59 protein-coding genes, 1 tRNA gene, 2 other RNA genes and 1 pseudogene (1 of these 63 running past the window's edge) are annotated in these 54,750 nt (G+C 63.8%); 10 read left to right on the top strand and 53 right to left on the bottom strand.

All coding sequences use genetic code 11. The features are described 5' to 3' along the window. The 3 genes in view from THIVI_RS17235 to THIVI_RS17225 are tightly spaced (at most 23 nt apart) and all read left to right on the top strand, a layout consistent with a single transcriptional unit that may run on beyond the window. A protein-coding gene (locus tag THIVI_RS17235) for a cytochrome b (protein WP_014779817.1) crosses the window boundary here: on the top strand, window positions 1-223 show its end. It extends 335 nt beyond the left edge of the window; only the last 223 of its 558 coding nucleotides appear in the window; its start codon lies off the left edge, out of view; it ends in the stop codon at window positions 221-223. Between the two features lie 23 nt (window positions 224-246). Then, entirely contained in the window at window positions 247-780 is a 534-nt protein-coding gene (locus THIVI_RS17230; RefSeq protein WP_014779816.1) for a TRAP transporter small permease subunit, read from the top strand. Window position 781: 1 nt separating this feature from the next. Then, a complete protein-coding gene (locus THIVI_RS17225; protein WP_014779815.1) occupies window positions 782-2,233 on the top strand; it encodes a TRAP transporter large permease in 1,452 nt (483 codons plus the stop codon). 31 nt (window positions 2,234-2,264) lie between these two features. Here the strand turns inward: THIVI_RS17225 and THIVI_RS17220 are convergent, their stop codons facing one another. The 6 genes and pseudogenes from THIVI_RS17220 to THIVI_RS17200 form a co-directional block, all read right to left on the bottom strand. After that, window positions 2,265-3,356, bottom strand: coding sequence for a TRAP transporter substrate-binding protein (locus tag THIVI_RS17220; protein WP_014779814.1), 1,092 nt, complete (start codon window positions 3,354-3,356; stop codon window positions 2,265-2,267). A 349-nt stretch (window positions 3,357-3,705) separates the two neighbouring features. After that, on the bottom strand, window positions 3,706-4,056 hold the full coding sequence (locus THIVI_RS25880) for a hypothetical protein (RefSeq protein ID WP_052315060.1): 351 nt from the start codon (window positions 4,054-4,056) through the stop codon (window positions 3,706-3,708). A gap of 299 nt (window positions 4,057-4,355) precedes the next feature. Beyond that, window positions 4,356-5,027, bottom strand: a complete 672-nt coding sequence (locus tag THIVI_RS25875) for a hypothetical protein (RefSeq protein ID WP_245537299.1) — start codon at window positions 5,025-5,027, stop codon at window positions 4,356-4,358. Next, a complete protein-coding gene (locus THIVI_RS17210; protein ID WP_014776993.1) occupies window positions 5,011-6,195 on the bottom strand; it encodes an ISAs1 family transposase in 1,185 nt (394 codons plus the stop codon). Before THIVI_RS17210 ends, THIVI_RS25875 begins: the two co-directional genes overlap by 17 nt. A 95-nt stretch (window positions 6,196-6,290) precedes the next feature. After that, a pseudogene (locus THIVI_RS24840) lies at window positions 6,291-6,428 on the bottom strand (glycine/betaine ABC transporter ATP-binding protein); the annotation flags it as partial. A gap of 208 nt (window positions 6,429-6,636) precedes the next feature. Beyond that, complete coding sequence (locus THIVI_RS17200) at window positions 6,637-7,119, bottom strand: Crp/Fnr family transcriptional regulator (protein ID WP_014779813.1); 483 nt, start codon at window positions 7,117-7,119, stop codon at window positions 6,637-6,639. Window positions 7,120-7,534: 415 nt separating this feature from the next. On the opposite strand from THIVI_RS17200, the gene THIVI_RS17195 reads away from it, so the two are divergent. Next, a tRNA-Asn gene (locus tag THIVI_RS17195) sits at window positions 7,535-7,610 on the top strand. Between the two features lie 255 nt (window positions 7,611-7,865). Here THIVI_RS17195 and THIVI_RS17190 read toward each other — a convergent pair. The 40 genes from THIVI_RS17190 to THIVI_RS23935 form a co-directional block, all read right to left on the bottom strand. Further along, window positions 7,866-10,508, bottom strand: a complete 2,643-nt coding sequence (locus THIVI_RS17190) for a hypothetical protein (RefSeq protein ID WP_014779812.1) — start codon at window positions 10,506-10,508, stop codon at window positions 7,866-7,868. Then, window positions 10,508-11,692 carry an ISAs1 family transposase gene (locus THIVI_RS17185; protein ID WP_014776993.1) on the bottom strand — a complete coding sequence of 395 codons (1,185 nt, stop codon included), beginning with the start codon at window positions 11,690-11,692 and terminating at the stop codon, window positions 10,508-10,510. The genes THIVI_RS17190 and THIVI_RS17185 overlap by 1 nt, the downstream gene beginning before the upstream one ends. A gap of 34 nt (window positions 11,693-11,726) precedes the next feature. Beyond that, window positions 11,727-13,100, bottom strand: a complete 1,374-nt coding sequence (locus THIVI_RS25870) for a hypothetical protein (protein WP_014779811.1) — start codon at window positions 13,098-13,100, stop codon at window positions 11,727-11,729. Continuing rightward, window positions 13,097-14,077, bottom strand: a complete 981-nt coding sequence (locus THIVI_RS22995) for an RCC1 domain-containing protein (RefSeq protein ID WP_014779810.1) — start codon at window positions 14,075-14,077, stop codon at window positions 13,097-13,099. The genes THIVI_RS25870 and THIVI_RS22995 overlap by 4 nt, the downstream gene beginning before the upstream one ends. Before the next feature lie 35 nt (window positions 14,078-14,112). Beyond that, window positions 14,113-16,119 (bottom strand): hypothetical protein, encoded by a 2,007-nt coding sequence (locus tag THIVI_RS17170; protein WP_014779809.1) that lies wholly within the window; start codon window positions 16,117-16,119, stop codon window positions 14,113-14,115. Further along, window positions 16,116-16,460, bottom strand: a complete 345-nt coding sequence (locus tag THIVI_RS17165; protein ID WP_041447068.1) for a hypothetical protein — start codon at window positions 16,458-16,460, stop codon at window positions 16,116-16,118. Before THIVI_RS17165 ends, THIVI_RS17170 begins: the two co-directional genes overlap by 4 nt. Then, complete coding sequence (locus THIVI_RS17160; RefSeq protein ID WP_014779808.1) at window positions 16,457-22,279, bottom strand: transglycosylase SLT domain-containing protein; 5,823 nt, start codon at window positions 22,277-22,279, stop codon at window positions 16,457-16,459. Before THIVI_RS17160 ends, THIVI_RS17165 begins: the two co-directional genes overlap by 4 nt. 9 nt (window positions 22,280-22,288) lie before the next feature. Continuing rightward, window positions 22,289-22,585, bottom strand: a complete 297-nt coding sequence (locus THIVI_RS17155) for a hypothetical protein (RefSeq protein ID WP_014779807.1) — start codon at window positions 22,583-22,585, stop codon at window positions 22,289-22,291. A 59-nt stretch (window positions 22,586-22,644) separates the two neighbouring features. After that, complete coding sequence (locus THIVI_RS17150; protein WP_014779806.1) at window positions 22,645-23,067, bottom strand: hypothetical protein; 423 nt, start codon at window positions 23,065-23,067, stop codon at window positions 22,645-22,647. A gap of 141 nt (window positions 23,068-23,208) precedes the next feature. Then, complete coding sequence (locus THIVI_RS17145) at window positions 23,209-24,144, bottom strand: phage tail tube protein (protein WP_014779805.1); 936 nt, start codon at window positions 24,142-24,144, stop codon at window positions 23,209-23,211. A gap of 12 nt (window positions 24,145-24,156) precedes the next feature. Then, window positions 24,157-24,624 carry a hypothetical protein gene (locus THIVI_RS17140; protein ID WP_014779804.1) on the bottom strand — a complete coding sequence of 156 codons (468 nt, stop codon included), beginning with the start codon at window positions 24,622-24,624 and terminating at the stop codon, window positions 24,157-24,159. A gap of 158 nt (window positions 24,625-24,782) precedes the next feature. Next, window positions 24,783-25,346, bottom strand: a complete 564-nt coding sequence (locus THIVI_RS17135; protein ID WP_014779803.1) for a DUF4376 domain-containing protein — start codon at window positions 25,344-25,346, stop codon at window positions 24,783-24,785. After that, the gene (locus THIVI_RS17130; protein WP_157174495.1) at window positions 25,347-25,919 is read right to left on the bottom strand and encodes a LamG-like jellyroll fold domain-containing protein; all 573 of its coding nucleotides are present in this window, start codon (window positions 25,917-25,919) and stop codon (window positions 25,347-25,349) included. A gap of 47 nt (window positions 25,920-25,966) precedes the next feature. Next, window positions 25,967-26,527, bottom strand: a complete 561-nt coding sequence (locus THIVI_RS17125; RefSeq protein WP_014779801.1) for a hypothetical protein — start codon at window positions 26,525-26,527, stop codon at window positions 25,967-25,969. Between the two features lie 2 nt (window positions 26,528-26,529). Continuing rightward, window positions 26,530-26,985, bottom strand: coding sequence for a hypothetical protein (locus tag THIVI_RS17120; RefSeq protein ID WP_014779800.1), 456 nt, complete (start codon window positions 26,983-26,985; stop codon window positions 26,530-26,532). Between the two features lie 11 nt (window positions 26,986-26,996). Then, entirely contained in the window at window positions 26,997-27,605 is a 609-nt protein-coding gene (locus THIVI_RS17115; RefSeq protein WP_014779799.1) for a hypothetical protein, read from the bottom strand. A 59-nt stretch (window positions 27,606-27,664) separates the two neighbouring features. Continuing rightward, window positions 27,665-28,105, bottom strand: coding sequence for a phage protein Gp36 family protein (locus THIVI_RS22990; RefSeq protein WP_014779798.1), 441 nt, complete (start codon window positions 28,103-28,105; stop codon window positions 27,665-27,667). A gap of 38 nt (window positions 28,106-28,143) precedes the next feature. Continuing rightward, complete coding sequence (locus THIVI_RS17105) at window positions 28,144-29,193, bottom strand: major capsid protein (protein WP_014779797.1); 1,050 nt, start codon at window positions 29,191-29,193, stop codon at window positions 28,144-28,146. Window positions 29,194-29,205: 12 nt separating this feature from the next. Further along, a complete protein-coding gene (locus THIVI_RS22985; RefSeq protein ID WP_014779796.1) occupies window positions 29,206-29,826 on the bottom strand; it encodes a head decoration protein in 621 nt (206 codons plus the stop codon). Between the two features lie 29 nt (window positions 29,827-29,855). Next, window positions 29,856-30,818 (bottom strand): hypothetical protein, encoded by a 963-nt coding sequence (locus THIVI_RS22980; protein WP_014779795.1) that lies wholly within the window; start codon window positions 30,816-30,818, stop codon window positions 29,856-29,858. Window positions 30,819-31,269: 451 nt separating this feature from the next. Continuing rightward, the gene (locus THIVI_RS22975) at window positions 31,270-31,812 is read right to left on the bottom strand and encodes a phage virion morphogenesis protein (RefSeq protein WP_014779794.1); all 543 of its coding nucleotides are present in this window, start codon (window positions 31,810-31,812) and stop codon (window positions 31,270-31,272) included. A gap of 88 nt (window positions 31,813-31,900) precedes the next feature. Then, window positions 31,901-32,683, bottom strand: a complete 783-nt coding sequence (locus THIVI_RS17085) for a DNA methyltransferase (protein WP_014779792.1) — start codon at window positions 32,681-32,683, stop codon at window positions 31,901-31,903. Between the two features lie 54 nt (window positions 32,684-32,737). After that, the gene (locus tag THIVI_RS22970) at window positions 32,738-33,991 is read right to left on the bottom strand and encodes a phage head morphogenesis protein (RefSeq protein ID WP_014779791.1); all 1,254 of its coding nucleotides are present in this window, start codon (window positions 33,989-33,991) and stop codon (window positions 32,738-32,740) included. Further along, window positions 33,984-34,247, bottom strand: coding sequence for a hypothetical protein (locus THIVI_RS17075; protein WP_014779790.1), 264 nt, complete (start codon window positions 34,245-34,247; stop codon window positions 33,984-33,986). Before THIVI_RS17075 ends, THIVI_RS22970 begins: the two co-directional genes overlap by 8 nt. Continuing rightward, window positions 34,247-34,381, bottom strand: a complete 135-nt coding sequence (gene nrdD / locus THIVI_RS25250) for an anaerobic ribonucleoside-triphosphate reductase (RefSeq protein WP_014779789.1) — start codon at window positions 34,379-34,381, stop codon at window positions 34,247-34,249. Before nrdD ends, THIVI_RS17075 begins: the two co-directional genes overlap by 1 nt. Further along, complete coding sequence (locus tag THIVI_RS23940) at window positions 34,374-34,787, bottom strand: HNH endonuclease signature motif containing protein (RefSeq protein WP_014779788.1); 414 nt, start codon at window positions 34,785-34,787, stop codon at window positions 34,374-34,376. Before THIVI_RS23940 ends, nrdD begins: the two co-directional genes overlap by 8 nt. Further along, window positions 34,771-34,962, bottom strand: coding sequence for a hypothetical protein (locus tag THIVI_RS17065; RefSeq protein ID WP_014779787.1), 192 nt, complete (start codon window positions 34,960-34,962; stop codon window positions 34,771-34,773). Before THIVI_RS17065 ends, THIVI_RS23940 begins: the two co-directional genes overlap by 17 nt. Next, window positions 34,959-36,671 carry a DUF935 domain-containing protein gene (locus tag THIVI_RS17060; protein ID WP_014779786.1) on the bottom strand — a complete coding sequence of 571 codons (1,713 nt, stop codon included), beginning with the start codon at window positions 36,669-36,671 and terminating at the stop codon, window positions 34,959-34,961. Before THIVI_RS17060 ends, THIVI_RS17065 begins: the two co-directional genes overlap by 4 nt. A gap of 1 nt (window position 36,672) precedes the next feature. Beyond that, window positions 36,673-38,214, bottom strand: coding sequence for a hypothetical protein (locus tag THIVI_RS17055; protein ID WP_014779785.1), 1,542 nt, complete (start codon window positions 38,212-38,214; stop codon window positions 36,673-36,675). Then, complete coding sequence (locus THIVI_RS24830; RefSeq protein ID WP_157174493.1) at window positions 38,207-38,392, bottom strand: hypothetical protein; 186 nt, start codon at window positions 38,390-38,392, stop codon at window positions 38,207-38,209. Before THIVI_RS24830 ends, THIVI_RS17055 begins: the two co-directional genes overlap by 8 nt. Continuing rightward, a complete protein-coding gene (locus tag THIVI_RS17050) occupies window positions 38,389-38,970 on the bottom strand; it encodes a phage protein Gp27 family protein (protein WP_014779784.1) in 582 nt (193 codons plus the stop codon). The genes THIVI_RS24830 and THIVI_RS17050 overlap by 4 nt, the downstream gene beginning before the upstream one ends. Before the next feature lies 1 nt (window position 38,971). After that, window positions 38,972-39,280, bottom strand: coding sequence for a VpaChn25_0724 family phage protein (locus THIVI_RS17045; protein ID WP_014779783.1), 309 nt, complete (start codon window positions 39,278-39,280; stop codon window positions 38,972-38,974). Beyond that, window positions 39,277-39,720 carry a hypothetical protein gene (locus tag THIVI_RS17040; RefSeq protein WP_014779782.1) on the bottom strand — a complete coding sequence of 148 codons (444 nt, stop codon included), beginning with the start codon at window positions 39,718-39,720 and terminating at the stop codon, window positions 39,277-39,279. The genes THIVI_RS17045 and THIVI_RS17040 overlap by 4 nt, the downstream gene beginning before the upstream one ends. 7 nt (window positions 39,721-39,727) lie before the next feature. Beyond that, entirely contained in the window at window positions 39,728-40,210 is a 483-nt protein-coding gene (locus THIVI_RS17035; protein WP_014779781.1) for a lysozyme, read from the bottom strand. Continuing rightward, a complete protein-coding gene (locus THIVI_RS17030; RefSeq protein ID WP_014779780.1) occupies window positions 40,203-40,415 on the bottom strand; it encodes a hypothetical protein in 213 nt (70 codons plus the stop codon). The genes THIVI_RS17035 and THIVI_RS17030 overlap by 8 nt, the downstream gene beginning before the upstream one ends. 239 nt (window positions 40,416-40,654) lie before the next feature. Next, window positions 40,655-40,819 carry a hypothetical protein gene (locus THIVI_RS24825; RefSeq protein WP_014779779.1) on the bottom strand — a complete coding sequence of 55 codons (165 nt, stop codon included), beginning with the start codon at window positions 40,817-40,819 and terminating at the stop codon, window positions 40,655-40,657. Then, window positions 40,816-41,463, bottom strand: a complete 648-nt coding sequence (locus THIVI_RS22965) for a helix-turn-helix domain-containing protein (RefSeq protein ID WP_014779778.1) — start codon at window positions 41,461-41,463, stop codon at window positions 40,816-40,818. Before THIVI_RS22965 ends, THIVI_RS24825 begins: the two co-directional genes overlap by 4 nt. A gap of 539 nt (window positions 41,464-42,002) precedes the next feature. Then, complete coding sequence (locus THIVI_RS17015; protein WP_052315056.1) at window positions 42,003-42,437, bottom strand: Mor transcription activator family protein; 435 nt, start codon at window positions 42,435-42,437, stop codon at window positions 42,003-42,005. Between the two features lie 32 nt (window positions 42,438-42,469). Next, complete coding sequence (locus THIVI_RS17010; RefSeq protein ID WP_014779776.1) at window positions 42,470-42,904, bottom strand: gp16 family protein; 435 nt, start codon at window positions 42,902-42,904, stop codon at window positions 42,470-42,472. A gap of 37 nt (window positions 42,905-42,941) precedes the next feature. Beyond that, an RNA gene (locus THIVI_RS23935) (hammerhead ribozyme type II) lies at window positions 42,942-43,007 on the bottom strand. Window positions 43,008-43,134: 127 nt separating this feature from the next. On the opposite strand from THIVI_RS23935, the gene THIVI_RS23930 reads away from it, so the two are divergent. Continuing rightward, entirely contained in the window at window positions 43,135-43,857 is a 723-nt protein-coding gene (locus tag THIVI_RS23930; protein WP_014776653.1) for an IS1 family transposase, read from the top strand. A gap of 334 nt (window positions 43,858-44,191) precedes the next feature. Here the strand turns inward: THIVI_RS23930 and THIVI_RS17000 are convergent, their stop codons facing one another. Beyond that, window positions 44,192-44,440, bottom strand: coding sequence for a hypothetical protein (locus THIVI_RS17000; RefSeq protein ID WP_014779775.1), 249 nt, complete (start codon window positions 44,438-44,440; stop codon window positions 44,192-44,194). A gap of 15 nt (window positions 44,441-44,455) precedes the next feature. On the opposite strand from THIVI_RS17000, the gene THIVI_RS16995 reads away from it, so the two are divergent. Further along, on the top strand, window positions 44,456-44,713 hold the full coding sequence (locus THIVI_RS16995; RefSeq protein ID WP_014779774.1) for a hypothetical protein: 258 nt from the start codon (window positions 44,456-44,458) through the stop codon (window positions 44,711-44,713). On the opposite strand, the gene THIVI_RS23925 is transcribed toward THIVI_RS16995, so the two are convergent. The 4 genes from THIVI_RS23925 to THIVI_RS23915 all read right to left on the bottom strand — a co-directional run bounded on the left by THIVI_RS23925 (window position 44,711) and on the right by THIVI_RS23915 (window position 46,986). Then, window positions 44,711-44,777: hammerhead ribozyme type II (locus THIVI_RS23925), an RNA gene on the bottom strand. The two genes, THIVI_RS16995 and THIVI_RS23925, sit on opposite strands and share 3 nt — an antisense overlap. Before the next feature lie 3 nt (window positions 44,778-44,780). Beyond that, on the bottom strand, window positions 44,781-46,322 hold the full coding sequence (locus THIVI_RS16990; RefSeq protein ID WP_014779773.1) for a DNA-binding protein: 1,542 nt from the start codon (window positions 46,320-46,322) through the stop codon (window positions 44,781-44,783). Beyond that, window positions 46,319-46,645 carry a DNA-binding protein gene (locus THIVI_RS23920; protein ID WP_014779772.1) on the bottom strand — a complete coding sequence of 109 codons (327 nt, stop codon included), beginning with the start codon at window positions 46,643-46,645 and terminating at the stop codon, window positions 46,319-46,321. The genes THIVI_RS16990 and THIVI_RS23920 overlap by 4 nt, the downstream gene beginning before the upstream one ends. Beyond that, window positions 46,642-46,986 carry a helix-turn-helix domain-containing protein gene (locus THIVI_RS23915; RefSeq protein ID WP_014779771.1) on the bottom strand — a complete coding sequence of 115 codons (345 nt, stop codon included), beginning with the start codon at window positions 46,984-46,986 and terminating at the stop codon, window positions 46,642-46,644. Before THIVI_RS23915 ends, THIVI_RS23920 begins: the two co-directional genes overlap by 4 nt. 167 nt (window positions 46,987-47,153) lie before the next feature. On the opposite strand from THIVI_RS23915, the gene THIVI_RS16985 reads away from it, so the two are divergent. Next, a complete protein-coding gene (locus THIVI_RS16985) occupies window positions 47,154-47,885 on the top strand; it encodes a LexA family transcriptional regulator (protein WP_014779770.1) in 732 nt (243 codons plus the stop codon). 1,007 nt (window positions 47,886-48,892) lie between these two features. Here the strand turns inward: THIVI_RS16985 and THIVI_RS16980 are convergent. After that, window positions 48,893-49,426, bottom strand: a complete 534-nt coding sequence (locus THIVI_RS16980) for a very short patch repair endonuclease (protein ID WP_014779768.1) — start codon at window positions 49,424-49,426, stop codon at window positions 48,893-48,895. Beyond that, a complete protein-coding gene (locus THIVI_RS16975) occupies window positions 49,423-50,460 on the bottom strand; it encodes an ATP-binding protein (protein WP_052315054.1) in 1,038 nt (345 codons plus the stop codon). Before THIVI_RS16975 ends, THIVI_RS16980 begins: the two co-directional genes overlap by 4 nt. Window positions 50,461-50,880: 420 nt before the next feature. On the opposite strand from THIVI_RS16975, the gene THIVI_RS16970 reads away from it, so the two are divergent. Genes THIVI_RS16970 through THIVI_RS16960 form a run of 3 tightly spaced genes read left to right on the top strand, consistent with a single transcriptional unit; the run spans window position 50,881 to window position 54,604 of the window. After that, on the top strand, window positions 50,881-52,122 hold the full coding sequence (locus tag THIVI_RS16970) for a DUF4297 domain-containing protein (RefSeq protein ID WP_014779766.1): 1,242 nt from the start codon (window positions 50,881-50,883) through the stop codon (window positions 52,120-52,122). Continuing rightward, window positions 52,122-52,670, top strand: a complete 549-nt coding sequence (locus tag THIVI_RS16965; protein ID WP_014779765.1) for an ABC-three component system middle component 4 — start codon at window positions 52,122-52,124, stop codon at window positions 52,668-52,670. Before THIVI_RS16970 ends, THIVI_RS16965 begins: the two co-directional genes overlap by 1 nt. Continuing rightward, complete coding sequence (locus tag THIVI_RS16960) at window positions 52,667-54,604, top strand: AAA family ATPase (protein ID WP_014779764.1); 1,938 nt, start codon at window positions 52,667-52,669, stop codon at window positions 54,602-54,604. The genes THIVI_RS16965 and THIVI_RS16960 overlap by 4 nt, the downstream gene beginning before the upstream one ends. Window positions 54,605-54,750: the final 146 nt, after the last annotated feature.

Raw genomic sequence — 54,750 nt, 5'->3', positions numbered from 1 at the left:
TTCCAAGGGCCGCGTGGCGGAGTTCTTCGGTACCCCGATCCCATCGATCATCGGTGAATCGCCCTGGCTCAACGACATGATGCACATTCTTCACGGCGAGCCCATGGAGATCTTCCTCTACGTGTTGGTCGGTCTGCATGTCGCCGCCGCGCTTTGGCATCAATACGTCCGCCGCGACGGGTCGCTGGAGCGGATGCTGCCTTGGGGTGGACGGTCGGCCTAACGACACCTTTGCGAGGCTTCCGAATGGAAACGCTGCTGCGCCTCTCGGCCATTATCGACACCTTCAATCGCCGACTTGGGCGTGCCACCGTCTGGCTGATTCTCGCCACCGTGCTGTTGAGCGCACTGACCGCGACCCTGCGTTATCTGCTGGACTGGGGCTCGAACGCCATGATCGAGGCGCAGTGGTTTCTGTTCGGGCTGGTGTTCCTGCTGTGCGCCCCCTGGACGCTCCAGGAACAGGGACATGTGCGGGTGGATATTCTCTATGGCCGCCTGCCGCCGCGCTGGCGGGTGGGGATCGACATCCTTGGCGGGCTGCTGTTTCTGCTGCCGGTCTGTCTGCTGATCGTGGTCGATGCCTGGGGTTATTTTCTGATTTCCTTCCATCAGAACGAATTATCCATGAACCCCGGCGGACTGCTCTGGTGGCCGATGAAGCTGGCGATCCCGGTCGGTTTCGCCCTGCTCGGCGCGCAGGGACTGTCCGAGGTTATCAAGGGCATCGCCGCCCTGACCGGACACCGGCCGCTGCCGGACCACAAGGGAGGTCACTGACATGGAAGCCTGGCTTGCCGCCAATCTGGCGCCCATCATGTTCGCGGCGCTGGTGCTCTTTCTGCTGATCGGCTATCCGGTCGCCTTCTCGCTCGCGGCGGTGGGCATGCTGTTCGGCCTGATCGGGATCGAACTCGGCATGCTCACCCCGGCACTCTTGCAGGCGCTGCCGGATCGCGTCTTCGGCATCATGCGCAACGAGATTCTGCTCGCCATCCCCTTCTTCACCTTCATGGGGCTGGTACTGGAACGTAGCGGCATGGCCGAGGATCTGCTGGAGACGGTCGGGCAGATCTTCGGCGGTATCCGCGGCGGACTTGCCTACGCGGTCATCGTCGTCGGGGCGCTGCTGGCCGCGACCACCGGCGTGGTGGCCGCCTCGGTGATCGCCATGGGGCTGATCTCGCTGCCCATCATGCTGCGCTACGGCTACCACAAACCGCTGGCGACCGGGGTCATCGCCGCCAGCGGCACCCTGGCGCAAATCATCCCGCCATCGCTGGTGCTGATCGTCATGGCCGACGTGCTCGGGCGCTCCGTGGGCGATATGTACAAGGGCGCGCTGCTGCCGGGACTACTGCTTACTGGGTTTTATCTGCTCTATGTCTTCGGCATCACACTGTGGCGGCCTCAGTATGCCCCGGCCCTGCCGGTCGAGGCCCGCACCCTGCGTGGCCGCGCGCTGGCCTGGCGGGTGGCGATCGCACTGATTCCGCCGCTGGCGCTCATCTTTCTGGTGCTGGGAACCATCTTCATCGGCTGGGCCACGCCCACCGAGGGCGGCGCCATGGGCGCGGTGGGCGCGCTGCTGCTGGCCGCCGCGAAAGGCCGGCTCACGCTCGACATGCTGCGCCAGTCGATGACGACCGCGGCCAAAATCACCAGTTTCGTCGTCTTCATCCTCATCGGCTCCAGCGTTTTCAGTCTCACCTTCCGGGGCGTGGACGGGGATCTCTGGGTGGAACATCTGCTGACCGGACTCCCCGGCGGGGCGCTGGGGTTTCTGGTCTTCGTCAACCTGCTGGTCTTTCTGCTGGCCTTCTTTCTCGATTTTTTCGAGATCGCCTTCATCGTCCTGCCGCTACTGGCGCCGGTGGCGGCGGCCTTCGGGATCGATCTGGTGTGGTTCGGGGTGCTGCTCGCGGTCAACATGCAGACCAGCTTCATGCACCCGCCCTTCGGTTTCGCGCTCTTCTATCTGCGCTCGGTCGCCCCGCCCCAGATCCGTACCGCCGACATCTACTGGGGGGCGGTTCCTTTTCTCGGACTTCAGGTGCTGATGGTCATCCTCATCATCGCCTTCCCCCAACTGGTGAGTTGGGGGCTGGATAGCCCCACGTCCAAACTCACCCCGGCGGAGGTCACGCTGCCGGATCAGGGAGGCTCCAGCCTGCTGGACAACGACGATTTCGGTGGGCTGTTCGAAACGCCGCCGGGCGATGGCGCGCCCTGATGCTAGCGTCCGTCGGCGAGCCCGCGTCCGACTATTTCCGCCGCTGCACCGCTCGCATGAAGTTTGCCATGGAGGATTCGGCGACGTTCCACCAGGCATCGGAACTCTGCTGAAAGGCGAGCATGGATTCGTAGAGCGTCTTGAAGGTGGGATTTCGGGCGGATTCTTCCGCGTAGATCTCCTGGGCGATCTCGTAGGACTTGAGCAGCACATCGTCCGGGAAGCGTCGCAACTCGGCGCCGTCGCGCATCAGACGTTGCAGTGCGGGGGGATTCTTGGCGTCATAGGCGGCGAGCATCGTCAGATGCGCCTCGCGGGAGGCGACCTCGAAGGCGGCGCGATAGCTTGTCGGCAGCGACTCCCATTGCGCCTTGTTGACATAAAAGACGAGATGGGTGCCCGGCTCCCACCAGCCAGGGTAATAGTAATACTTGGCGACTTTGTGGAAACCGAGCTTTTCGTCGTCGTAAGGCACGGTCCACTCGGCGGCATCGATGGCCCCGCGCTCCAGGGCCGGATAGATCTCGCCGCCGGGCAGTGACTGCGGCACCGCGCCCATCCGCGAAAAGATCTCGGCGCCGAATCCAGGGATGCGGATCTTCAGCCCCTGAAGATCCGCGAGCGTGTTGATCTCCTTGCGAAACCAGCCGCCCATCTGAGCGCCGGTGCTGCCGCCGGGGAATTGGACGATGCCGTATTCCGCGAACATGGCGCGCAGCAGTTCCATCCCGCCGCCTTCATGGACCCAGGCGGTCATCTGGCGGGTGTTCAGCCCGAACGGCCAGGTGGTTTCAAGCGCCAGCGCTTTGTTCTTGCCGTAGTAATAATAGGAGGCGGTGTGACCGCACTCGATGGTGTTCTGCTGTACCGCATCCAGGACGCCGAAGGCCGGCACCAGTTCGCCGCCCGCGAAGACCCGAATCTCGAAGCGTCCGTCCGTCAGTTCGGCCACCCGCTTGGCCAGCGTCTCGGCACCGCCGTAGATGGTGTCCAGGCTTTTCGGGAAGCTCGACGCCATGCGCCATTTGATCGCCGGGGATTCGGTCGCGGCGCGGGCCGGCATCGCCAGACCCGCCGCCACGGCGCCGACACTCGCGGATTTCAGGAAATCACGTCTTTGCATGTTGTCCTCCGGAAGAGAATGGAGTTGGTTGAGTTTGAGGACTGACGCGCATCCCGTTGTGAGCGATCGACCCTTTATCGACAGCGGCGGCGAAGCGTTTTTCTGGGATCGCCGAGTTGCACTCGGCGCCGCGTCCGACCGAAGGATAGTGTAATCGGATCGCGAGGAGTGGAGGCGCTTCGTCGTGTCAGCATCGTTCTTGATGCCTCGGTTGCCGACCTTGTCCGTGCAGTAGGAGCCCGCTTGCGGGCGACGTTGGCAGGCACGCGGCAACGGTGATCGTTTGCGAGTCGCCCTTGACCCAGGCCCTGCCTGCGCCCCCTCCGGGAAGAGGAGGCGCAACCAACGATCAGAAGTAATAACCGAGATTCAGGTTAAACCGGTAGTTCCACTCATCGTTGCCATTGACGCCAAAGTTGTCGACCCCGCCATGCACTGCCTCGTTGCCGACGAAGTCGTTGCCGTTGGAATAGGCCAGATCGCTATAGATGTTCCAGCCTCCACGCGCCCAGGCCGCGCCGACGACGAACATATCGCTGTTGTTGAATGCGTCCTCGTCCTTGACGATGCTGCTGTACTCCACATAGGGCAGCACGGAGTCGAACCAGGGAATGTGCGGCGTCTCGACCTTGTCGCTCAGCGACACGGTCGGGATGCAGGCCTTGGCGGCGACCGGCCAGGCGAAATCGAAAGCGCCCATGGGAATCATGGGTATCGATGCCCCAGGGGTTGTCGCTGTCGATATCGTACTCGTAGCTGGTCAACTGGGTCGCCAGGGTCCAGTTGTCGAGACGATTGACCATGTGCGCGGAGGTGGCCCAGTGGCTGCCGTCATCGACGCGTTACCCCTTAGAGTTGGCCGTATTGCAGCGAGGCCCCGATCTCCGTGGGAACGCGCGGGCGTTGAACTGGTTGCGTTCGTCATAGCCATTGTTGGCGCCACCGAAGCTGACGTTGCCATGCTCGTCCACCGACTCGGTCCAGCGCACGGCATCGTAGCTATAGCGGGCACTGGCGAGTGCTGCGCCCGAAATAACTGCCCTCGCTGGCCGCGTAATAGGCAACATCCAGTGTCCAGTTATCGATGCTGGTGCTGTATTTGATGCCGAGATCCATGTCGTCGGCCAGACCGACATCGTAGTGCTGGTCGAAGAACCCGCTCTGCGAGATGCCATAGGCGTCGGGACCGAAGGGCGCCCGGTTGACGCCCACCTGAATTTCGCTGTCGTCGGCGAAGCGGTAGCCGAGCCAGCCGGTATGCAGGAAGTTGTACTTCTCGCTGCCGCCGGCGGGATACCAGCTTGCCGATGACGTTGTTGTAATCCAGCGCCAGATTGATGCGGAAGGTTTCGAGTTCGACGTTGCCGCCGCGATTCGGCCATTGTCGAGCCCCTGGTAGCTACCGAGCACATAGTTGGCGCGCAGGGCGCCGCCGATGCTGACCTCGTCCTCCATCTTGCGCAGAACGGTCTGCGGTCCGTCGCTGACGAAGGCGACGATGCGTGTCTTGCGCATCGCCGCACTGGCGGTTAGGAGCTTGGTCTTGTCGACCTCGGCGACGAAGCGCTCGACATAGGCAGTGGCGGGATTCGAGAGAATCTCCTCGGCGGTGCCGACCTGCTCGATCCGGGCGTCCTTCATCAGGGCAATCGCATCAAGCGCTGCTAACATTAGCGGGTACCGATGTATCAGCGTCGCCCTTCCTCTGAGGCGACTCGAAGAGCAATTTCGACAGGTAGGACTCGTCCCAACCGGCTTTCAAGCGTTTGTTCTGGATGCCGAGCTTGGTGCCGTCATTCTTGAGGCGCGAGAGGGCGAGGTGACGCAGGACGGCAAGATTCTCGCGCGCCACCGGATCGCGGACACGGCACTCATCCTCACGAAAGGCGATATCGAGATTCCAATGCAACCCGTTTTCGATGCCCCAGTGACCGCGTACTGCGTGGGCAAAGCGCGCGGCGCTGGTGCCGATGCTGCCAATGAAATAGCGGGTCTCGACCGAGACCTTGCCGGCGACCTCACGGCGCGATTCAACCATGCCGATCATGTTCATTGCCTCCCACGAGGCGCTGTGCGGCACGCCGGAAAGATCGCCCAAGGTTTGGTAGCGACGGGTTTCGAGACGACCATGCCCTCGCTCGACGGTTTCGAGGAATGCCGAATCGACACCGGCGTAGCCTCTGGCGTCGGCGTCGATGAACGCCTCCTCGACCTCGGCGGCCAGCGTTTCCTGGTTGCCTTTGAGCGCGAGCACATAGTCCCCTCCCTGGTGGATGATCTGCGCGGCAATCTTGGTCTGGCAGCCCATGGCGTCGATGGTGACGATGCAGCCCTCCAGCTTCAGCCACTCCAGCAGACGTGGAATGGCCGTGATCTCATTGGATTTGGCGTCGGTGGCGACCTGTCCGAGCACCACCCGATTGGCCGTCGCCCAGGCACTGACCAGGTGCAACGCCGCCAAGCCCTTGCCGCGGCTGTGGGAGCGGCGCAGGGTCTTGCCATCGACGGCAATGATCTCTTCGGGGATCAGTTCGGCCACCGACGCGCTCCATTGGCGAAAGCAGGCGGCAAACTGTGCGGGATCGATGAGCGCAAACACCCGCCCGAAGGTGTCGTGCGACGGAATGCCCGCGGGCAGTTTCAGAAACGTGCGCAGCCACGCCTCCTTGGCCTGTCCGAACGTCTCGACACCCACCCAACCGTCGGCGCCACTGAAGGACGCCGCGATGGTGATCACGATCATCTCACTTAAGAGGTGCCGTCGTTGGATCGCGCTGCGCGGCTCGTCCAGCGGGGCAAAATGGTGCGCAATCGATCGCTCCACACTCAAGTCGCACATCGGCGAGATCTCCCCAAGATTCTAAAGACTCAAATCATTGGGGCCGCAGTACGGATTGTCTAACAGTATGCGCTAATGCGTTGATGCGATTGCCCTGCGTCCTTCATCAGGACGATGCGGTTGCCGAGAAAGAGCGCCTCGTCGAGATCGTGGGTGATGAAGAGGATGGTCTTTTGCAGCCGGCTTTGCAGCGCCACCAGTTCCTGCTGCATATCGCGGCGGATCAGCAAGTCATGTCGCCCGCAAGCGGGCTCCTACGATGGCGGATAACGCCAGTATGAGAACGACTGACGCGTCGCGCTACGGCTGCCTGGAGACGTCTGGGATCGCCGAGTTGCACTCGGCTTTGCGCCTGATCGGTCGGAGCGGGAAAGCCGAGCGCCACTCGGCCATCCCGGAGTACGGGGGTGCCCGGGGATGCGCTTTTACCCGCTTACCCGCTCAATAGCGCCCGCCCGTCCTGAGCATGTAATTGCGCATCTCCGCGCTCTCCAGATTCATCCGCATCAGGTTGCCGTGGGTGATCCGGAAGATGGCGCGCATCACCTTGTAGACGAGCCTCGGATGGGTCTCGACCAGGGCGTCGAAGTCCTCTGGCTCCAGGGTCAGGACGCGGCTCTCGCCCTCGGCGCGCAGGGCCGCCTTGCGGGTAGAGCCGTCGATGAAGGCGCGCGTGCCCGAGCATTCGCCGGGGCGCATCTGATAGACGGTTTCCTCTTCGCCGCCGACCGATTTGCAGACGCACAGGCGGCCCGCCGCCAGCACGAAAAGCGTGCGACGATCCTCGCCCTCGCGCACCAGCGTCTCGCCGGGCGACAGCGACAGCACGCCCATCCGTTCCGCCAGCGCCTGACATTCGGTCGCATCGAGTTCCTTGCCGAGAACCGATTGGGCCAACGCTTCCGTTTTGTTCAATTCGTTCATCGATTCGTCACCTGTGTTGTTCGCGATGGTCGGTCGAGCAACAGTTTACGCCCGAACAGGGGACGCATCGACTCGCGGCACAGCGGCACGGCCTGGGACGCGCGTGTCACTATGCCGGCGGTGCGTCCAGCGTCCGCGCCACCACAACGCCCGCATCCATCCCGAACTGGCGAGCCACCGACACCGAGTCGACTTGTTCCAGCATTGCAGTCGGGTCGAGCGTTATTCGGAACCGGGGTGTAACTCAAACGAAGCGCTCGGATATTTCCACTGAGCGGATAGACAAGATGCGTCACGCAAGTCGGAAATCCAATCGTCAGCGAAGGACGTGGATGGTCCAGGGAGTACTGGAAATGCTGTTACATGGATCTTGACTCGCAAACGGAAGATCACTAGAATTTCCAGCTCGCAACATTCCCTGGTAGCTCAGTCGGTAGAGCGGGTGACTGTTAATCACTAGGTCGGCGGTTCGAGCCCGTCCCAGGGAGCCAATAAAAAGAAGGGGTTAGCTTCATCGGCTAACCCCTTTTTTCTTTCCTAATCGCCTTCCGGGTAACGCTGGGGGTAACATTTCAGCAGCGTTTGGCCTGTTTTCGACTGTAGCGGCGCGCGCCATTTGGCACCATTTCGCAAATGTTTTGGCACTTGGCGGATTTGTGATTTTTTGCGCTTCATGTAGCGCGCAACTTGATTTGAGACATGGCGCAACTTGATTTGAGACAGCGTAAGCGGCCGGTTTCGCTACCTCACGACACCTCCGGCGTTTCAATCACCGCCCCGCCCGGCCCGAACGTCAGCGTGACCGCCCCATCGACCGCGCCGCCACCGGACGGGACGCCGTTTGCCGACCGGGTTTCGTATCCGGCCACACGTGATCCCGAGAAGGCGATGGACGCCGTCCCCTGAGCGAGGTAAAACGGCATCGCCCCGCAATGCTTGGGATTTAGCGCCAACGCCCCGGCGCCGACCGCTTCCGGGGTGTAGTCGGAAAACCAGTCCCAGATCGGCTGATATTTCTCCGTCGTGATCACGCGCGGCCATCCTGGGTAAGCGACCTGATAGCCAGCCTGTGACAGCTTCCCAATGTATTCCTCGACTTCTTCGACGGAGTCGGGAGGGTTCGAGCTTGGATAGAGTCCAATTGAAACCATCATCCGCTCGCGCAGATGCGGATAGGCCTCGATGAAGTCGTCGACCGTGTCTGGCTTCTCCCGCCACCACGGCTCCGGGCTGTAGCGGTAATATAACCAGGCATAGAGGAAGTCGGCGCGCCCGTCTTGAAGCATTGCTGCGTAATCCTGGCCGTAGCGACGGCTGTTTTTCGACAGATCGCGGGTGTACCAGGCCCCATCCGCCCCGCGAAACTTGTTTATCCCGTCCCAAGCAGGAGAGTCTTTATTTTGCATGGAGACGAACGAGTCGACCTCGACGCTTGCTCCAAGCAGTTTACCGTGCGCGTGGAGCATGTCAGCCATCAAGCCGAGCGCATAGTTGGTCTGCCAGACCTTCCATGACCACAGCGTCTCGTCGTCGCAGTCGTAATCTCCGTTCGCCTTGCGGGCAAACTCGATCAGCGCGGAGAGTCCGCTTGCCTGTCGCCATTCGTTGTAGAGGATAAGGTCGTTTGGCGAATACGAATACTTATATCCGACAATCAACTCGGAGCAGATAACTCCGGCACAGTCGTATTGATCAGCATAAAGCCCGGCCAGCGTTAGCCACTGATCGAGTATCGTAACAACATCCCCGCCCCATCTTGCTCCGAGCGTCGTGCATGTCCAAAATCCTGGGTAGTTTGTCAAATAGTGATATTGATAGTCGTAAGCGTTTCCGTCCTCAACAATCGGGTCATAGTAGGCTGGCGAAAAATCATGCACGGCGCGATTGATCGAACGATACGCGACGCCGTCCGCCATTTCGTAATACCAAGAGCGTCCAAACCGGATTGCACCATCCGGCCCTATCCCAATGTGATTTTGATTGATTCTTAACCACTTGCTGTTAAAAATCGTCACTTCGATAAAATAGTTAAATTGACTTAGTCGTTGCGCCAAAACCGACTGAGAAATATCTTTTCTGATTCCTGTTCGCATCACGTCAATATAACTCACGCCGCTATCGTGCACGGCGTTTCCCCATCCCCACCAATAGTCGGTCATCCTAACTTTCGCCGCGTTCAACCCACCGCCAGCAACAATGATATTGGTCACGTTACCCTGCGTGAGTTTGTCGGTCACGACACCCATGTAATGCAGCGGTTCGTCCGCCATCAGCTCGCCGCCAAACGAGATATGGGGAGTCGTTCCCCAGTGCATCGGCGTCTCGGTAAACTGGATCTGGCGGGTCGTCGTGGCCATCTTGAGCGTGTCGAGATACATCTCCTGAAGCGCGCCGTCGTGCGACCCGTAGCCATCGCGAATCGGGCAGATGGTCATTTGCCCGCGTCCGACCGTGTTATCTTGCTCTAGCATCACGATTCGCGAAAAAATGGCGACACCAGGGCTGTTTTCGTCAACATTCGCGGCGTTAAGCGACACATCGCGAACTTGCCTATCGCCAATCAACGCCAACGAGCATACCGAATCACTTCGCCCAGAAACAGGATATGTGCAACGAAACGTCTTCCCGCTGTTTGCAGATGTCCAGGCGTTATCCGTCCAGGCCACCACCACCTTCCCCGATAGGCTTGTCGTTATCGTGTAATTTTCAGGGTCGATCAGTAATTTTTTGACGATGACGATTTTGATTTGCTCAAAACTCGTCAACGTTCGAGACGATACATCGATAGTGACGGCTTTATCTTCACTGTTATAGCGAAGAATCCGATACGCCTCTGGCTCGCCACCGACATTCTCAACCGACTGCACCGATTTAACGAACAGTGTCGTCTCTGGAAATTCAATGTTCGATATTGCGTGCCCGCCAAAATCCTCGAAATTGTCTGCGAGGGTTGCCGTGATCGTCTCATAGTCGTAAACCCAGACTTCTGCATCGACAGGGATCGAGGTGACGCTTAGCGGTGATTTTTGCAGCTCCATGACGATCCAGCACGTCTCAACGCCAGTGTCTTTGTCGGTGCTGCAATACTGGACAGGGGCAAACACGATACGAACGCGATCTGTCACATTGCTGACGCGAGGAAGCGTCACAGACGCATAACTTCCAAGTGCCGTCGTCCGTTGTCTGGCATGCGGGACTGGTGTCCCAATCTTCTTGAGTTGAAAGGTTCCAGCTCCAGGTGTATCCGTTTTTTGCGTATAAAAGAACAAATTCTCAAGATGCCAATCGAAGGCGGCATTGGTCAAAATTTCGATCCCGATCCCTTCGAGTTGTGTGATCCCTTCAGGCAGAAACTCGACATATCGACCATCCCCCCAGGGCAATCGCATCAAGCGCTGCTAACATTAGCGGGTACCGATGTATCAGCGTCGCCCTTCCTCTGAGGCGACTCGAAGAGCAATTTCGACAGGTAGGACTCGTCCCAACCGGCTTTCAAGCGTTTGTTCTGGATGCCGAGCTTGGTGCCGTCATTCTTGAGGCGCGAGAGGGCGAGGTGACGCAGGACGGCAAGATTCTCGCGCGCCACCGGATCGCGGACACGGCACTCATCCTCACGAAAGGCGATATCGAGATTCCAATGCAACCCGTTTTCGATGCCCCAGTGACCGCGTACTGCGTGGGCAAAGCGCGCGGCGCTGGTGCCGATGCTGCCAATGAAATAGCGGGTCTCGACCGAGACCTTGCCGGCGACCTCACGGCGCGATTCAACCATGCCGATCATGTTCATTGCCTCCCACGAGGCGCTGTGCGGCACGCCGGAAAGATCGCCCAAGGTTTGGTAGCGACGGGTTTCGAGACGACCATGCCCTCGCTCGACGGTTTCGAGGAATGCCGAATCGACACCGGCGTAGCCTCTGGCGTCGGCGTCGATGAACGCCTCCTCGACCTCGGCGGCCAGCGTTTCCTGGTTGCCTTTGAGCGCGAGCACATAGTCCCCTCCCTGGTGGATGATCTGCGCGGCAATCTTGGTCTGGCAGCCCATGGCGTCGATGGTGACGATGCAGCCCTCCAGCTTCAGCCACTCCAGCAGACGTGGAATGGCCGTGATCTCATTGGATTTGGCGTCGGTGGCGACCTGTCCGAGCACCACCCGATTGGCCGTCGCCCAGGCACTGACCAGGTGCAACGCCGCCAAGCCCTTGCCGCGGCTGTGGGAGCGGCGCAGGGTCTTGCCATCGACGGCAATGATCTCTTCGGGGATCAGTTCGGCCACCGACGCGCTCCATTGGCGAAAGCAGGCGGCAAACTGTGCGGGATCGATGAGCGCAAACACCCGCCCGAAGGTGTCGTGCGACGGAATGCCCGCGGGCAGTTTCAGAAACGTGCGCAGCCACGCCTCCTTGGCCTGTCCGAACGTCTCGACACCCACCCAACCGTCGGCGCCACTGAAGGACGCCGCGATGGTGATCACGATCATCTCACTTAAGAGGTGCCGTCGTTGGATCGCGCTGCGCGGCTCGTCCAGCGGGGCAAAATGGTGCGCAATCGATCGCTCCACACTCAAGTCGCACATCGGCGAGATCTCCCCAAGATTCTAAAGACTCAAATCATTGGGGCCGCAGTACGGATTGTCTAACAGTATGCGCTAATGCGTTGATGCGATTGCCCTGACCATCCCCCCAGTAGTTAAATCGTTGCGGATTATTCGGATAGCGTTCGTTCCAATCCAACCAAAGACTCATCGGTCGGCTGTAGATGTCGGCCCCGCCCACGCGGTAGACGAAGCGAAACGTATTGACATACTCGGAGTTATCGAGTTGGCGCAGCCAGACAGCGACAGCGAGCGAGCGTGATACGTCCATCGGCTGATCAAAAATACGCATCAGCCGTTTACCAGCTAATCCGGATCCGTAAATCCTCAGGCCATTCCACCAATCGCCGTGGCTGAGTCGTGAGCCGTCTGGCGCGACGTACTGCGCATCCGGTACGGCTTGCCAGGAGACGTTGCTAACACTCGCTGACGAGGCGCTGAAAAACTGCACAAACAGACAGTTGGCTGTGGTGTTGGTCGTCGCTTGGAGGCGATGCGTTCCAGGCCCGAAACTCCCGGAAACTAACGTGTCAATCGCGTTTGCGGTGTTGTTGTATCCCAGTCCCGCCATGACCGTTCCTGAAACGACCGTGAAAACGAGGCTCCCTAGCCGCGCTTCTGGCAGAGGCTCTAGCGCCCAAAAGCGCGCAACGCCGCCTGCGCCTAGCGAACAACTGGTGTTCGAGTTCGCCGTCGCGTTCGTTAGCGACCAGTCTAGGTGCAGAAACCCTTGAACGAGATTCGGAAACACGCTTTTACGGGTCATTTCGTAATTGATCCCTGCATCAAGCGTCCAGTCGCCCGACATCAGTCCGGCTGTCTGGTAATCCCACCCCGCCGAAAACTGTTCCAGGGTGTGATAAACAACGTTCTCTCGCTCGTTTACCGCATTGGTCACGCCGACCAATAGCCCATAGACGATGCTGTCGATCGTTTCAGCTTCAGATCCGGCTTTCGCAATTGTGATTGCAAGCCGATGGTGCAGCGTCCTCCCGTCGCGCGACGGAAACCAGAGAAACTTGATCGCCTGGATCGTGCGTCCGCCGGAGACAGCGACCGGCGTTATCGCGGATGTCTTGACGCACGAAACTTGCGCGCTCGGATCTCCAGGCGCCAAGGATCCGTACAAGTCGAACGCCGTCATCGCCACCGCTTCGACGGCCCAGGTAAAATTTGACGAGTACAGCTCGGTGCCGAGCACATAAAAATAGAAATCGCAGGACGAACTAATGAGAACATTCCCCTCGACATCGACGTTGTTCGTTTCCGTGCGGACAAAAGACCCCGCCGCGTTGGGAATCCAAAGCTGGGAAAACGTCGCACGGCCATTGACAAAGATGGCATCGTAAAACGATGTTGTAATGGCGCAAACGCCGCTGGTTTTATTCATTCGTCTGACTCGACGCGCAGCAATGCAAACGCATGCGCGCCGCCTGCGACAACGTGGTGGGTTGAAAGGGCACTTGCTGGAGCGGGAACGGTCTGACTGAAATTCGAGCGCCCCCAGGCGACGACGCTGCCGGTGTTCACCACCGCGAGCGAGAAATAATCGCCAGCCGAGATGTCGACCGCCGAGAGCGCGGCGGATGGTATGTCGGTCTGACCGTAGTTGTTGTACCCCCAAGCGACGACGCCGCTGGTCGTGCGTGCGAGGACATGCAAATTTCCAGCGGAAATCTGCTCGACCGTTCCGTTTAGCCCGCTCGGAAGCGTCGTGACGCCAAACTGATTCGACCCCCAAGCGACGAGTGTTTTGTCGCTCTTCAGCGCCAGAGAAAATCCGTAACCTGCGGCAATATCGATCACGCCGGACTGCGCCTCAGGCGGTGGCGTCGCTTGTCCATAGACGTTATCGCCCCACCCGATGACCTCGCCTGCGGTCGTCAACGCCAACGAATGCGCGAATCCGGCAGCGACTTTAGCGATCCTGTTTTTTGCGGCTCTTGGGATGTCGATCTGTCCGCTGGTATTGCGGCCCCAGCCGAAGACGATTCCGGAATGAGACAGGGCGAGCGAATGATGCCCGCCAGCCACAACGTCTTTGATGAGAGGCAACCCTGACGGCGGCGAGGTCTGGCCGTCAGCAGTCTCGCCGACAGCAGCCACGGCGCCATAAACGTCGACGGCGACGGAATGATTCCGCCCTCCAGACACGCTCACGACGCGATCAAGCGTAGGGGATGGGAATGTCGCCTGTCCAAACACGTCGCAGCCCCAGGAGACCAAGGGACGAAGCGTATTCGGCACGCAAATCGTCAGCGTCAGCGCCAACGGCTGGTGCATCGGCATCGCCAGCGACCCATATTGGCCGGTGACCTGTGCCCGCAGCGATAAAACCCCCGACCCGGTGATGTCAGAAATATTCACAGTCCCAGGAACACTTCCTGGCGAGACGAGCGGTGCTAGAAGTCGCGCCATGCAGAAGACCAAACAACGGTATCGTCCGCAAGCAAGCCGTCGACGCCTGCGACCAACTCTGGCTCGGTGACACCGAGCAGATATTCTTGCGTCGGCAACGAGTATTCGCCATCGTCGTCGACAAATCCGGCAACCAGCTTGACCAGCGTCAGCGCGATCGGCGACAGCACCAACGGCTCCGGCGCTGGCTCGTCATCCGCGCTCGCTGGGCAAATCAGCGTGGGCGTCAGCGTCAAGACGCCAGGATCGACCACGGCGGACACGGACGCCCCTGGGAGCAGGTCGGCGGTCACGGTCACGGTGTCGCCGATCACGGTGACATGCGGCGGGCGCGCGCCGGTGTAACTGACCTCCCACTCGGTGAGACAACGCCCCGAGCTGCATGCGCCAGCGCCAGACTTCGCGATCCAGTAAAACACCCCCAGCGGGACATCGGGCGCGGCCTGCATTTCGGCCAGCGTGCAGGGATAACGCCCCTCGCCGTAACCGAACATCTGGTAGTGTTGCAAGGCGTTGTAGAAAAATTCGGGGATTTCGGCCACGACATCGGGGTTTTCGGCCTTGTAGTAGGCTGGATCGAACCACGCATTCGGGCGGCGGTTTTCGATATCGCCAGGCCCCCAATAGTGGGCATAGGCGGACGCGTAGGTTCCGGCGGCAATCGCCGCCGCGACATCGGGGTTTTCGGTCAGGTAGTAGGCTTCGTCAAACACTGTCGCCAGTGCGCGCACATCGACCGCGCCCACCGCGCCGTAAACCTCGGTCAGATCGTACTGTTCGGTGGTCGCGTTGTACCAATAGGCCGAGACGGTTTCTTCGGTACATGGCGCCTCGCTCGGACTCGCAATCCGTAGCGTCACGGCATTACTGAGCGTGACCACCGGCGCGAGCGTGGTATAGGAAAATTGAATGCTCGCGGCGCTTGGGACCATTGCGGAGACAGTCCCTGTCGGCCAGTCCCAGACCGCAAACCATTTTCCGCAAATTTGCTGAACTGTCGTCGTGCCGTCGTTCGCGGTTGGCTCGCTCCACTCGACCGTCCACTCCAGCGCCTCGCCATCGACCGGGGCGCGACCCAGCGGGACGACCACGCGCACCGTCTGCGCGCCAAGCTCGCCGTCGTCATCGAGAATCAGCGTGGCGAACGAGCCCAGCGTTTCCTCGATACAGTCTACCTCTGGGTCGACAAACGCGGCGCTGAGTGTCGTGGCAAGGCTGGTATCGACGATCCCCGTCCGCACCACCGAATCGACCGTGATGTTTGCCAGCGAGACCGAGAACGCTTCGATGGGGATCGTGAAATCCTGGAACAGCCCGAACACGTAGGTCGCCAGATCGCCCGCCACGCCCAGATACCCGGTCGGCTTGGCGCGGCGGCCAGCGAGCAATTCGCGCACCTCGCCGATAGTGTCGGTATCGAGCGCGAATTTGAAGTTGACGCGGTCTGAATACCCGCGCTCGATCAATGTCACGTTCCCGAAGGCGTCGCGATCCTTGCGTGAATAGTCGACGATGCTGATCTCGGTGCCGTAGCAGGTCTGGCCGACAACCCGCCGCCAGCCAACCGACAGTGCCTCGCAATAGGTCGCGCGTCCGGTGGCGGACAACACGATGCGAAGGGTCGCGTTCGGATGCGTCGCCGGATCGACATCCGGCGTTTCCAGATAGACCGAAGGCGCATTGAGCAGGTCCGGCGTGAGCGGATCCGCGTAGGCGAGCGTTTGCGTGACGCTGTATGTCGGTCCGTTCAGAATCGTCGCGGTCAGGGTGTCCGCCCCGACGTTGAACAACATCAGCGCGTTCCAGCGCGCGGTCGGCTTGATCTCGACGGTGATTCCGCTGCCGCTGACCGTCAGCGCATTACTGATCGGCGCAAACATCTGGTAGCACATCTCGTCCGCCGGGTCGTCCTGCGGGACGATCCCTTGCGGGACGTTGGTGCTCACGATGTCGTCGGGGATGGTCAGCGGGACCGGGGGGATGACGATCATGCGTGCACCACGCCTTCGACCTCGATGGTGATGACCGAGACGTTCCAGTTATCGAGCGGGATGCGGAAGCTGGTCAGATAGCCGGTCACGTTGACGACGGCATGGTCGGCGTGGCCGACGTAGGCGGCGGAAACGGCGCGCTTGCTGGCCAGCAGGTTGCGCACCTGCGCGGCATCCGCCGTGCGGATCGCGACCCGATAGCGCACGACATCGGTATAGCCGCGCGGAATCAGCGTGATGTTCCCGAAGGCGTCGCGATCCTTGCGTGAATAGTCGACGATGCTGATCTCGGTGCCGTAGAGACATTCGCCGATAGCGACGCCGTCCACCGTCATCGTCATGGCGCCGTACTCTCAGCCACGGTTTTGGCGTAGTCCATCCGATCCGGCGGCAGTCCGTCGCCATTCCAGCGCCTCAGAATCGCGGTCTGTTCGGCGGCGCTGGTCGCGGTGGCGGTCTGCGCGGATTTCAGCGATTGGACTTCCGCGCGGAGCGCGCGAATCTCGTCGGCCAGCGCGTCCCGCCGAATCGTGACCGGGACGCTGCCGCTCGCCAGCGGGATGACCGCCTCGGTGCCGTGCAGCGTGACCGGATAGCCGGAGGTCGGCCCGGTCGAGATGCCGCCCGCCGCGAAGCCGGGGATGCGCCCCTCGTTGATCCCGTAGAGCAGGTAATGCTGCCAGCCGCTGTCCAGCCAGGTGCCCTTGGCGACCTCGGCGGCCACGTCGGGATAGCGTTGCAGGTAGGCCAGCTCGTTGAAGGTCTGCGCGGCGCTGCTGGTGGGCGCGCGGCCCTCGCTCGCGCCATGGTTGAGGTAATGCGACAGCCCGCTGGCCTGCGATCCGCTCGCCACGGCTGCGGCCACATCCGGGTTCTGCGCTAGATAGGCGGTCTCGTCGAAACCGCCGGTCGCGCCGTTGGCCTGAAGCGCGGCCAGGATCGCCGCCAGGGTCGTGTTGCCGGTTTCCAGGATGATATTGGTGTCGCTCATCAGCGTCGCCTTGGCGTCTTCGTACTGGCGCCCGATGCCGTTCAGCAAGGCTTCCAAGGCGGACTTCTCGGCGCGGATGGCGGTGTCGAGATTGGCCTTGGCCGCCTTGAGCGCCTCGACGCGCGCGCTGTCCGCCTCTTTGATTTGGCGTTCCAGCAATTCGACCTGCGCGTTTGCCAGATCGATCTGGACCTGCGCATCGGTCTTGCCGGTGGATGACAGGGCCTGGAGTTGCGTCAGGACCGCCGCGTTCTCGTCGATGGCGGCGAGCCAATCGTCGCGCGTGGCAAAATCATTAGGGTCGACGGTGTCCAGCCCGCCGATGGTGGCGTCGAGGGTATCCGGGAAGGTCTGGGTCGCGGCATATTGCGCGAGCGCGGCGCGGGCCTCTTGTAGCAGGCGTTGACGGGTTTCGTCGATCCCGTCGCCCTGATCGGCGAGGCTGCGTAGGGCGTCGGTGGCGCTGTCGACGATGCGACTCAGGTCGCTGAAACCAGTTTCCAGGTCGCCCAGGCTGTCGCGCGTGGTGTCGAGCTGCGCGTTCAGATCCTCGACCGTGAGGTTGTATTGGCTGTCGATCCCCGCAATCAGCGTCTCGTAATCCGCATTCAGCGTGTCGATCCGGCCTTGCGAAAGGGTATTTTCTGCGCTGACGCGGTTGCTGTAGGTGTCCGTCAGCAGATCCAGCGCGGTTTTCTGGCGATCCGCCAGCCCCGCGAACGCCTGCCCGAGCGTCTCCGAGCGATCCGCGAGCGTCTGCATCTGCGCCTCGGGCAGGGCGCCGGCCTGGATGAGGGCGTAGAGCGCCGCGGACGTGGCGGGGAGCCGCATCCCCCACTCGGCGAACAGGCCGGTCATCTCGGCCAGCGCCGCCGACTCGGCGACGGCGTTCGGTTGCAGCGACGCGATCAGCTCGGACACGCTGGCGCGCGCGCCCGCGGCCGTGCCGGTCAGCGTCGCCAACGCCTCGTCCAGCGCCACGAACGCGGGGACCATCTGCATCGCGCGCAGATAGGCATCCTGCGTGGCGACGCTTAAAAGTCCGTCGCCGGCGCGGAGGCTTTCGATATAGGCGCGGAATTTCGCGCCGGTGTCGATCGTCGCGTCGCCCGTCTTGCCGATGCTCGCGGACCACGCGGCGATTGAGGCGAGCGATGCGTCGCGGGCTTGAGTCGCGCGTTCTTCCTCGGTCCAGAAATGCGCGTAATAGGTCGCTTGCGTCTGCGTCAAGGAGTCAAGCGTGAAGCCGAAATACGCCAGCGCATCCGGAAAGCGTTGCGCCATCCACACGAAGTCGAAGCCGGATTTCGTCACGGCGTCCAGATTGACGCCCGTCATCGTCAACGCCTGCGAGAACGCCGCGATCCCGACGACGAGCCTCTGAGTCGTCATCGCCGCCGTCTCGCCGCCCCTGGCGAATGACGCGAGGTACGCCTTCATCGCGCCGATGGACGCCTCCAGGCTGCCAAACTCATCGCCCGACGCCATGCCCATTAATTTTCCGATCTCGGTCCCATAGAGCGCGGTGACGGTGTTGACGATCTGCATCCCAGCGGAAAGCTGATTCGCCATGTCCTCGACCGAGCCGGTCAGATCTCCCGTCGCGACCCGGAGCAGGTGCCCGAGTCCGTCGCCTGTCGCGCCCTCGACGACATCGGCATGCCAGAGGATGCCCGAGAAAATGCTGTCGAATGCCGTGGTGAGATCCTTCCCCCACTGATTCAGGCTTGGGATGGTCGCCTGCATACTGGTCTGGATTTTCGCGGACAATTCCGGGCCGTAGAATGCCGCGATCTGATTCGAGACGTCGGCCATTGCGTTGAATGATGACCGGTACTCTGACGCCTTGATATTCGATGAGCCCTTGTCGGAGAGGCCGAACTTCAGCCCGAATGCGCCGGTCGCGGACACGCCGTCTTCGAGGCCGGACCCGCTGTAGGAGGTGGCATAGTGGCCCTGGCGTGGAACGTCGTCGCCGAACAGCGAGGCAAGCGCACCGCCTGCGATAGCCCCGATCAGCGCCCCAGCTGCCGTGCCGATCAGTCCGAACGCGCTCCCGTATGTGGCGCCAAGATAGGCGCCGCCCATGCCGCCGACGCTCGATCCCGTCTGAACATATTTCCCGTCGAACATCTGCCCGGCGATGTAGCTCCCTGCCATGCCGCCAACCAGCCCAGCCCCCGCGTTGAGATAAGTTCCGCCGCTGGATCCAGAAAGGCCCATGCCGGACTCTTGCGCCGCGAGCATTTGCGATTGCTGCGACATGAATCCGGTGTTGTAGGACATGCCCGCGCTTGTCAGGCTTCCGCCGCCCTGGAGCCACTGATAGCCCTTGTAGGCAGAAGACAGCGACGACAGCCCGGACAGCGACCCGGTATCGACGCCAGCCGCCTTCGCGGCAGCGTCGAGCGCCACATTCCCGCCGGACGCGCCGCCAAAGATTCCAGTGATCTGCCCGGCGAACTTGAGCACGATGGTATCGACGGCCATCTTGGCCAGCGTGCGCTTGATGTCGTCCACGAAATCGTCAAACTCGAAACGCCCGTCGACCAGGCCCTCGACGAGGGCGTTGTTGAAGCCGTCCAAGGCGTCGACGGCGAGGGTTTCGAGACTGCCCATGCCCGCTTCCAGGCCCGCGAGATACTCGCCCATCGGCCCCTGCGCGGCTTGGTACTCGCGCCGGATGTCGGCGAGCGCGGCGTTGTATTCGTCCGCGGTCATGCGTCCGGTTTTGAACAGGATCGCGATCTCGCGCAACTGTTCCTCCTGGCGCCGCCCGGCGGCATAGGCGGTGCCGTAGCGGTCGGCCAGGCTGTCCCAGGTGTCGTTAAGCCGCGCGAGGATCTGGCTCGCCTCCCCCGCGATCTGCGCCTGCTCGGCCAGCGGGCGATTTAGGTCGTCGCGGATCGCCTCGCCGGCTTTGCCCGCGACCGTCGCCAGCGCCTGGACGTTCCCGACCACCTGCGGCAGATATTTGCGCGTTTCCTCGGGGACGATGCCCTTTTGAATGTTGCCGATGCCGCCGTTGTAGGCTTGGATCGCCTTGTTCACGTCGCCCAACTGCTGGACCAGCCAGGCGAAATAGGCCACGCCGATCTCGATGTTGTCGTTGACGTTGGTCTTCCAGGCGTTCCCGACCAGCCCCAGTTTGGCCGCCCATTCGGTGGCGGTCGCGGGCATGAGCTGCATCAACCCCATGGCGCCGGCGGGCGATTTGGCGTTCTTGACGAAACGCGACTCGGTTTCCATCAGCGAGAGGATCATCTCGCGCGAGACGCCGTATTTCTGGCCCATCTGGTCGATGACGGGCAGGAGTTCGCCGATGCTGGCGGCGTAGCGTCGGGCTTGCGCCGCTTGATCGGCTAGATTGCCGTGCTTGTTCTGCTCGGCCAGCACCTGCCCGGCACGCCGAGCGTATTCCTCCAGTTCGGCGTTGCCCTCGCGCTGCGCCTTGGTCAGCTTGTCGGCCGCGCCGGCCTGCTCGCCGAGCGCGGCGGCGTGCGCGCGCGCGGCGCCGGTGGCGCGCACGGTGGACTCTTTGAGCGCGTCCGCCTCGGCGCTGGCGGCGTCAAGCTGGCGGTTGAGGCTGATGTCCTTGGCGCGCGCGGCCACGCGATCTACCCCGGCGACGGCAGCGGCGGTCATTTGCCCGACTCGGTCGACGCTCAGGTCGAAGTTGTCGCCGATCTGTTGCGCGGCCTGTTCCCCGTTCTCGACCTGAGCCCGGAACCCGTCCGCGATGGCGGCCTTGGTCTGGGTGAAATCGAGATCGAAATTTCCAAGGTCGGACATGGCCGCGCCGGCAATGGCGGCGATGTCGTCAAAAGCGCGGCTGAAGGCAGTGACGAGCGCAGCGGCGATGGTGCCGACGGTCTTGCCGAGGCCGACGAAGAGGTTGACCAGGGCGTTGATGCCCTCCTTGAAACTGCTTTTCAGCTCGTCCCAAAGCGCGGCGAAGACCTGGCCGATGCCGACGGCAACCGCGCCGATGTCAATGCCCAGGTCGTTAAACCAGCCGGCGATGCTGGAGAGGGCGTGAAACCAACCCTCGGCGACGGCGTCCGCGCTGGCGGTTGCCAGCGCGGATACCTCTTCCCAGACCGCCTGGAAGCCGTCGCGCAGGGCGTAGGTGGTGCGCCCGATCTCGACCTCGGTATCGCGCAGCGCATAGAGCCCGCCGACCAGCGCCCCGACCGCGACCGCCGCGAGGACATAGGGGTTGGCGCTGACCACCAGATTGAAGGCGGTTTGCGCCACGGTCGCGGCTTCCACGGCGGCGGACAACGCCAGATAGACACCGCTCGCCCCGGCGGCCGCGCCCGCGATGCCTTGCAGTCCGTCGACCCAGGCGGCGAAATCGCCGGCGGCCATGCTCTTGGAGATGCGCTCGATCCATTCGGCGATCCATTTCAGCCCGTCGACCACGGCGGAGACGAGGCCGGAGTCGCCGAGTTGGACCCAGGCGGCCATGACCGCGTCTTTGACATTCGTGATGGCGGGTCCGAGGGTATCCATCTGGCGCGTCATGGCGTCGGCAAACTCGGTGTTGCCGATGGATTGCAGGTAACGCTCGATGTCCTGGGCGTTGTCCTTGACGACGGTGGTGACCTTGTTGAAGGTAAAGGCGACCTGATCGCCGCTTTTTGCCGCATCGATCCCGAATTCGGCCAGGCGGTCGAACTGCCCCATCGCGGCGTCGGCGACCAGTTGGATCATGTCGTTCATCGACTTGCCCATGGCGCTGGCGGTGTTGCCGTAGCTCTCCAGGGCGGCGATGCTGGGGTCCAGGCCACGCGCCTTGAGCGCGATGAAGCCCTCGACGCTTTGAGCAAGGTCGAAGGGCGTGCGCTTGGCGAATTCCGAAAGGCTATCCCACGCATCCGACGCCCCGCGTACCGAACCGGTGACCGTCTCCAGACTGGCGCGCAGGCGTCCGGCCTCGACGTTGGCGTCGGTGAAGCCCGAAATCATGGCGTCGACGGCGATGAAGCCGGCGGCGGCCGCGACCATCCCCTTGATCGAGTCGCCCAGCCCGGAGACGGCGCCGCTGGTGCGTTGGGCGCCCTGATTGAGATCGCCCAGGGCATCGTCGACGCGCCGCAACCCGGTAATGGCCGCCGTGCCGTCGGCATTGATACGGATGGAAAGGTCAAGATTGCCGGCGGCCATGGTGCGTCCTCAGCGGTGTGGCGTGGCCGGTGGCTGGCTCGCGCGGATGGTGCGGTATTCGGCTTCCAGGTCGCGCAGCGCGTCCCAGGTGTCGGGGCGATCCGCGGGCGCGATGCCGCTCAAGTCCATCAGGGCGAGCACTTGTGTCCGGTCGAATCCTTCCATCACTGTCGCCCCCATCAGCCCCTGCCCGCCCTGCCACGCCGGTAGGGCATCCAGAAACAGCCTGATGAGCGGGAGGTTTTCGTGCAGCACCTCAGGCGCGGTGCAGTCCGCGCACCAGGTGCGTTGCCCGCGAATGTCCATGCAGGCGCCGCAGACCTTGGCGCCGGTCTGCGCGGCCTGCGCGTGGTCCAGCCACCATCTCAGCCAGTCGCGGCGGTTTTTTTTGCCGCGATGCCGGAACTGGCGTCGATCAGCCCTTGGAACAGCGGGCGCCAGAAGCGGGTCTGACCGAGCACGACGGCCAGCGTCTGCTCGTTGACCGGGAGCTTGACGCCCTCCTGGTCGGCGTCCTGCAGATCCCAATCGAGCACGCGCGCGCGCAACAGGGCATCGACGCGCTCCATCTGCTCGGGCGCCAGCTCATCGATGAGCAGGTCGAAGGTCGCGGCTTCGTCATCGGTCCGCACCGCTTTGGCCAGCCCCAGGCGGCGCCCGGTCCAGTCGGCAGCTTCGCGCTTGTTCAGCAGGTGATACTTGACCCGCATCGGGGCGGCGTCGCCGTCGAGATTGATCTCGATGGCGTGCCAGGCTTCGGGGCGGGCGGTGGGGGAAAGTCGGATCATCTGGAAGTCCTGTCAGGTTGGCGAAGTCTTCCCGCGCGGGAAAGACGGGAAAGGCGTGTAGGGTACGCATCGCGTACCGTTCGTATCGGGTCGCGCGGCGCTTGGGATCGGTACGCGATGCGTACCCTACGAGACTTCCGGTTAGGCGTGCGGGGTGTAGACGACCTTCAACCCCATATCCGACCCGGACGAGAAGGCGCTGAAGTTGTACTGAACCTTCATCCCCGAGCGGGTTTCGATTGCCGGGGAGGTCAGCGGGATCTCAGCGTGATCGATGAGGATCGAGAGCGCGTCGCCGGCGGCGTTGGTGTAGATCCATTCCAGACTCACCTCGTCGCCGGCCTGGGCCAGATCGACCATTGTGAAGTCCTGGAAAACCATGTCGATGGATCCGCCGATCTTGGCGCGGCCCTCGGGCAGGCTGAAGCGCTCGCCGGCGGTCTCGCCGCTCGCGGGGAAGGCGTAGAGCGAGCCGTCCATTTCGTTGTCGATGGAGAGCGTGGCGCCGAGCACGCCGCCGATCTGGGTGCCGTCGAGCTTGACGATGCCCTGGTAGCCGGTCCAGCCCTCGTGCGTGGGATCGGTCAGCGTGGCGTCGAGCGGCGCGGTGTAGATGCCGTACCGCTTTCCGAGCACGTCGACGCTCAGATCGATATAGCCGGACTGGTTGAGCATCAGCGATGCGGATTTGACGCGACAGCCGTTAAACCGCTCGACCTTGCTGGCGAGCTTGCTGGTGTAGTCCTTTTCGATGATGAAGGAGGTCGGCAACGCCTTGGGCACATAGGTCAGCGTCCCGCTGCCGGTGGGGGCGCCGAGGATCTGCTTGAGCCAGAACGGATGGCTGCCGGGGGCGACGGTGGTGGCGAAGGCCCCGGACACGTCGATATTGCCGCGTCCTGGGCGTGGCACGCCACGCCCGCCGGAGATGATCGGGTTGTCGATAGATTCCTGCGCGGCCTTGACGTTGAGCGAGCTGAAATAGGCTTTGGTGCCGCTGGGCGAGCCAGGATCGACGCCGAACAGGGTTTCTTCGTAGAGCGCGACGGCAATGTCGACGCCGGAGATCTGAGCCATGCGGAGTGTCCTCTAAAGGGTGCGCGGGCGGAGCGTGAGCGCCGTTTCGGTTTGGTAATACTCGATCCAGCGATAGATCTGCGCCGGGTCGTCGTCGACATCCATCCGTTCGCCGCCGACATAGCGCAGCGGCGCCCAGGCGGGGTCCAGGCGCGCGGCCTCCAGCGTATCGAAGAGGCCCGCGCGGAGCGTGCGCAGCGTGGTGGCGACCTCGATCCAGGCGTCCGGCGCGGCGGTGCGCACCTGAATCAGCACGCCATAGGTTTCGGCCAGAAAACGCCCGTTGCCCAGACCCTCGGGGCCATAGGGCACGCTCAGATGCGGACACACGATCAGCGCCGGCGAGCCGATGCGCGCGCGCCGCGCGTGCGCCGCGCCGGGGTGACCGGCGGACAGCACCTGCTCCGCCAGCGTCGGCACCAGCGCCCCGGACAGGGCGCTGACCAACAGCTCGGGATCCAGAAAGGGGGCGGTGCGCATGCCGTCAGCATGGCCCGCGCGGGCGGGGGCGTCAGTGAATGGGCGTGAGTGTTTAGGGCGTCCCGAGCCGGACCCGGAGCGGGTCATCGGGCATCGGGCAGAGGTCAGGGAACACGGGCACGCCGAGCGCTGTCGCGCCGGCGGACGAACGGCCTCGTTTATGCCGTGTCGATGGCGATTTTTTGCGCCTGGCTCGCCTGATCGCAGCGGCCCATGTGGGCGCCAAGCGCGAGCCCGAGCGCGATCATGCCGGCGATTGTCGCGACCACGGGCACGCCGTCGGTATTGCGCCAGCCGCCCGAGATTAGCGTCGAGAATTGCGCGTCCGTCATGCCCATGGATTGCGCGAGCATCGCGCCGATGACCGCCTGCTGAATCAGTTCGCGGGATGCAGGGTCGGAGTCGAAGCGATGGCCGTCGTAGTCGAAACCCGCGTCGCGCGCGGCGATGAGCGCGGTGTGGCGTTCGGCGTGCTTCTGGGCTTTCACCGCCTCGAGATCGCCTGGCATTGACGCGATCACGAACTCGGACCCGATCAATTCGATGGGAGCATAGCCAGACGCACCGGGCTCCAGAGGCTCGCGACGCACTGGATACCAACCCAGTTCGGCTAGGCGCTCGGCGGACATCGCGTCGAGGCCCATCGTGAGCCCGCCCGCGTGCTGGAATTCGTGCGGGAGTTTCTGCGGGATGGGGTTATCAATGTGGGCGTATTGGGTCATTTACCCGACTCCTGCCGCAATGTCGGCGATCTCGTCATCTGTCAATTCGCGCGAGTATCTCCGCACGTCGCGACATTTAATTGTTGAGTACGTCGAAGCGGCGCCGGCTTTCCCGAAATACATCGGGCTGATGACAGATCCAGATCCAGCGGTAACTGACAACGCTGGCGATGCGTCGGCGTATAATTTCGCGACGCTGCCGTTGCTTTTTAAAACAAAATTAACCCACCTATTTTTATATAAATCGACGCTTTGCCCGAGTACAGAGTCTAAACCCTGCGCCCGCATCCTCAGCTTGCCAGCACTGGAATAGACAGGAATTGTTCCTCCAGAAGACGTGTTGTTCCTGGTTGGAATATCGCCGCTGATCCAATACAGCCAGAACGTCAGCGACACAGTGGTGTTCAGATACAAGCCTGGTATCGGTATCGCTAGATACTGATTAACACCATCACAAGATAGCGCGCCATCGACAAACGGTGGGGCGTTATAAATTGTGGCATCGTCAGCCCCGACAGAATCAATCGCGTCGTCGACCAGCTCCCAGCGATTGATTAGACCGTCTGTAATCAAGTCAAAGTTCGGAGCCGCAATCCTCGGCCTCATCATCTGCGGAAATATCATTCATCTGCCCCCGCGCCTGTCAGGCGATACGCCGTTCCTCCGTTCGGCGTATCAAGGACGAATCGAGAGACTTTCGTCGGGGCAGTGTTGACTGACTGTGTACTCATCGGCCTGGGTGAGTCAACCCACGTCACGTCGTATCCGCCAGTTCCGTCCTGGATCAGCTCGATCAATGCAAATGAGTATCCCGATCCTATCGGCATCGAAGTGATCGCGCATGGTCTGGTGAGCGTCAGGACATGCACCCGCCCATCGAGCGGGATTGTTTGGGACTCGCCGGCGTCGGCGATGATGTTGGAGCCGCCCGCGATTCCAGCGGTGAATGTCTGGAGGGCGCTGAATGCGTTATCGACGGTTGGCTGCGCGGCGGCGTCGGCCTTGGCGCCCTGGGCGGCGGTGGCGGCTGCGGAATAAGCTCCAGCGGCCGTTCCGACCGCAATCCGCCCCTCGTCCTCGATCAGGTACGGCTCGCCCGCCAGCAGCCCGGACGCGCCCGCTTGCGCGTCGAGCGCGGCGCGGGTGGCGCGGATGATCCGCACAGTCGTCTGACGAGCCATTGTCAGAAGGTGCCGCAGTCGACCACGTCGACCTCAAGGGTCACGTAGTCGTTGCCAGCACTTTTCGTCATCGCCATGGATGCGCCCATTCTGAGAATGCCGTCCGATCCATTCGTACCCCAGAGATAGCCGGACGTGCCGCCAGAGATCACGGCCGCCTTCTCGTCGCTTGATCCAGCCGGGATATTCAGCGCGGTCTTGAAGGCGTCGACGGTGATCTTCTTCTCTTTCACGCCGGTCGCGTCGGCGTCGTGAATGATGAGGAGATCCGACGCGCCCGTGACCGCGCCAATCGCCGTCAGCGCGTCAATCTCGGGAAGCACGCCCGCGCGGGTCGTGGGATCGGTCGCCACGTCCAGCGTGTGGCGGTCGGTCGTGAAGAACTGCTCGCCCGCGAGCATGCCGCTGTTCGGGCGGTTGGCGGCCAGGCCGCGCTTGATTTGCACTCGTTTTGCCATTTGTTCGCTCCTCAGAATTCGCCACAGTCAATGTCGCCGTCGAGGTTTTCGACGCGAAATATGTCGGTCCCCCGACCCGCCGGGTCATAGATCAGTGCCTGCATATCGCCGGTGCCGGCGGGCGGCGGGCGATCCACCCACGCGCCGCCAGCGGTGACGAGCAGGCGCCCGTCTTCCAGGGTCGCGGCGCTGGGGATCGCGAGGCCAGCGCCCTCCAGGTCGGTGGGTTCGCCGGTCGCGGTGTAGGTGACGTCGGGCTGGATGGTCACCGGGTACGTGGCCGATGAGAGGACCGCCCCGTCCGGAAACGCGAGTTCCAGATCGGTCAGGTAGCGGCCCGGGATGACGTCGCCGGTACGGCTCGCCGGTGCGGCGAGGTAGACGAATCCTGTTTCCGGGGCTTCGTCGAGGGCGAGGTCGGCCGCGAGCGAGGCGGCATAGGCCAGCACGCCGGCGCGGGCGCGGATCTGTAGGCGCGCGGCGCAGCCGGTCAGATCGACCGCCACGCCGGACGGCACGGCGGCGCCCAGCGGCGCTTCGACGACATGGCGAACGCCCGCCGCGTCGGCGTAGGCGTAAAAGCGGACCTGCCAGCTATCGCCGCGTTTGAGGTCGAGCATGTCAGGCTCCGGTCGGTCGGGGCGCCGGCAGGCGCCCGGCGTCGCGACGGTCAGTCATTTCAGTAATCATGCAGCGTGGCGCGGTCGAACAGCGCCGCCGGGGCGGCGTGCGCGGGGGTCGCGGTCTCGGTGGCGCGCGCGCCGCTCAGATCGGGCCAGCGAATGGCGCCGCCGGCCAATTGGCGCAGGTACGCCAGATGGTCCTCGTAGCGCGTGCGCACCTCCTCGGTGGCGCGATCGGCATAAAGCAGATAGCGCGCCAGATCCAGGCAGACTTGGCCGAGCCACGCGGCGCGGGCCGCGCTCAGCACGCCCAGCGGCAGCCGATAGCGCACCCCGATATATTCGTCCATCAGGGCGCTGGCGTTGGTCAGCACGGCGGTCAGCCGCGCCGGGTCCGGGCCGTCCCCCAAGGGGCTCGGCGCGAGCTGCGTCAGCTCCGGATTGTCGGCGCGGTCAAAGGCGGCGCGAAAGGCCTCCAGGGTCGCGTACAGGGCCATTCAATCCCCCGTGACCGCCCGTTGACACCGCGCCATCGTCAGACCACCTTGGCCGAGACGATGGAGTCGGCCTGATGCAGCGCGCACAGCGGCGCGCTGTGCACCGCGACCTTGCGCTGGCTGGGCTCTTCGACCTCCCAGGTCTTGACCCAGCGCGGGGTCAGCGGGTTCGGGCACTTGAGATCCGAGATCGGCCCATAGTGCCAGCGGTTTTCGGCGTTGCGGCTGCCCAGCACCAGGCGATCGACCGGGGTGAAGGGCTGCGCCGTGCCGCTGTCGTCGGTGTAGGTGCGCGCGTCCTCGTAGAAATCGACGCCCCGGAAGCGGCCCAGATAGGTGATCCCGTCCATCGACTGCTCGCGCAGCTCCAGTTGCCCGGCCTCGACGCGGCGGTTGTCCATCAGCTCCAGCAGCTTGGCGTGCTTGAACAGCGCCTCGGCCACCGCGGTCCCGACGGTGGCGGTGGTCGGCGCGGTGCCGGAGCCGGCGATGATGAGATTGGCCCAGGTCTTGAGCTTGGCCAGCGGGTCGGAGTCGGCGTGGGTCCACAGCGCGGTACTGGTGAGCGTGATCAGGTGCGCGGCGGGCACGCCCCACACCACCTCGGCAGTGATGGTCTGGACGCCGTTCTCGTCCAGCCCGATCAGCGGCGTGGTGCCGGTGACCAGGGTCTGCGCCGCCATGTATTCGCGCCGGCGCTCGATCATGTCGTCGAGGTCTTCGATGTCGCGGCCCAACTGGCGCTGCGCCGCGCCGATCAGGTCTCTCTCGGCATAGAGGTGCGCGCCGACCGCGCGCCGACGGATGATCTCCTCGGCATTGGTCGGGCGGGCCGGCTTCATATAAGGAAGGCGGATCAGGCGATCGGAGCCGGTCTCGCGCGGCATCTCGCGGGAGCGGTCGGTCGGGCGCTGCAACGGGGCCAGACGCTGGCCGCCGATCAGCACGTCCAGCTCGACCAGACGCGCGCCATGCACGCCCTCGGCGGGCTTGAAGTAGGTGTCGGCGTACCAGAGCTTGGGGCGCTTGCGGATCTCGATCATCCGCGCCAGGGCGCGGGGTTCAAAGGCGTTGGTCGCAATGGTCATGGTCGGGATCCCTTAACGGACGAAGATGGAGCGGGCGTCGAGCGCCAGCACGGCGGCGTCATCGATCCCGGTGAGCTGGGCGCGGGCGAAACCGCCGGTGCGATAGGCGACGGCGGCCAGATCGGAGGTGCCCACGGTCAGCGCGTCGGCGAGGATCAGCGCCGCTTTCTCGCTGCCGTCGGTGGCGGTCGGGGCATACGCCACGGCCTTGCCGGTGACGGTGACCGTGACGATGTCGCCGATGTCCCAATCGTTGGCGCCGTCCGGCACGGTCAGATTGATCTGGTCGGTGGCGTAGGCGCTGGCCACGGTGAGATTGGCAAGGCGCTCGCCATTGGGCGCGCGGACCTTGAACGTCCCCGCGTTGGCGGCCTCCGCCGTGCAGGTCAGCACGTAGACGCCGGGCAGGGCCTTGGGGCCAAGGGTGATGCTGGCGGCGGCGACGTTGCCGTCGCCGGTCCCGGACACCTTGGCCGCGACCGCGCCGCTGAGCTTGATCCCCAGCACCTGACCGCGCGCGAGCGCACCCTGATTGGCGGCGAGAGTGATCGCCTGCGTCTGGATCGGGAAGTCGCCAGCGAAAATATCGTTGGCGGGAATGCTGGCGCTTTGGACGCCGTAGTCTTCGGACATGGGCAGAGCCTCGGGTGTCGGTGGTCAGGTCAGATGTCGGCCGGCGGCAACCCGGCCATGTGCCGGGCGGCGGCCTCGATCGCGGCGGCCTCGCGGTCGCCGGCGTCGACGGTGCCCTTGGCGGACCCGGCGAACTCGCCGTACTCGACCTGTTTGGGCAGGCGGGCCAGGAACTCGCGCAGCCACTCGTCGCCGCCGCGGGGCTGGGGCTCGCCGGTCGTGACCGGGGCGGCGAAGTCGACGGCGGGCGCGGGCGGCGTGGCACTGAGCAGCGCCACCAGCGGCGCCTGATCGACGGGCAGCACGCGGCCGTCGCTGACCAGGACACCGATGAAGCTGGCGATCTCGGCGCGGCGGGCCTGCTCGGCCTGGGCGTCGAGCGCCGCCTCGCGGGCGGCGATGGCCTCGGTGGCGGTCGTGAGTTCCGCCTCGCGGGCGCTCAGGGCCGCTTCGCGGGCAGCGAAATCCACAGTCGGGTCGGTCGCGGACGCGGCCGGGGTCGGGTCGGGCATGGAAGCCTCCGGGGTTGGATCGGCCGCGGGGGCCGCGAATTCGAGGGTGATCAACGCGGCATCGTCCGCCGCCAGGGCGATCGGGCGCAGCCCGAGCACGGCCGGCACGGCCGCGCCGAGAAAGCCGACATGGCGCAGCGACCAGACGCCGGGCGCGGGGTTGGCGGGATGCGCGGGCGGCCAGAAGCTGGCCGAGAGTTTGGCATAGCGGCGTGCCTTGACCGCCGCCGCCAGGGCCGGATCGATGTCGCGCGGCTGGGCTTCGAGATCCTCGCCGCGGGCGGACAGGGACGCGACCCAGCCCAGGGCCGGGCCATTGTCGGTCGGGTGTCCGGCCACCAGCGGCGCCTCGTGGCGCGCGGGATCGTAGGCACGGGCACAGGCCGCCAGGTCGGCGGCGGTGATGGTGACATCGCGCCCGCCCATCTCGACATAGGTGCCGGCGCGAAAGAGGTGCAGCAGAGGCGTCGCGTCAGCCATGGCGCGCGCCTCGGCAACGCGGCCAGCCAACGGCGGGCGCGGACAGGGCGAGACGAGGGGTGGGCGAAGTGCGCATGCCGCCAGCATGGCGGGCGGCGGACGGGGCGTCCGGGAATGCGCATGAGTGTTTGGGGGCAAGGGCGGCGGGCGCACCCTACATGACTCTGGCGGTTTTCAGGGGCAAGCGGCAAGCGGCAAGCGGCAAGCGGCAAGCGGCAAGCATATCCTGAAGCCGTTCGTGGTGAGGCCCTCGAACCATGAACGGCTTCACGCGCCGAGGCTGGACGAAGGATGTCCCCTTCGACCCGGCTCAGGACAGGCTTACCAATCCCCCGCAACCCCGTTTAAATTTGCCTGTAACCCGTTTAAAAACGCTTGGCCGCCCTCGGGCGGTACGGATGGGGCGGGCTGGGCCTCCGGCGCCGCTAGGGGCCTCCCACGCGCCGGCGGGTCAGGGGCGCCCCAGATAGTCGTCAAGGATCTCCAGGATGCGCGCGCGGTCGTCGGTGGAGATGCCGAGGAAGGGCCGTGCGGGGATGTCGCCCCACAGGTGCGGATGTTGGGCCTGGGTGCCGCCGAACTGCATCATCGCCCCGTACTTGCGGTTGGTGCCAACGGCCACGCCGCGCCCGTCGGCGTCCAGCTGATCGCGGATGGTGTCGCCGAGGAAGCCGCGCCGGGTCAGGATCTTCTTGCCGGCCAGGGCGCGCTGGCCGCTGGCGGTGAGGGTGCGCCCGCCGCCGGCGGTGCGCCGGCGCGATTGCCCGCGCCCGCCGAGGGCGCGCAACAGGGTCACGTCGCTGTTCTCCGCCCAGCGCCGCCCGCTGGGGTCGGTCTCGGTGGCGAAGCGCTGCTGGGTGGATTGCTGGAGGATCTCGCCGATCTCGCGCAGCGCCTCGCGCGGGGCGCCCACACGGGCGGTCAGCGCGCGCAGGCGCTCGGTCACGTCGCCGAGATCGATCTCGACGGAGAAGGGTTGGCGGGCGCCGGTCATTGCGCGGCCCTCCCGGCGCAGCGCACGCAGCCGGGCTTGCCGTAGTGGGCGTTGCGCGCGCACCCGGGCGCGCGCGGCGGGCGAACGATCAGGTGCGGGCAGGCGTGGCAGGGGTCGCGGTCGGGCATGAGGCGCTCGTTGTCGTTGTCGTTGTCGTTGTCGTTGTCGTGTTCGGGCGGATGCCGAGGTCCGCCCAGGCCCGTTCGATGCGCGCGCAGGCGGTGGCGTAATGGCTGGGGTCGATCTCGATGCCGATGAAGCGCCGGCCAGTTTGGATGCAGGCAATGCCGGTGGTGCCGCTGCCCATGTAGGGGTCGCAGACGGTGGCGCCCAAGCGCACGCGGGCGGTTTCGATCAGCCAGCGCATGAGTTCGGTCGGCTTCTGACTGACGTGCAGCTTGGGCTGACGACTGGGCGCGTCCTGCCCATCGCGCAGGACGCCTTTCCAGAGGTGCCGAAAGAGGTTGCGGGTGGCGCGCACGCTCGACCAAGCAAACTCGCCATCGACAAAGCTATCCGCCGGACCGGTACCAACGCTCTTGTCCCAGCACAGCCACTGCCCTTTCTCGGGCAGGCGCTGGGCGAAGTGGTTGGCGCCGAACAGCACCACTTTGGTGAAGCCGAGCCAAGGGGCTGGATCGAAAGGGGCGTTATCGCCCGCGATGGGCGCGAAGTGGGTGTTGGCCTTCGCGCCTTGCGGGCTGGCGATCTGGCACCCCTTGCCGTCCCCGGCATGTTTTTGCCAGCCGATCCCATACGGCGGATCGCTGACGATGGCCGCATCCTTCGGAAGCAGCCCCGCCGCCAGCACCTCCAAACAATCCCCGCGATACAGCGTGCAGGGTCCGATCTCGGTTTTCTCGAAGGTCATGTGCTATGTTCTCTGTTATCGGACAGCCGGTGCCTGCAATCGGAAACGGGACGGTCATTCACCGCTTATGTGGGTTCGACTCCCACCCGGCTTGCCCGATACCTCGACGATGTCCCAGAGGTCGCCCTTCACCGCGCCCATGATGCTCATATCGTCAACCCGAAACGCCGTCACAACCTGATTCATGCCGCCGCTGGAGCGGGTGTCTTTGGGGGCGAACTCCACCGCGATCTTCGACGGCCCCAACATCTCGGCCACAAAAATCAGCGTTCCTTTTTTCTTGTCGTAGTAAATCGCCCCCGGACGGTCGAGTAGCGCCGGCAAGCTGCGCCATTCGTCTGGCGTCATCCCGTTTTGGTCGGCCTCATGCCGGCGCTGCTTCGCCCCCTTCGGCAATTTGTCGAAAACGGCGATCTCGGCCGATACCGGCAGCGGATAACCGCGCGCTGCCAGCCAGTCGAGCGTGGCGGTCGAGACGGCGCCGACCACAAACGAACGCCCGCGTTGGTGTTCGTCCTCCAGCCACTCGTCCAGCGTCTTCCACCATTCCAGCTCGCGCTCCAGATCCACCGCGCCCTTGAGACGCTCCCACAGCGCCGCCCCGATCGGCGCGTCTAGGTTGAACAGCTTCTGGTCGATCAGCTCGCGCAGAGGCGTGGCGGCGTTGGCCCCTGGCGCGTAGTCCCACCCCCGGTCAATCCCGGTCAGGTCATCGGGCGCGGTGGGGCGCGTCAGGGCGTCCGGGTCGATCCCCTCGCGCGCCAGGTCGCGCGCGGCAAGGCTTTCGATTCTGCATCGGCACCCCCAGCCGTTGGGGGCAAAGTGGGTCTGCCACCAGGGATCGTCGGCGGGCAGCACGGTGCCGTCCCAGGCCAGGTGGTGCGGGCGCGGATGCAGCACCGTATCGTTATGCACATAGCGCCAGTAGGGGCGCCGATGCTTGATCTCCTGCAACTGCGCATAGCGCCCGGCGGCGTGGCTGGTGCGCAGGTTGGTGGCGTAGATCACCTTGGTGCGCCACGCCTCGCCCGCAGGCGTGCCCTCGCCGGTCCAGCCGCTCCAGCCGTGTTTGTTGACGATGGCGGTGAAGTCCTTTCTGAATTCCTCCAGCGTCGTGCCCTGCTCGACGGCACGGGCGACGGCGGTCCGCAGATCGGCCAGCAGGTCCGCTTGCAGGGCGCCGGCGACGACGAAGGCGCGGTCGTGCGCGGCGCCCAGCAGATCGTCCCAACGCTCGGTGGGCAGATTCAGTTTCTGCTTGAAAAAGTCGAGCTGCTCGGCAAAGGGCAGCGCGCCGTAGTCAGCCATCGGCGTTGTCCACCGGACGGGACGCGGGACTGACGCTCGGATCGAGCGCGCGCCGCTCGAAATGCCGGGCGGCGATCGGGCGCCCGCACCAGCGACAGCGGCGCTCGGCGCGCGTCAGCCGACGCCGCCAGTTGTCGAGCGCCTCCAGCGTGGGAAAATCCGGCGAGATCACGGTCGCGCGGGCGCTGAAAAACAACGCGCCCTGGCAGGAACGGCGGTGCCGGCAGGTGGCGCGCGCGTAGTAGAGGAGCGCCATCAATGCGGCTCCAGAAACAGCCGACGCGCGTCGTGCTCGGCCCGCTTGCCGCGATTGAAGGCCGACACCGGGCGGTGATAGCCCATGACGCGCGTATAAATTTCTGTCGCCTGCCGGACCCTTCCGTCAATCATCGTGACAGTTTGCGCGATAGGATCGCAGTCGATCACAGACTTGTCGCCGGCTAATCCCCATGATTTCAGCCACGCGAGTTTGTGTGTATCCAGATTTCCAGAGGTCATAGGTGCGCTCGCATATCTTGCGGTGGTTAGCCATTCTGGATATGGTTGATCGGCGATAAGCGTCCGTTAATCCATAGCGGTTTCCTTTGTTCCAGGGCTCGCGGCCTCGCGTGTGGCGCGCTGCGTGATCGGCGGCGCTCAACAGCTCAAGATTCTCGATTCGGTTATCGAATGGGTCGCCGTTTTTATGGTGGACGTGATAGCCCACCGGGATCTCCCCGCGGAACTGAATCCAGACCTTTCGATGCGACAGAATCGGCTTGCCGCCAAGGGTGGTCGTCTTATAGCGTGCGGCCATGCCACACTCCCTTCATGTAGAAAATTTGAAGCCACACCTCGCAGGGCTGGCGCTCGGCGTCCGGCAGATAGGCGGGACAGCCGCCGCCGCAGGCGTCGAGCGTGGGGTGACGGCCGATCAGGCACGCGGCATGCCCGTCGGCGTTGACGAAGTGGGCGCAGGGGTTGGCGCTCATGCGTCGGCCTCCACCCGCCCGGCCAGTTCGCCGGCCAGGAATGCCTGCCCGAGCAACTCGGTCAGATCGGCGCCGTTCAACTCCGGATACAGGGTCAGTAACCGGGCGTTAAACGTCGCCAGATCGGGCGCGGCGTCCAGCTCGCGGCGGATGACCGCGAGCAGCCCGGCGTCGACCAGCGACGCGGCCTCGAACGCCAGGCGCTCAAGTTGGCGAGCGATGGGGTCCGGCGGGTCTGCGGGCGCGGCCAGGTCCGTCGTGGGCGCGCCGCGAATCTGGTCATTGCCGTCCTTGATGTCCCGAGCGCTTTCCAAGGACTCCTTGGGCGCCGCGACCAGCACGGCCTCGCCGCCGCGCGGCGCGGGGATGCCCACGACGTCGCGGATGTATTGCTGTGGGATCGGCAGCAGGGCGGCCAGCCGATCGATCCCCATGGCGTAAGCGTTCAGGGCTTCCGGCGGAATCGTGGCGCCGGCGTCGCCCGCGGCGCCATCCGTCCCCGCCCCCACCGCCTCCCAATCCCCGCCATAGGTCGCGACGATCTGGTCCAGGGTCGGGCGGTAGCCCAGAACGAAGAGCTTGGCGTCGCGCTCGGCGCGCTGGCCGAGGTCTTCGTCTTCCTCGGTGCGCCGCCAGATCGTCGGCGGCACGGCGCCGGGGATGGACCACTCGGTGACCCACTTCACCCAACTGAGATTGGCGCTGGCACAGAGCACGTCGGCATCGGCCTTGACCAGGTCCGCGCGCACCTCGCCGGCGTTGTCCTCCCCGCCCAGGCGCCCGGGCGTGCTGTCGGCGCCGGCGCTGTGCCCGAGGATCACCTTGCTGATGGCGGCGTCCCAATAGCCGGCGGCCTCGCGGTAATCCGCCGCGCCGGAGCGCCCGGCGCTGAGCAGCTCGGCGTCGTAGCCCTCGGGCATGATGATAGCGGCCTGACTGCGGATGGCGGTCAGGGCGGCCAGCAGCTTGGCCTTCTCGTCCTCCCCGGCGGTGGGCGGGAAATGCCCGGCGGCGGTGGGGCTGGCGTATTTGTCCAGGTTGATCAGCCACAGCTTGGCCACGCCGCGCTTGAACTGCACCGGCCAGTAGATCCAGTGCCCGATGCCCATGCCGTAGGGCTCGTCGTCATGGAAGGCGCCGGTGCGAAAGGTCCAGAACTTGCGCGCGGGCAGCGCGTCGCCGAGCGGGTTGGTGGCGGTCAGGAGCACCTGGGCGCCGTCCGGACGGTAGCCGAAGCGGCGCGGGTCGCGCACCCGGATGGCCTCCGGCACCACGCTGGCGCCGTCGCGCATCCACAGGCATTCCGCCACGCCCTGGCCGAAGTAGATGCCGTGGTGCATCTTGGCGGTGATCTGATCCCAGGGCAGCGCGGCGAGCAGCGCGCGAATCAGCTCGGCCGCTTTCTGGTCCGCGAGCCGGGTGCCGCCGGGCAGCACCTCCCATTCGGTGCTGACCACCGCCAGGCGGCGCTGTTGCAGGGCGCTGAACACCTGATGATCGGTCAGCGCGGCCACGTAGGTATCGAGCGGCAGCCCGCCGTCGCGCCCCGCCAGCGGGTCTTGCGAGGCCAGCAGCGGCAGGCCGTCGACGATCCCGCGCGTGATGTCCGCGCCGCCCGCGATGGGCGCCACCTCGTCAAACAACGGACGCGCCGCGCTGGCCAGGTCGACGGCGGGGCGGGCGAAGAGGGTTTTGAAGCGGGTTAGCATGTCAGTCCCCGAAGTGCGTGCCGCTGGGGACCGTGCCCCAGCCGATGGCGGCGATCGCCGGCGCGGCGGCGTCCAGGCCGAGCCCGGCGGTTTCGCGCGCGCCGCCGGTCTGGATCTGGTTGATGTCCGGCGGATCGGCGTCGGCGGCCAGCATCGCCAGCAGGCCGGCGATGGCGCTGTCGCCGTGGCGCTCGCCCCGGGCATCGGTCTTGCCGGCGGGCAGGCGCGGAATCCCGCGCACCAGCACCACCGCGCGGTGGTCCTCGAGCACGTCGTCGTGGCGGATCAGGGTCAGCGTGCGATCCTCCAGCGCCGCCTTGTAGCGCGGGAACTGGTCGCGATAGAGGGCCTCGGTGAACGACACGCACTGGATGCGGGTACGCCCGAACGCCTCGGCGGTCTCCTCGGCGATCTGCGCGCCGTTGCCGCCGGCGTCCAACGCGGCGCCCTGGAAGCGCGGCAACCGGGTCAGGCAGTGATGGAGGATCTGGCGCTGCTGGGCGAAGGGGACGTTGTGCAGCTCGATCAGGGCGCGCCAGGTGCGCTGCAGGGTGGCGCCGATCTCCAGCAGCACGATGGCGGTGGTGTCCCCGGAGCGCGCGAAGTCCATCCCGGCGACGTGGCGCCGGGTCGGGTCGAGGCTGGCGAGCAGCGGCTCGACCGTCGTGCACAGCCAGTCGGCGACGATCCCCGCGCGCACGCGCTCGGGCTGGGCGTTGAAGCGGGCATCGCCCGCGTAGCGCAGCAGCGGGCCGGAGTCGGCTTCCTCGGGCATGCAGGACTCGACCAGGACGCGCGGCAGATAGGCGCCGCCGCCCATGGAGGGGACGCAAAACAGCTCCTCCTCGTGATTGGGGCGGTAGCGGCGGATGAGTTGCGCGCGCCACGCGGTTTCGGCCGCCGGGCTCCAGACCTGGCCGGTGACCTGGCAGATGCGCCGATAGAGCCCGTCGGCCAGCGCGTCGTCGAGCGTGGTGCGATGGAGCGCGTAATCGAAACGCCCCGCGCGCACGTCCTGCAACAGCCGGTTAAACGGGCTTTCCGCGCCGTTGTGGGTGCTGAGGATGCGCACCTGGCCGCCCCACATGGTGACCGCCAGCGCGGCCTTGAGCAGCTCGTCGAGATCGTCGACGAACGCGGCCTCGTCGACCACCACGCGGTCGCCGGGGCGGCCCTTGGAGCGCAGGTTGCGCGGGTTGTTGCTGAATGCCTGGATGTGGTGGCCGCTGGCGAACTGGATATTGAAGACGTGAATATCCTTGCCGTTATCGGCCTTGAACACCGATTCGCCGATCGCCCCCAGGGCGGCGTCGAAGCGCTTGGCCCAGGCGGCGCAGTCGGCGATATAGGTCGCGGTCATGTCCTGGTTGTAGGAGATGTAGTAGACATCCCCGCCGCCAGTGCTGGCGCTGGCGTGCAGCACGTCATCGGCGGCCTCGCCGTAGCTGGCGCCGATGCGCCGAGACTTTTCCCACAATTTGACCTGCGCAAGATCTTGCGACCAGCGGATCTGATAGGGCAGCAGGACGGCGGCGTCAGACACGCGCGCCTCCGCACGGCTCCCACAGCCGCCCGCGCGTTCCGCAGCGGGTTTCGTCGTCGCGTGCCTCGCTCCACAGCGGGCGTAACGGCGCATAGGCGGGATGGGCGCAGCGGCGGGGCTGGTGCCAGTGGCGGCAGAACAGACAGCCGCCGCGGTGGGGGTGGGGGCGCGCCGTCACGCCCCCTCCATGATCGCCGCGCGCAAGGCGGCGATGCCCTCGGGGGAAACCCCCTTGCTGACGGCAACCGCCTCGGCGCGCTCGGCACTGGCGGCAGCGGCCTCGCGCTGGATGGCGGCGTCGCGCCGCCGCTCTTTCTCCAGTTGCAGGCGTTCCTGTTGAAGCTCCACGCGCCGAGCGGACAGGTCTAACTGGCGCTCCTTGACCTCGTGCCCCGAGAGGCGTGCGACGGATTCCGCGAGCGCGTGTAGAGCGTCTGCCGACAACTCCTCGTCAACCGTTTTGCGGAAAAGCGCTTCAGCCAGCATCGCCCGCGCCGCCGCGCCCACCTCGACCCCCGACTCGTCCAGCACAGCGCACGCGGCGGCGCCCGCCGCGCGCAGTCGCTCACGCACCTGATTAATGCTCTTGGCTGCCGGAACGTAGCGGTGGATCGCGCTGCGCGACACGTCATATCCCAGCCCCTGAAGCCACTCGACGTGCTCATCCAACCTGCCATAGCCGGCGTCGTGCAGCCGCGTCTCCAGCTCGTCGCGATGGTCTTTCTGGAGGCCGTAAATGCTGCTGATACGCCCCATGTCAGCGCCCCGGCGGCGGACGCGCCACGCCCGGCAGGCGCGCGACGCCGGTGGCCACGTCCTCGCCGCGCAGGGTGAGGGTGGCGATCTGGATCGGCCCGGCGGAGAGCACGAGGAGCCCCTGCTCGTCGAGCCAGGCGAGGTGGTTGCGCAGCTCGTCGCCGCTGATGCGGTGCCCGAGATCGGCCAGCCCGCCGCGCAACAGGTGTTCGTGGGCGGTGTAGTCGTTCTGGGTCTGCAGCATCCGCAGCAGGAGCAGGCGGCGATCCTCGCGCAGGCGCGCGGCGAAGCCGTGTCCGAGATCGGTCATGGGCGGCCTCCGGAGGCGTCCAGCAGTTGTTCGATGATCAGTTGCAGATTGCGGTCGATGCCGTTGAGGTTGCGGTCGATGCCCTCCAGGCGCCCGTCGATGCGCGCCACCAGCTCGGCCAGCTTGTCGACCCGCGCATGCACCCGCTTCAGATCCTCGTGACCGGGGCGCTCGTCGATGAGCTGACGCAGCGCGTTCAACTGCCCCGTGTGCAACGCGCAACTCTCGCGCGAGGAGGCATGCGACACGCCCGACTCGGCGGCGATCAGGCGCGTGTCGTGCACGTCGAGACGCTGATCGAGCCGGCTGGCCAGACGCTCCAGCGCCTCGCGCCGGGCCTGCGCTTGGTTGGCGAAATAGACATAGACGCCGATCGCGCCGGTCAGCACGAACTGCCCGAGATCGATGGCGAGTTTCCAGGCGGTGTCGGAGGCGAGCATGGCGGTCCTAGGGCGAGGGGGGCGAGGGGGGCGTGACCGGGGCGCGAAACAACGCCACCTCGGCGGCGCGGCGCGTGATCAGGCCCGGCAGCACGCGCCCGCCACCCCGGTTCCAGCGGGCGAACTGGCGCGCGGCGTCGGCACGCTGACCGCCGTTGAGCCGACGCAGCAGGGTCGAATCGGCGAAGGCGGCGGCGCCGACGTTGTAGACGAAGCTGACCAGGGCGCTGAATTCGTTGTCGTTGAGCGGCACGCGGACGGCCGCCGCGACCGCGCGCTCGGCGGCGCGCAGATCCTGGCGCAGCCGTCGATCCGCCTCGGCCAGATCGATGACCAGGCCGGGGGTCACGTCGCGCGTGGAGCCGTAGCCGATGGTCCAGACCCCGGCCGGACAGCGATAGGCGCGCAGCGTCAGGCCCTCGTGGCGCTGGATCAGCGCCAGCCCGGCGGCGTTGACGTGGCGCGCGGGGGCGTCGCTGGCATCAGGCATCGGGGCGCCCGCGCAGTTCGCGCAGTTTCGAGGCGATGGCGGCCAGCGCCGAGACGGCGGCGAGCAGCGCATTGAGCACGGCGGTCACCTCGTCGACGGTGCCCGCGAGACTCGCGGCGGTGCTGGTCGCGACGATCGCGCTCGCGGATGTGGCGGCCAGCAGGCGCCCGCGCAGCAGGGATTGCAGAAGGGTGTCGGCGGTCATGGTCGGCTCCGGGGCGGCGGCGGACAGATCGGGGCGGTGGGGGGTGAGGGGCACATGCCGCCAGCATGGCGGGCGCGCCGCTGGGCGTCCGTGAATGCGCGTGAGTGTTGCGGGGGGTGCGGATGGTGGCGGAGCGTGGCGGGGGCGGACGTTAATCGGGGTGATGGTCGGGGCAAGGGGCAAGGGGCGACTTCAGGTGTAGGGGCGACTCCAGTCGCCCAGTTGTCGGTTGTCGGTTGTCAGGCGCGCTCAAGGTGCTCGCGCACGAGACAGAGCAGGCGCAGCAGGGTGCCCAGCTCGTCGCGGTTGACCACGCTCAGGTCGCGCTCGGGGGCGAGCAGGTCGGCGACCGCGCGGAAGGCGGCGTTGACATCGTCGGGGCTGAGATGCTCGGCGATGGTCATGATTGCCCCTCCGCCAGCAGACGCAGCGCCATTTGCGGCGCGCGGTCGGCGTTGGCGCGGGCGAGGATGCGGTTAATGGTCCGGGAGTTGCGCCCGAGCGCCTTGCCGATGGCGTAGCGCGATGCGCCAGCGGTGAAACGGTCGAGCACCTCGGCCGCCTCCTCGGGGGTAACGGGGCGCGGACCGGGCTTGACGGGGGCGGCAACGTGAGCGATGGGCGCGGGCGCGCGATAGGATCGTCCGTGCTTGGCCTCCAGGAACAGGGCGTAGTCCTGCCAGGAGCCGCTAAAGGTCAGGGTCTCCGGAACGGACGGCTGAGCGGGCGAGGCTAAGTCGCCGCGCCGATAGGCGGAGTAGACGTCGATGATTTCCATCTGCACCGCGAAGGCGTTGACGGTGTCGGCCTTCATGCAGAGGAAGAGGCTCTGCTTTTCGTTGAGGTAGTACGCTTTGGTGGGGCGTCCGCCAAGCTCTCCGGAGGTTTGCCCCATGGTGGGGCAAACACTGATTTGACTGAGCTTTTCGAGGTTTCGCTGAATCAGGTCGCGGATCTTGCGCGGACGCTCGAAGCCCAGGCGTTCGGCGAGCTGAAGGTCTTGGATGCGGGGTTCGCCGTTGATCGGCGTGAGGATCAGGTTGGACATAACGAAGGTCTCTTTTGCACAGTTGAGAGACCGCCGCCAACGCTGCTAAACGTGTGAGGGCGGCGGACCGAGCGGGGTTAGCAGACCGGGCAAAGAGTAAACCGGCGCATCCGAGGATGCCCCCGCCCGGCCCGCCAAAATCGGAATTTGGCTAAGGACCAGGCACAAAAAAGGCGCCATCGGGTGAGCGCCTGTTGCGCTCTTTGCTCTTCGGGCTGCTACCCCCGGTCGCGGATAAGCCGCGACGAGGGACACGCTACGCCCGAGCGATGGCGGTTGTCAATCGGTCAAAACGAAAAGAAAACGGCAAATTTTCCTGATTACGAACATCGGTCCCGATGCGGCCTCGGCGCGTGAAGCCGTTCATGGTTCGACAAGCTCACCACGAACGGCTTCAGGATACTTTCTTCCTTGCCCCTTGCCCCTTGCCACTTGCCCCTTCGCTGGATGGCCGCGGGCCTCTACAGCCGGTAGGGTACGCATCGCGTACCGATCCCAAGCGCCGCGCGATCCGATACGAACGGTACGCGATGCGTACCCTACAGGCCGGCGAAAAGGTCCGGCTGCACCCGCGCGCGGTGCAGGTCGCGCTGGCGGCGCAGCGCCACGCGCACGCGGGCGGCGCTGAGCCCGTGGCGGCGCGCGAGGGCGTTGAGGCCGCCGGGACCGTCGACGGTGCCGTCGTAGCGGCTCCAGATCTCCAGGTCGCGCAGCGCGCGCAGGACCGCGTCGCCCTTGGGGATGTAGAGCTGGGTGCCGCCGTGCTCGCGCATGATGCGGGCGACGACGCGGTAGGCCAGGCGGCGGGCGAGCGCGGGGGCGGTCGCGGGCAGGCCGGTCAGCAGCTCGTCCAGCACGTAATCGCTGAGCCCGGCCAGCACGGCGGGCCAGCGCGCGGGGTCGTCGGCCAGGGTGTCGAGCGCGGCGGCGGGCAGGTCGCGCAGCAGGTCGGGGAAGAGATCATCATCGGTCATGGACGGCTCCGGGCGGGGGTGGAGGAGCGCGCTCATGCGGTGGGCTCCGGCGTGGCAGCGCGCGTTTTGCGTTGGCGCCGCGACAACGCGGCGATCAGCCCGCGCGCCTGCTCGGCGTCGATCAGCTCGACCGGGCAGCGGGTGTCGGCGCTCAGGCCGCGCTGACGACGCACGATGGCCTCGGCGTAGGACCAGGGGAGTTGTTGGTCGGCAAGCAGGGCCTGGACCTTGCGCAACAGGGCCTTGCGCGCCAGCGCGTCGGCGCGGGGACCGCGACCGGCGCGCTTGGGGGGCGTGGGTTTCCAGCCGGCGGCGCGGAACTCGGCCAGCAGTGCGGCGCGTTGGGCGCCGTTGAGCTTGGCGCTGGAGCTGACGCCGCCGATGCGCTGGAGCATGGCGCGATAGGTCGCGTCGTCCAGGCCCAGGGCCTGTTTGGCGATGTGGATATAGACAATTTCGCGATCCATGGGGCCTCCGTGGAGATTGACTGCTCGGTAGTACCGTTTGCGGCTGCTCGTCAGTGTCCGGCCACCACGCCGGGCAGACCCGCCGGGGGGGCGGGTTTCGCGGTTGTTAGCGTTTCGCGTCATTCCATCGCTCGACGCAATATTCCACGTTTTTGTTCATTTCGTCCCAGATCGCAATTTGGTAGTGCCCCAATCTATAGGATCTAAAATCTGACTGGATTTATTCAAACATGAATCACTGCCCAACTTGCAACACCACCAAGATCGTGAAGAATGGATTTAATGCAACCGGAAAGCAAAACCATCTTTGTCGGGAATGTGGCCGTCAATTCGTGATTGACCCCTTAGTTTCAGCGATTTCTGAAGAGACCAAATCGCTGATCGATCGACTGCTTCTTGAACGGATTGCGCTTGCTGGTATCGCGCGTGTTGCAAATGTCTCTGAATCCTGGTTGCAAATCTATGTCAATCAAAAATACGAGGGCGTTCCGCGCCAATTAAACGTGCCAAAGTTGTCTGATTTTCGACTGGTTGTCGAGTGCGACGAACTGTGGTCATTTGTTTTGAAAAAAGATGAAAAACAATGGGTTTGGATCGCGAAAGATCGTGACTCTGGATATGTTGTCGGACTTTATATCGGATCTCGTGGCATTAAGGGTGCGCAAGGATTATGGAATTCATTGCCACGCGATTATCAAGAATTGGCCGATTTCTACACCGATTTTTGGGAAGCTTATCAATCCGTTTTTCCAGAATTCCGTCATTACGCTGTCGGTAAGGAATCGGGAAAGACAAATCATATCGAACGATACAACTGCACACTCAGGCAACGTATTTCCAGGCTCGTACGAAAAGCACTTTCTTTCTCAAAAAAGCTTGAGAACCATATTGGAGCTATTTGGCATTTTGTCCATCATTATAATAGCACTCTCTCAGTTAAAGCTCATTCGTGAAATCATATAGAGAAGGGCACTACCCGCAATTTCAGGGCCTTGGCAATGACACGAAATGCCTTTGCACTCGACCCGCGCCCACCTAGAGCCGACAGCAATCTGCAAATGGTCTGACCTGCAAAACGGGCAGGGCTTGCACCAATGCAAGCCCCCAGCGGCAGATAATCTAATTCCCGTAGACATCGGACCTCGCAGATTCATCAAAGCCGCCCCAGCGGGGCCGCTTCCAGGGCGTTATGCCTCATAAATCGTCAGGCTCCACAGCGCTTGTATACTGCGGGATGTACCCGCCCTGCACGATGTACAGACCGCGCCGGGGCGCGGTTTCGCGGGGTTAGGCCGTCTCGACCGGCGGCGACCGATCGTCGTCCTCCGGGTCGCTGGGCGTCATGGTGTCGAGCACGGCCAGCAGGTCGGCGCGATGCAGCGCGATCTGCCAGTCCGGCAGCGTCTCGCCGGCAGCGGCCTGGCGCAGCGTGTCCTTGAGCCGCCGGTAGCGCTCGTCCATCATGGGTAGCAGCGCGGCGAAGCGTGCGACGGCGGCAGGGTCGGCGGCGGCGTCGTGCATGGCGATTGTCATCATCACTGGGGGCCTCTCATGGCGGTTTATCGAAAAGCGCATCTCGCGCCCTATCTCCAAGAATTGGAGGCTGACTACTGGTCATTGCGCCGCGCCATCGAAGGGACGGCGCCCAACGAGAATCTGGCCGAGCAGTATCACGCCAATCCCGATCAGTTCCGCGACGAGTACCGCGAGGTCGACTTCGACCGGGTGCTGCGCGCGTTGGCGCACTTCAAGGTGACCGCGGACATGCTCAAGCAGTTGAAGCGCCACAAGGCGATGCCGGTCGGCTGATGGCTGCTCGTCAGTGCCCGGCCACCACGCCGGACAGACCCGCCGGGGGGGGCGGGTTTCGCGGTTGTTAGCGTTTCGCGTCATTCCATCGCTCGACGCAATATTCCACGTTTTTGTTCATTTCGTCCCAGATCGCAATTTCAGGGCCTTGGCAATGACACGAAATGCCTTTGCACTCGACGCGCGCCCACCTAGAGCCGACAGCAATCTGCAAATAGTCTGACCTGCAAAACGGGCAGGGCTTGCACCAATGCAAGCCCCCAGCGGCAGATAATCTAATTCCCGTAGACATCGGACCTCGCAGATTCATCAAAGCCGCCCCAGCGGGGCCGCTTAACCGGGCGTTATAAGGAATGGAGGTCGCCTTGGTGATACTGAGTCGCGCCAGCAACCCGACGGCGGCGTCGTCCATGAGGGCGTTGCAGTAGCCCGAGCCGTTGTCGACATAGAAGATGGCGGGAATGCCGCCCACCAGACAGGCGTGACGCAGGGCGTCGAGGACGGCCCAACCGCTTTCGGCCAGGGCGATCGACCAGCCGACTGAGCGGCGCGTGCAGACATCGAGACAGGAGGTGATCTCGGGACGGAACGGGCGGCCGTGGACGGGATGCCGGATTTCGGCGTCGAAGGTGTGGCCGTCCGTGGTGTAGACGTCGCCGGGCCACATCTCGCGGGTGGAGCGCCGCCGGAAGGGCTGGAGGTTGCGCAGGTCGCGGGTGCCGAGCCGGCCGCGTTCGCGCTCGACGCTGCCGAGTTTTTTGAGGAAGCGGCTGGCGGCCCAGTAGCTGGGGGCGGCGGTGCCCTCGGGCAGGTGCTGGGGCAGTTCGCCCAGCGCCCAGGCGAGGCTGGGCTTGGTGGGACGCTGGTAGAGCTGGAGCAGCGCCGGCGCCCAGGCGGGGACGCGCTGGCGCTCGGTGGATTTGGGGGCGAGGGCGAGATAGCCCTGGGCGCGGTCGGCGAGCCAGCGATAGAGGGTGCGGCGCGAGAGGGTGCGCTCCCCGTCCGCGCCGCCGCTCTTGGCGTTGGCGACGCCCAACATGGCGGCAAGTTCGGGGGGCAGTTGGCCCAGATCGGCTTGGTTGACCAGGGTCTTGATGGATTTTTCGAGCCCGAGCACGGTGCCGAGGCGGTCGATCTCTTGCAGCAGGGCGAGCCGGGCTTCCATGCGCCGGCGCTGCCAGTCTTTGAGTTCGGTGACGTCGCGGGGGGCGTTGGGGCCTGTCCTGAGCCGGGTCGAAGGGGTGGGGTTGGTGGCTAAGTGGCGGTCCGCCGCTGGGTCGGCGCTGACCGCGGTCGGGTTGGCGGCGACCAGGCTCCTGGCGTCGGGAAGATGGTCGGGGGCGCTGACGGGCACCAATTGGGTGACGTCGCCGGAAAGGGGCGCGACGACGGGCGCGGCCAGGGCTGGAACCTGGGCGATGGCGACTTGCAGCAGGTGGTCCTGGGTGATTTTCGGGAGGGATTTGAGGGCGTATTCCTTGCCGCCGCCACGGCCGGGGCGGGGTTGGTGTTTCCAGGCTTGGCGCGTTGCGACGTCAATGACGCCCTTTTTGGTGCCCGGCAGCCCAGGCAGGCCAACCAAATCGACGACCGAGTACCAGGATTTCATGACGCGCCTTCCTCATTGAGCGCGGCTTGCGCGGCGCGCAAAAATTGCAGGCCGATCCAGCCCAACACCACGGACAACAACATCCGGCAGCCGTAACGTGGCGCCCCCCCTTGATTCGTCGGCAACGAGATTGCCGAATCGCCTGCAAGATGCTGCTGCGTTTCAATGGGTAGCGATTCAATGGCGTATTCCTTGCCGCCACCACGACCAGCGCGGGGGCGATGATTCCATCCTTCGCGCTTGGCTCGAAGCTGAATCGCCCGCCCGGTTTTTGGTAAGCCAGGCAGCCCCATCAATGCCGACACCGAGTACCAAGACTTCACGCCCCTGGCTCCTCATCGCTAATAGCGATGCTAAAGTTGGCCTTAACTTTCTCTTTCCGACGAAAGGTCGGTCTAGCCATCGGCGCATTGGGCCGTTGGCGTACCGGACGACCGTCCGCGTGATAGCGATCCGGCCATAGATCGGCGGGCGACACCTCCAAGACGCTTGCAATCGCCGCTTCGACTGCGGGGTACCGATTGCGGTGGACGTGATGCACAGCCTCCCGCGTTAAGCCCAGATCGCGGGCCACGGCGCTGAGCGAGGAGCCGCGTGCACGGAGGGCAGCCTTGATCAGCTCCCAACGAGCGGCGGGGTTTTTGGGGTCTAGTAGTTTTTTCATGAGTAAAGTATTGACGCATATTTGCGGCGCGTCAACGCTTTTTTGCGGCAAAAGCCCGCTTAAAACTTTTAGCCCTTCAATATTGCGGATCTTTTGCCTAGAGCGGTAAAAGTTCTAAAAAGTTGAAGCCAGCAATCAAAACAGGAAAAAACCATCAAGAACTTGATATGAATACAAAAAAATTAAACTTTTTACCTTCGGAAGAGATTGCTGCGCGAGGTAAAACTTCTAGGCCAGAACTTTATAGCCGCATTAGTGCTGTCTCTGACCTTTTTGAGACTCGCAAAAAAGCGGCAGAGGCGGCTGGCATCTCGACCGATCAGCTTGCTCGGTATGCCAATGGCCAAAGCCAGCCTGGCCTCGTCCCGATTGCGAAGATGTGCGATGCCGCCGGCGTCCGGCTGGGCTGGCTATGGACAGGCGAAGGCCCCATGCGCACTGGGGGAGCACGCCCGGAACCAACGGCTCCAGCGGGGATCTGGGAGGAATTTGCCCTGGTGCCGCTGTACGACGTGTCGGTCAGCACCGGGCCGGGGGTCTTGGTGGAAAGCGAGGCGGTGCTCGCCCAGTTGGCGTTTCGTCGCGACTGGCTGCGCCAGACCGGCATCCAGGCCGACAACCTGGCGGTGGTGCGGGCCGTGGGCGACTCGATGGAGCCCACCATCCGCCACGGCGACGCCCTCCTGGTCGACCGCGCCAAGCGCGAGCCGGAGGGTGGCTACATCTACGTCTTACAGATCGATCACGAGCTGCGCGCCAAGCGCCTGCAACGCCTGGCCGATGGCCGGGTCCGGCTCGGCACCGACAACTTCGCCTATGCCGAGGAGTTCATCGAGCGCGACCGCCTCCACCAACTGGAAATCGTGGGCCGGGTCGTCTGGAAGGGTGGAATGATGTGATGCCAAGCCGTATCGGCGAAGTACCAAACTAAATGCAAAACCGATAGGCAACGACTGAATCCAAGCCGATTAGTGCCAACTCAAGCGCAAAATCGAAAACCTCGACAAGCTGCATCAACCTCCTGTTTTATCGGCGTAAATCGCGCCAATCATCCATATCCTTTAGGTGCCAATACAGTTACTAACCCACAGCCAGTCGCTTCAGCCGTTGCGCCACGTCCTCGGTGGTGATCCGAACGCCATCGAGTTCCCGGCGAACGAGTTGCACCAGCTTTTCGTCAGCAGCCAGCATGCATTGAAGGCAATCCCGATAGAACGTGTCGGGATTGGTAGAATCTGCGGTAGCCATGCGGTAAGCCTCTCTCACTGTTGGTCAGTGCGCCGGGTGCCGATGTAGGGTCGGTCCGGCGCGCGCTTCAAAATTTCACATCGGCCTCAGATGGTTGATCGTCTAGCATTTCATGCGCTTTCAACACCCCTAGTTCGCGCGCCAAGTCCTCAAGATCGCAATGCGTGGTGACAACGCCACTGCAATTCTCCACGGTGTACCAGTCACCTAAATTGGAGTGCCGGCTTCCTTCACGACATGCGCGCAATTGCGAACCGAAAGGATGGCCATCTTTTCTCTCACCCGGTCGCAGTGAGCGGGGGACCGTGGCGCCGCCTGGCGGCGGGGCGCGGTGGAGCGTGCGGTTGAATCAGTGTTGGCGAAGGCGGTGCAGACCGGCCAGGGATACCTCCCCTGGTGGCCCGAAGTGGGTCGCCCACAGGCGTTCGCGAGTTTTGGTGCGGGGTTTTGGTGTGGCGCGATGACCGCTGAAACCAGCCACAGCAAGGGTTCAGCGCCGGCGCTCTTTGTGGTCAAAGACCGCCGGACAAAAGCTGGTGCTCGCCTGAGCCGGATGCCATACGGGAGATTGCCGATCCGCCGTGAACAGCCGCATCCAGGTGCCGCCTGTTCCGCATCGGGAGCTATCGACCCCTGTCCGCGTGATGTCCGGAGCTGTTCAGGTTCTGTCCGTGTCGTCTCCGCTCAAGCCGGGTGGCACGCTTCCGCGCGACAAGCCTTCAATCGTTGCGCGGCGCATCTCCGGATGATTCAGGAACCGCTCGCAGGCGTCGATCACGGCCCCCGGATCCTGTCGGTTCTTACCCCGCAGCGCGCATTCCCAGACGGTCAGGACGCGCCAGCCGGCCAGACGCAGGGCGTTGAGCACACGGTCGTCACGCGCACGGTTCTCACCCAGCTTCCGTTCCCAGAACTCCCGGCGCGTGGCCGGGGTAGCGGAGAGATGACAGCCGTGCGTGTGCCAGAAACAGCCATGGATCATGATGAGTGCCCGGCGTCCGGGAAAGACGATGTCGGGGCGGCCCGGCAGTTTGCGATCATGGATGCGGTAGCGGTAGCCTCGGGCGAAGAGGGCGCGGCGAATCAGGATTTCCGGCCCGGTATCGCGCGACCGAATGCGTGACATGCAGCGCGAACGCTGTGCCGGCGTCAGCACATCGCCGGATGGCTTCGGTTCCCCAGCCTCGCTCATCCCTGCTCCAGTGCAGCCGCCGCGAGCAGAATCCGATTGATCCGCGCCAGTTCACGCCGCCGGCGTTCCGATGGTTTGCCGGTCTGCACATTGAGACTGAAACGGTCGTCGAAGGATGGCGGCAGATCGATCCGGACCCGGGCCAGCGAGGCGTGCGGTTCGGCGTCGTTCTGTAACAGCCCGTTCCAGCCGCCGGCCTGGATCAGGCGGCGGTTGCGATAGAAATAGAACCCCTGACGCGCCGCCGCCCGGTTGCCGAGCCGGTATTCCGGCCGGTCGCTGTTAGGCGGCCAGAGGTGACAGTCGAGCGGGATCTCGCCGACCCCGGCGAGGTGCATCACGAAGGTTCGCGGGTAGCCTTCGAGCGGTGCAACCCCGTATCCGAAGGGATCCAGTGCGGGAACCGTGGCACGGATCTGATGTTCCGGCTCTCCCTGTTCCTGCTGGTCAATGTGAATGCTCAACACACCGCGCTGGATGAAGCGATGGAAATGCAGGCCAAGATGCAGCTCCAAGCGGCGGTGCAGAGCATTGAGGGTGTAGCGGAGACCCCGGCCTGACACCGGCAGTTTGTCGATGTCGTTCCACAGCACGACCGTTCCCGACACGCGCAGGTCAATCGGCGACCAAGGCGCATCGATCAGCGCCGCCGCCTGGCTTTCTTTAACGATGTCACAGTCCCAGTGACGCCGGATCCCCGCCAGTGTCCAGCGTCGACCGACCGTCAGGCCCTCCCGCCGCGAAATCACGACCAGAGTGCGGGCATGGCTGAACGAGGATAGCTTGAGCCCCAGCCCGAACTTGCCGAGCGAGGTGTGATCGACACGCGCAGCGGAACCGAAGCGCATGGCGTTGCGCAGTTGAGCCGCATCCATGCCGGCGCCGTCATCGACCACCGCCACCCCGACGATGCGCTCGCCAGTCCATAGAAACCGGATCAGCACATTGGTGGCACCTGCGCTCAGTGCATTGTCGATCAGGTCAGAGAGCGCCTGTTCCAGGCTGTAACCGATCTGTCTGAGCGCGACAATCAAACGGCCTGGATCGGGGGCGATTGGTTCGGAAGACCCGACTGGCGAATCGCTGTATCCTGCCAATGTTCTGTGCCAGACCGTTGGTGAATAGCAGCCGGCGTTTCGCATGCACACTGATGATAACGCTGCAATAGGCACTGCCGGCCTATCGCTTCGGCGCTGGCTGGCCGATCTGTCTCAAAAGTGGCTGGCGGTCCCGGGCGAACCAAGCGCACAGCAAGCCGCGAAAGCGGACAGTTGTATCTGGAAGCCGACGCCACGCCCGCTATTACGACCACAATCTGTTGGACACTGCGGGGAACGAAGCGTTTTCAAAACGTCTGACAATCGGGGGTTAGGTTGATGTCAGCCTAGCACGCGCTGCAAGGACGCCAGTCTATGACTCCACTCGATTGCGAACCGGTCGCGAGGTGACCACAGATGGCGGATGCTCCAATACCTAGCCCCGAGAACAAGGTCGCGCATGGCGACCCAGGCGACGAAACCGCCAATCGTTATCGCTTTCAGTGGACTTGGGCGGCGGTCGTGTGCTGCATGCTCATGGACGACACGCAAGATGTTGAGGAGGTGTTCTGCGAGCACCACGAGGATGTTTTGCTCAAGCACCAGGATGGATCATTCACTGGGCACCAGGTAAAGACACGTCGTGGAGACCAACCGCTGTGGAAGGCGAAGGACGAAGACGTTCTCGCGGCATGCGTCCGTTTCGCTAAGCTGGAATCCGACTACCCAAGGAGGTTTCGGTGTTTCTGCTTCTTGACGAATCATCCGCTCCATTCGGAACGCAACGGACAAGATATTCGCCACGTACTACAGTCGATCAAGGATGCGGCGACAGTTGCGGACCTCCAACCGCCCGTCGCCTCATGGTTCAGGCAAGTCGTTGAGGCTGCCTCCGTGACGGAGGCGATTGCATTTGCCGCAATGTCGAAAACCGAAGCCAAAGCAGATCTACCGAAGCTCCGTGATGCAGTCATTCGCCTAATTGATACCATCGCCCAATGCTGGGCTCCGGCGACCGACTGCTCATACTATGCGGTGAGGCGAGCGGCCCAAGCATTGATTGACGAATGCAGCAGGGCCTCTTCGCTGGGTCATGAGCAGCTTCTCCCAGCGTATGTAATTGCAATCGTCAATGACGATTCTGATATGGCGGCACGGATTGACGGTAAGCGCATGACACTCGCTCGTGTTCAAAGCATCCTTGAGCATGGCCGCGATTCCTCCGCCACCTTGGCTGGCGATCCCGCTCGCTATATTGGGCCAGGAGAAGGGAGTACCGAGCTACTACACAAGAAGCTGGATGCAGGGGGATTCTCGGTGGTGTCGAGGAACTCTGCGGAGGATTTGCGCGACAAAGCCGACTACCTCGGAATCGCATGGACCAAGAAGTACGGATATGACAAGGGGCTCGAACGCTACGGCCACGTCTGCTCACTCGTGTTGAGCGACGCCGGACGATCATTCGACGCCACCCAAACCGAGACCGACGATTTCGGACCAGCAATGAGGGAAGAGCTGCGTCGCCGATTTCGCGAGAGACGGACAGCTAGCTATCAACTCTATGACTGCACCGACGATCACCTTGAAGGTATTGCCTTCTCGCTGACCGCTCAGTGTAAAGTCGTCTGGAGCCACGCCCGACCATGGGAGTCGCAGTGATGGATCTGGTCGAAACGATTGCTGAGCTCGACAATCAACCGGATTTGCACGCTGCTCGTCTCCTTGTGCTCATCACAGCCTTCTCAGATATGGGGCAACGAGACACAGTGGAGGGACTCACAAAGCTCGCCAAGCTCGATTTTCTTCTCCGTTACCCAGTTATGCTCGAGCGTGCCCTGGCCGCCAAGGGCCGCTCTACGCGCGATGTACAGCTTGCGGATCATGAGCGACTTAGTGTCGAGTCCCAGATGGTGCGCTATCGATTCGGGCCTTGGGATCACCGGTATCGCGAGTTCCTCAATATCCTTATCGGCAAGGGGCTCGTCACGGTGAGCGTGGAGGGACGCAAGGTCGTGATTGCGCTCACAGAACGCGGTCGGACACTGGCGTCGGAGTTGAGCGCGACTCCAGACTTTCAGGACTACGCGAAGCGTTCAGCCCTGTTGAAGCGCCACTTTGACGTAAAAGCAACGGTGCTGATGCGGTTCATCTATGAAACCTTCCCTGAAGTCGTGTCGCTTCGGTCTAATGAGAGAATCCCAACATGAATATCCGGCTGACTCATCTCGTGGTCAGAACCCGGCAGACGACCGAGCATATTCGCTTCTCGGAGGCCGTCACCTTCCTGTACGGTCCCGTTGGTACGGGTAAATCGACCGTCGCGCGCCTCATTGACTTCTGCTTCGGCGGCGACCTGGAGAGAACGCCAGCGATTCAGCAGGCGTTCGTCTCGACCGTCCTTGGGGCGAGACTCGGTGAATACGAGTGCACGCTTGAACGTGGGGCTGAAGACAATCTCGCGGTTCGCGTCACATGGAGTCGTGGAAAAGACGATTTCGGGTCAGTCAATGCGCCACTGTCCGCAGGTGAGATGCCGCTGCTGGATGCAGAGGTCTACAACCTCAGCGATCTCTTGTTCCATCTGTGTAGCGTAGAGCCCATCAAGGTTCTCAAGCGGAGTCGAGATCCAGACTCTCCAATGATCAGGCTCAGCTTCCGAGACATCTGGCGGTACTGCTATCTGGACCAGACTCACTTGGATTCGTCGTTCTTTCGCCTAGAGGATCCATTCCGAGGTCGGAAAAGCCAAGATGCGATGAGGTTCTTCACGGGTTTGCATTCGGAGCGCTTGAGTCAGTTGCAGGCGGACCTTTACCGTACAATCGCGGGTCAGCACGGCGCCCGGGAAGCGGTTGTACAGATCCGTCGCTTCATGGCTCGGTTCGATCTCGGCTCTGAGTCAGATCTCACAGACCAGATTGGGGCAAGTGAACGCGAACTGCGAGCTGCCGAGGAACGGAAGCAGACGCTCGAAACAGACCGTGAGGCCAGTATTCATCCAACCGACGAGTTGAGGAGCAGGCTGCGCGACCTGAGCCGAATCGTCTCCGATTTACGAGAAGCCATCATTGCATCTCAGAGCATGCTCGCCGAACAAGAAGCACTTCGTGCCGAGCTGATTACTGCGAAAGTGAAGGCTGGTCGGGCTGAACAAGCGGGTCGAGTTCTCGACAGTGTCGATTACTCACGTTGTCCCCAGTGTGGCTCTGACATATCGAAGCGTCCGTCTGCTGTTGAACAGTGCCGTCTTTGTGGCACCCCTTCGATAGCCACAGAGGCTCGTCCAGGCTTCGACACTGAGGCAGTTCGGCGAGAACTCAATGATCGCATTGACCAGATCTCAGACTCAATGAACCGGAGGCAGCAAGCGCTGGAGCGGTCCAAGCGAGAATTTCAGAGAGCCGAAAGCGCAAAGAGGCTGCTAGATCGCCAGCTAGAGGACGGACTGCGACGCTACGACTCAGCATTTGTTGAGAGCATTCGCGAGGCCGACCGCGAGATTGCGACACTTGGGGAGCGCCTTCGGTCGCTCGCCCAACTCCAGGAGATGCCTCGGGCGATCAATGAACTGGAGGAAAAGGCAGGCGCATCGCAGGGACGTATCGATCAGCTGCGCTCGATGATCGAGGACGAGCGACATCGATTTCGCTTTGCTGACGAGAACGCCCGTGCAATTGCAAAGAAGTTCAAGGCGATCATGCTTGACGTGGGCTTCCCCGGTGTCTCAGACGAAGACGATGTGGTGCTGGACCCGCGCAACTGGAAGCCCATCGTCGTCCATTCTGAACAGAAGTGGGGCTTCTGGGAAACTGGCAGCGGTGGCAAGAAAACGCTGTTCAATGTTTGCTATGCATTAGCCGTTCACGAGGTGGCCCGAGAACGCGGAATGCCTGTTCCAAACATCTTGATCATTGACAGTCCAACGAAGAACATCAGCGACGACGAGAACCCTGAACTGGTGCAGTCACTGTATCGAGAGATATACCGGCTCGCGGCTGCTGGAAACGGCGCAGGCACGCAGTTCCTGCTAATTGATTCGGATCTTGTTGAACCCGAAGCTGAACTCGCAGGCTTTTCGCAAAAGCGGATGGCCGGCGAACCAGACGCACCAAGCCTGATCTCATACTATGTTGGGCCATGACGGATTGCGTACTCTCAGAGGCACACAAGCAGCGGGTTCATCCATACCATAACGCGATCTACGGCAAGAGCGCTTTTTGGCAACACGCATAACAACGGCATGCGGATCCTGGGTGCTGGCTATCCGAGGTTCTCTCGGCACCAAAG

Origin of the sequence: Thiocystis violascens DSM 198 (assembly GCF_000227745.2) — a bacterium.
Classification (GTDB): domain Bacteria; phylum Pseudomonadota; class Gammaproteobacteria; order Chromatiales; family Chromatiaceae; genus Chromatium; species Chromatium violascens.
Note: the sequence above shows the minus strand (reverse complement) of the source record. Positions and strands in the feature narration are given on the sequence as shown.

Excerpts from the sequence above, each read along its gene's own strand:
- THIVI_RS25870 (WP_014779811.1), bottom strand. The coding sequence starts at position 13,100 with ATGAATAAAACCAGCGGCGTTTGCGCCATTACAACATCGTTTTACGAT.
- THIVI_RS22980 (WP_014779795.1), bottom strand. The coding sequence starts at position 30,818 with ATGGCTGACGCGACGCCTCTGCTGCACCTCTTTCGCGCCGGCACCTAT.
- THIVI_RS17075 (WP_014779790.1), bottom strand. The coding sequence starts at position 34,247 with ATGGCGCTCCTCTACTACGCGCGCGCCACCTGCCGGCACCGCCGTTCC.
- THIVI_RS17190 (WP_014779812.1), bottom strand. The coding sequence starts at position 10,508 with ATGCGATTGCCCTGGGGGGATGGTCGATATGTCGAGTTTCTGCCTGAA.
- THIVI_RS16970 (WP_014779766.1), top strand. The coding sequence starts at position 50,881 with ATGGCGGATGCTCCAATACCTAGCCCCGAGAACAAGGTCGCGCATGGC.
- THIVI_RS17220 (WP_014779814.1), bottom strand. The coding sequence starts at position 3,356 with ATGCAAAGACGTGATTTCCTGAAATCCGCGAGTGTCGGCGCCGTGGCG.
- THIVI_RS17050 (WP_014779784.1), bottom strand. The coding sequence starts at position 38,970 with ATGGGGCGTATCAGCAGCATTTACGGCCTCCAGAAAGACCATCGCGAC.
- THIVI_RS17035 (WP_014779781.1), bottom strand. The coding sequence starts at position 40,210 with ATGCCTGATGCCAGCGACGCCCCCGCGCGCCACGTCAACGCCGCCGGG.
- THIVI_RS16990 (WP_014779773.1), bottom strand. The coding sequence starts at position 46,322 with ATGAAATCCTGGTACTCGGTCGTCGATTTGGTTGGCCTGCCTGGGCTG.
- THIVI_RS22970 (WP_014779791.1), bottom strand. The coding sequence starts at position 33,991 with ATGGCTGACTACGGCGCGCTGCCCTTTGCCGAGCAGCTCGACTTTTTC.
- THIVI_RS17040 (WP_014779782.1), bottom strand. The coding sequence starts at position 39,720 with ATGCTCGCCTCCGACACCGCCTGGAAACTCGCCATCGATCTCGGGCAG.
- THIVI_RS17170 (WP_014779809.1), bottom strand. The coding sequence starts at position 16,119 with ATGATCGTCATCCCCCCGGTCCCGCTGACCATCCCCGACGACATCGTG.
- THIVI_RS17115 (WP_014779799.1), bottom strand. The coding sequence starts at position 27,605 with ATGCTCGACCTCAAACGCGGCGATAGCTGGCAGGTCCGCTTTTACGCC.
- THIVI_RS22990 (WP_014779798.1), bottom strand. The coding sequence starts at position 28,105 with ATGGCCCTGTACGCGACCCTGGAGGCCTTTCGCGCCGCCTTTGACCGC.
- THIVI_RS25880 (WP_052315060.1), bottom strand. The coding sequence starts at position 4,056 with ATGGGCGCTTTCGATTTCGCCTGGCCGGTCGCCGCCAAGGCCTGCATC.
- THIVI_RS17160 (WP_014779808.1), bottom strand. The coding sequence starts at position 22,279 with ATGGCCGCCGGCAATCTTGACCTTTCCATCCGTATCAATGCCGACGGC.
- THIVI_RS17105 (WP_014779797.1), bottom strand. The coding sequence starts at position 29,193 with ATGACCATTGCGACCAACGCCTTTGAACCCCGCGCCCTGGCGCGGATG.
- THIVI_RS17065 (WP_014779787.1), bottom strand. The coding sequence starts at position 34,962 with ATGAGCGCCAACCCCTGCGCCCACTTCGTCAACGCCGACGGGCATGCC.
- THIVI_RS17060 (WP_014779786.1), bottom strand. The coding sequence starts at position 36,671 with ATGCTAACCCGCTTCAAAACCCTCTTCGCCCGCCCCGCCGTCGACCTG.
- THIVI_RS16965 (WP_014779765.1), top strand. The coding sequence starts at position 52,122 with ATGGATCTGGTCGAAACGATTGCTGAGCTCGACAATCAACCGGATTTG.
- THIVI_RS17140 (WP_014779804.1), bottom strand. The coding sequence starts at position 24,624 with ATGCGCACCGCCCCCTTTCTGGATCCCGAGCTGTTGGTCAGCGCCCTG.
- THIVI_RS16960 (WP_014779764.1), top strand. The coding sequence starts at position 52,667 with ATGAATATCCGGCTGACTCATCTCGTGGTCAGAACCCGGCAGACGACC.
- THIVI_RS17165 (WP_041447068.1), bottom strand. The coding sequence starts at position 16,460 with ATGACGATGACGGTGGACGGCGTCGCTATCGGCGAATGTCTCTACGGC.
- nrdD (WP_014779789.1), bottom strand. The coding sequence starts at position 34,381 with ATGATTGACGGAAGGGTCCGGCAGGCGACAGAAATTTATACGCGCGTC.
- THIVI_RS23915 (WP_014779771.1), bottom strand. The coding sequence starts at position 46,986 with ATGAAAAAACTACTAGACCCCAAAAACCCCGCCGCTCGTTGGGAGCTG.
- THIVI_RS17200 (WP_014779813.1), bottom strand. The coding sequence starts at position 7,119 with ATGAACGAATTGAACAAAACGGAAGCGTTGGCCCAATCGGTTCTCGGC.
- THIVI_RS17145 (WP_014779805.1), bottom strand. The coding sequence starts at position 24,144 with ATGGCTCAGATCTCCGGCGTCGACATTGCCGTCGCGCTCTACGAAGAA.
- THIVI_RS16985 (WP_014779770.1), top strand. The coding sequence starts at position 47,154 with ATGAATACAAAAAAATTAAACTTTTTACCTTCGGAAGAGATTGCTGCG.
- THIVI_RS17155 (WP_014779807.1), bottom strand. The coding sequence starts at position 22,585 with ATGGACATTCGCGGGCAACGCACCTGGTGCGCGGACTGCACCGCGCCT.
- THIVI_RS17045 (WP_014779783.1), bottom strand. The coding sequence starts at position 39,280 with ATGACCGATCTCGGACACGGCTTCGCCGCGCGCCTGCGCGAGGATCGC.
- THIVI_RS17135 (WP_014779803.1), bottom strand. The coding sequence starts at position 25,346 with ATGACCCAATACGCCCACATTGATAACCCCATCCCGCAGAAACTCCCG.
- THIVI_RS16995 (WP_014779774.1), top strand. The coding sequence starts at position 44,456 with ATGGCGGTTTATCGAAAAGCGCATCTCGCGCCCTATCTCCAAGAATTG.
- THIVI_RS25875 (WP_245537299.1), bottom strand. The coding sequence starts at position 5,027 with ATGTTAGCAGCGCTTGATGCGATTGCCCTGATGAAGGACGCCCGGATC.
- THIVI_RS22965 (WP_014779778.1), bottom strand. The coding sequence starts at position 41,463 with ATGTCCAACCTGATCCTCACGCCGATCAACGGCGAACCCCGCATCCAA.
- THIVI_RS17015 (WP_052315056.1), bottom strand. The coding sequence starts at position 42,437 with ATGACCGATGATGATCTCTTCCCCGACCTGCTGCGCGACCTGCCCGCC.
- THIVI_RS22985 (WP_014779796.1), bottom strand. The coding sequence starts at position 29,826 with ATGTCCGAAGACTACGGCGTCCAAAGCGCCAGCATTCCCGCCAACGAT.
- THIVI_RS17230 (WP_014779816.1), top strand. The coding sequence starts at position 247 with ATGGAAACGCTGCTGCGCCTCTCGGCCATTATCGACACCTTCAATCGC.
- THIVI_RS17030 (WP_014779780.1), bottom strand. The coding sequence starts at position 40,415 with ATGACCGCCGACACCCTTCTGCAATCCCTGCTGCGCGGGCGCCTGCTG.
- THIVI_RS17210 (WP_014776993.1), bottom strand. The coding sequence starts at position 6,195 with ATGTGCGACTTGAGTGTGGAGCGATCGATTGCGCACCATTTTGCCCCG.
- THIVI_RS17225 (WP_014779815.1), top strand. The coding sequence starts at position 782 with ATGGAAGCCTGGCTTGCCGCCAATCTGGCGCCCATCATGTTCGCGGCG.
- THIVI_RS17125 (WP_014779801.1), bottom strand. The coding sequence starts at position 26,527 with ATGGCTCGTCAGACGACTGTGCGGATCATCCGCGCCACCCGCGCCGCG.
- THIVI_RS23940 (WP_014779788.1), bottom strand. The coding sequence starts at position 34,787 with ATGGCCGCACGCTATAAGACGACCACCCTTGGCGGCAAGCCGATTCTG.
- THIVI_RS17010 (WP_014779776.1), bottom strand. The coding sequence starts at position 42,904 with ATGGATCGCGAAATTGTCTATATCCACATCGCCAAACAGGCCCTGGGC.
- THIVI_RS17000 (WP_014779775.1), bottom strand. The coding sequence starts at position 44,440 with ATGATGACAATCGCCATGCACGACGCCGCCGCCGACCCTGCCGCCGTC.
- THIVI_RS24825 (WP_014779779.1), bottom strand. The coding sequence starts at position 40,819 with ATGACCATCGCCGAGCATCTCAGCCCCGACGATGTCAACGCCGCCTTC.
- THIVI_RS17120 (WP_014779800.1), bottom strand. The coding sequence starts at position 26,985 with ATGGCAAAACGAGTGCAAATCAAGCGCGGCCTGGCCGCCAACCGCCCG.
- THIVI_RS17085 (WP_014779792.1), bottom strand. The coding sequence starts at position 32,683 with ATGACCTTCGAGAAAACCGAGATCGGACCCTGCACGCTGTATCGCGGG.
- THIVI_RS22975 (WP_014779794.1), bottom strand. The coding sequence starts at position 31,812 with ATGACCGGCGCCCGCCAACCCTTCTCCGTCGAGATCGATCTCGGCGAC.
- THIVI_RS16980 (WP_014779768.1), bottom strand. The coding sequence starts at position 49,426 with ATGAGCGAGGCTGGGGAACCGAAGCCATCCGGCGATGTGCTGACGCCG.
- THIVI_RS17185 (WP_014776993.1), bottom strand. The coding sequence starts at position 11,692 with ATGTGCGACTTGAGTGTGGAGCGATCGATTGCGCACCATTTTGCCCCG.
- THIVI_RS23930 (WP_014776653.1), top strand. The coding sequence starts at position 43,135 with ATGAATCACTGCCCAACTTGCAACACCACCAAGATCGTGAAGAATGGA.
- THIVI_RS17150 (WP_014779806.1), bottom strand. The coding sequence starts at position 23,067 with ATGATCCGACTTTCCCCCACCGCCCGCCCCGAAGCCTGGCACGCCATC.